The 55,583-nt window shown below is 70.8% G+C and carries 49 protein-coding genes and 1 pseudogene (1 of these 50 cut by a window edge); 21 read left to right on the top strand and 29 right to left on the bottom strand.

Features of this window, described 5'->3' with window-relative positions; translation table 11 throughout:
• Positions 1 to 142: 142 nt before the first annotated feature.
• Entirely contained in the window at positions 143 to 1,114 is a 972-nt protein-coding gene (locus BKK79_RS34055; RefSeq protein ID WP_071040046.1) for an alpha/beta fold hydrolase, read from the bottom strand.
• Between the two features lie 145 nt (positions 1,115 to 1,259).
• Here BKK79_RS34055 and pqqA point away from each other — a divergent pair, with 145 nt between their 5' ends.
• From pqqA to pqqE, 5 genes are all read left to right on the top strand, one after another.
• A complete protein-coding gene (gene pqqA, locus BKK79_RS39625) occupies positions 1,260 to 1,334 on the top strand; it encodes a pyrroloquinoline quinone precursor peptide PqqA (protein ID WP_083384790.1) in 75 nt (24 codons plus the stop codon).
• A gap of 123 nt (positions 1,335 to 1,457) precedes the next feature.
• Positions 1,458 to 2,375 (top strand): pyrroloquinoline quinone biosynthesis protein PqqB, encoded by a 918-nt coding sequence (pqqB, locus tag BKK79_RS34050; RefSeq protein ID WP_071040045.1) that lies wholly within the window; start codon positions 1,458 to 1,460, stop codon positions 2,373 to 2,375.
• A complete protein-coding gene (gene pqqC, locus BKK79_RS34045; protein ID WP_071019767.1) occupies positions 2,372 to 3,064 on the top strand; it encodes a pyrroloquinoline-quinone synthase PqqC in 693 nt (230 codons plus the stop codon). Before pqqB ends, pqqC begins: the two co-directional genes overlap by 4 nt.
• Positions 3,061 to 3,360, top strand: a complete 300-nt coding sequence (pqqD, locus tag BKK79_RS34040) for a pyrroloquinoline quinone biosynthesis peptide chaperone PqqD (RefSeq protein WP_071019768.1) — start codon at positions 3,061 to 3,063, stop codon at positions 3,358 to 3,360. Before pqqC ends, pqqD begins: the two co-directional genes overlap by 4 nt.
• The gene (gene pqqE, locus BKK79_RS34035; protein WP_071040044.1) at positions 3,332 to 4,582 is read left to right on the top strand and encodes a pyrroloquinoline quinone biosynthesis protein PqqE; all 1,251 of its coding nucleotides are present in this window, start codon (positions 3,332 to 3,334) and stop codon (positions 4,580 to 4,582) included. Before pqqD ends, pqqE begins: the two co-directional genes overlap by 29 nt.
• 232 nt (positions 4,583 to 4,814) lie before the next feature.
• Here the strand turns inward: pqqE and BKK79_RS34030 are convergent, their stop codons facing one another.
• From BKK79_RS34030 to adh, 6 genes are all read right to left on the bottom strand, one after another.
• Positions 4,815 to 5,060, bottom strand: a complete 246-nt coding sequence (locus tag BKK79_RS34030; protein ID WP_231908248.1) for a c-type cytochrome — start codon at positions 5,058 to 5,060, stop codon at positions 4,815 to 4,817.
• Positions 5,061 to 5,259: 199 nt separating this feature from the next.
• The gene (locus BKK79_RS34025) at positions 5,260 to 6,237 is read right to left on the bottom strand and encodes a quinoprotein relay system zinc metallohydrolase 1 (RefSeq protein WP_071019774.1); all 978 of its coding nucleotides are present in this window, start codon (positions 6,235 to 6,237) and stop codon (positions 5,260 to 5,262) included.
• On the bottom strand, positions 6,234 to 7,022 hold the full coding sequence (locus tag BKK79_RS34020) for a quinoprotein dehydrogenase-associated SoxYZ-like carrier (protein ID WP_071019777.1): 789 nt from the start codon (positions 7,020 to 7,022) through the stop codon (positions 6,234 to 6,236). The genes BKK79_RS34025 and BKK79_RS34020 overlap by 4 nt, the downstream gene beginning before the upstream one ends.
• On the bottom strand, positions 7,019 to 7,999 hold the full coding sequence (locus BKK79_RS34015; RefSeq protein WP_071040555.1) for a tripartite tricarboxylate transporter substrate binding protein: 981 nt from the start codon (positions 7,997 to 7,999) through the stop codon (positions 7,019 to 7,021). Before BKK79_RS34015 ends, BKK79_RS34020 begins: the two co-directional genes overlap by 4 nt.
• Before the next feature lie 107 nt (positions 8,000 to 8,106).
• Positions 8,107 to 8,511 (bottom strand): DUF779 domain-containing protein, encoded by a 405-nt coding sequence (locus tag BKK79_RS34010; RefSeq protein ID WP_071040043.1) that lies wholly within the window; start codon positions 8,509 to 8,511, stop codon positions 8,107 to 8,109.
• A gap of 149 nt (positions 8,512 to 8,660) precedes the next feature.
• The gene (gene adh / locus BKK79_RS34005; RefSeq protein WP_071019783.1) at positions 8,661 to 10,181 is read right to left on the bottom strand and encodes an aldehyde dehydrogenase; all 1,521 of its coding nucleotides are present in this window, start codon (positions 10,179 to 10,181) and stop codon (positions 8,661 to 8,663) included.
• A 609-nt stretch (positions 10,182 to 10,790) separates the two neighbouring features.
• Here adh and BKK79_RS34000 point away from each other — a divergent pair.
• The 3 genes from BKK79_RS34000 to pedF all read left to right on the top strand — a co-directional run bounded on the left by BKK79_RS34000 (position 10,791) and on the right by pedF (position 13,869).
• Complete coding sequence (locus BKK79_RS34000) at positions 10,791 to 12,608, top strand: methanol/ethanol family PQQ-dependent dehydrogenase (protein ID WP_231908249.1); 1,818 nt, start codon at positions 10,791 to 10,793, stop codon at positions 12,606 to 12,608.
• A gap of 128 nt (positions 12,609 to 12,736) precedes the next feature.
• Positions 12,737 to 13,345 carry a pentapeptide repeat-containing protein gene (locus tag BKK79_RS33995; protein WP_071040042.1) on the top strand — a complete coding sequence of 203 codons (609 nt, stop codon included), beginning with the start codon at positions 12,737 to 12,739 and terminating at the stop codon, positions 13,343 to 13,345.
• A 5-nt stretch (positions 13,346 to 13,350) separates the two neighbouring features.
• Positions 13,351 to 13,869 (top strand): cytochrome c-550 PedF, encoded by a 519-nt coding sequence (gene pedF, locus BKK79_RS33990; RefSeq protein WP_198173370.1) that lies wholly within the window; start codon positions 13,351 to 13,353, stop codon positions 13,867 to 13,869.
• A 26-nt stretch (positions 13,870 to 13,895) separates the two neighbouring features.
• On the opposite strand, the gene BKK79_RS33985 is transcribed toward pedF, so the two are convergent.
• Complete coding sequence (locus BKK79_RS33985; protein ID WP_071040554.1) at positions 13,896 to 14,681, bottom strand: PP2C family protein-serine/threonine phosphatase; 786 nt, start codon at positions 14,679 to 14,681, stop codon at positions 13,896 to 13,898.
• A 286-nt stretch (positions 14,682 to 14,967) separates the two neighbouring features.
• Here BKK79_RS33985 and BKK79_RS33980 point away from each other — a divergent pair, with 286 nt between their 5' ends.
• Together BKK79_RS33980 and BKK79_RS33975 are read left to right on the top strand one after the other, a co-directional pair.
• Entirely contained in the window at positions 14,968 to 15,183 is a 216-nt protein-coding gene (locus BKK79_RS33980) for a hypothetical protein (protein ID WP_071040041.1), read from the top strand.
• Positions 15,184 to 15,369: 186 nt separating this feature from the next.
• Positions 15,370 to 15,591 (top strand): DUF3606 domain-containing protein, encoded by a 222-nt coding sequence (locus tag BKK79_RS33975; protein WP_071019794.1) that lies wholly within the window; start codon positions 15,370 to 15,372, stop codon positions 15,589 to 15,591.
• A gap of 56 nt (positions 15,592 to 15,647) precedes the next feature.
• Here the strand turns inward: BKK79_RS33975 and BKK79_RS33970 are convergent, their stop codons facing one another.
• From BKK79_RS33970 to BKK79_RS33935, 8 genes are all read right to left on the bottom strand, one after another.
• Positions 15,648 to 17,114 carry an N-acyl-D-amino-acid deacylase family protein gene (locus tag BKK79_RS33970; RefSeq protein ID WP_071040040.1) on the bottom strand — a complete coding sequence of 489 codons (1,467 nt, stop codon included), beginning with the start codon at positions 17,112 to 17,114 and terminating at the stop codon, positions 15,648 to 15,650.
• A 62-nt stretch (positions 17,115 to 17,176) separates the two neighbouring features.
• Positions 17,177 to 18,172, bottom strand: a complete 996-nt coding sequence (locus BKK79_RS33965) for an ABC transporter ATP-binding protein (RefSeq protein ID WP_071019800.1) — start codon at positions 18,170 to 18,172, stop codon at positions 17,177 to 17,179.
• Entirely contained in the window at positions 18,169 to 19,197 is a 1,029-nt protein-coding gene (locus BKK79_RS33960) for an ABC transporter ATP-binding protein (RefSeq protein WP_071019803.1), read from the bottom strand. Before BKK79_RS33960 ends, BKK79_RS33965 begins: the two co-directional genes overlap by 4 nt.
• A 22-nt stretch (positions 19,198 to 19,219) precedes the next feature.
• Positions 19,220 to 20,152, bottom strand: a complete 933-nt coding sequence (locus tag BKK79_RS33955) for an ABC transporter permease (protein WP_084085527.1) — start codon at positions 20,150 to 20,152, stop codon at positions 19,220 to 19,222.
• 14 nt (positions 20,153 to 20,166) lie between these two features.
• Positions 20,167 to 21,102, bottom strand: a complete 936-nt coding sequence (locus tag BKK79_RS33950; protein ID WP_071019805.1) for an ABC transporter permease — start codon at positions 21,100 to 21,102, stop codon at positions 20,167 to 20,169.
• Positions 21,103 to 21,114: 12 nt separating this feature from the next.
• Positions 21,115 to 22,713 carry an ABC transporter substrate-binding protein gene (locus BKK79_RS33945; RefSeq protein ID WP_071040039.1) on the bottom strand — a complete coding sequence of 533 codons (1,599 nt, stop codon included), beginning with the start codon at positions 22,711 to 22,713 and terminating at the stop codon, positions 21,115 to 21,117.
• A 143-nt stretch (positions 22,714 to 22,856) separates the two neighbouring features.
• Positions 22,857 to 24,305: a M81 family metallopeptidase gene (locus BKK79_RS33940; protein ID WP_071040038.1), complete on the bottom strand. Its 1,449-nt coding sequence runs from the start codon at positions 24,303 to 24,305 to the stop codon at positions 22,857 to 22,859.
• 62 nt (positions 24,306 to 24,367) lie between these two features.
• Positions 24,368 to 25,528, bottom strand: coding sequence for an NAD(P)/FAD-dependent oxidoreductase (locus BKK79_RS33935; protein WP_071040552.1), 1,161 nt, complete (start codon positions 25,526 to 25,528; stop codon positions 24,368 to 24,370).
• A 231-nt stretch (positions 25,529 to 25,759) separates the two neighbouring features.
• On the opposite strand from BKK79_RS33935, the gene BKK79_RS33930 reads away from it, so the two are divergent.
• The 3 genes from BKK79_RS33930 (at position 25,760) to mgtA (ending at position 29,867) form a co-directional block, all read left to right on the top strand.
• Positions 25,760 to 26,557, top strand: a complete 798-nt coding sequence (locus BKK79_RS33930; RefSeq protein ID WP_232346386.1) for a helix-turn-helix domain-containing protein — start codon at positions 25,760 to 25,762, stop codon at positions 26,555 to 26,557.
• 383 nt (positions 26,558 to 26,940) lie between these two features.
• Positions 26,941 to 27,108, top strand: a complete 168-nt coding sequence (locus tag BKK79_RS40795; RefSeq protein WP_157128593.1) for a hypothetical protein — start codon at positions 26,941 to 26,943, stop codon at positions 27,106 to 27,108.
• The gene (gene mgtA / locus BKK79_RS33925) at positions 27,105 to 29,867 is read left to right on the top strand and encodes a magnesium-translocating P-type ATPase (protein ID WP_071040037.1); all 2,763 of its coding nucleotides are present in this window, start codon (positions 27,105 to 27,107) and stop codon (positions 29,865 to 29,867) included. The genes BKK79_RS40795 and mgtA overlap by 4 nt, the downstream gene beginning before the upstream one ends.
• 169 nt (positions 29,868 to 30,036) lie before the next feature.
• Here the strand turns inward: mgtA and serA are convergent, their stop codons facing one another.
• Entirely contained in the window at positions 30,037 to 31,239 is a 1,203-nt protein-coding gene (serA, locus tag BKK79_RS33920) for a phosphoglycerate dehydrogenase (RefSeq protein ID WP_071040036.1), read from the bottom strand.
• 255 nt (positions 31,240 to 31,494) lie between these two features.
• Complete coding sequence (locus BKK79_RS33915) at positions 31,495 to 32,343, bottom strand: class II glutamine amidotransferase (protein ID WP_071040551.1); 849 nt, start codon at positions 32,341 to 32,343, stop codon at positions 31,495 to 31,497.
• A 302-nt stretch (positions 32,344 to 32,645) separates the two neighbouring features.
• On the opposite strand from BKK79_RS33915, the gene BKK79_RS33910 reads away from it, so the two are divergent.
• Both BKK79_RS33910 and mdtD read left to right on the top strand, forming a co-directional pair.
• Complete coding sequence (locus BKK79_RS33910; RefSeq protein ID WP_071040035.1) at positions 32,646 to 34,322, top strand: S-layer protein; 1,677 nt, start codon at positions 32,646 to 32,648, stop codon at positions 34,320 to 34,322.
• A gap of 183 nt (positions 34,323 to 34,505) precedes the next feature.
• Positions 34,506 to 35,939 carry a multidrug transporter subunit MdtD gene (mdtD, locus tag BKK79_RS33905; RefSeq protein WP_071019820.1) on the top strand — a complete coding sequence of 478 codons (1,434 nt, stop codon included), beginning with the start codon at positions 34,506 to 34,508 and terminating at the stop codon, positions 35,937 to 35,939.
• A gap of 34 nt (positions 35,940 to 35,973) precedes the next feature.
• On the opposite strand, the gene BKK79_RS33900 is transcribed toward mdtD, so the two are convergent.
• From BKK79_RS33900 to BKK79_RS41780, 3 genes and pseudogenes are all read right to left on the bottom strand, one after another.
• Positions 35,974 to 36,996: an alpha/beta hydrolase family protein gene (locus BKK79_RS33900; RefSeq protein WP_071040034.1), complete on the bottom strand. Its 1,023-nt coding sequence runs from the start codon at positions 36,994 to 36,996 to the stop codon at positions 35,974 to 35,976.
• 144 nt (positions 36,997 to 37,140) lie between these two features.
• Positions 37,141 to 38,331, bottom strand: a complete 1,191-nt coding sequence (locus BKK79_RS33895; protein ID WP_232346385.1) for a helix-turn-helix domain-containing protein — start codon at positions 38,329 to 38,331, stop codon at positions 37,141 to 37,143.
• A 197-nt stretch (positions 38,332 to 38,528) separates the two neighbouring features.
• Positions 38,529 to 38,627, bottom strand: a pseudogene (locus BKK79_RS41780) (type VI secretion system baseplate subunit TssE); the annotation flags it as partial.
• Between BKK79_RS41780 and tssJ the strand changes: the two are divergent.
• The 5 genes from tssJ to pcaDC all read left to right on the top strand — a co-directional run bounded on the left by tssJ (position 38,623) and on the right by pcaDC (position 43,250).
• On the top strand, positions 38,623 to 38,979 hold the full coding sequence (gene tssJ, locus BKK79_RS33890; RefSeq protein ID WP_084085523.1) for a type VI secretion system lipoprotein TssJ: 357 nt from the start codon (positions 38,623 to 38,625) through the stop codon (positions 38,977 to 38,979). The pseudogene BKK79_RS41780 and the gene tssJ overlap by 5 nt on opposite strands.
• Positions 38,980 to 39,195: 216 nt before the next feature.
• Positions 39,196 to 39,897 carry a protocatechuate 3,4-dioxygenase subunit beta gene (gene pcaH, locus BKK79_RS33885; RefSeq protein ID WP_071022510.1) on the top strand — a complete coding sequence of 234 codons (702 nt, stop codon included), beginning with the start codon at positions 39,196 to 39,198 and terminating at the stop codon, positions 39,895 to 39,897.
• Between the two features lie 3 nt (positions 39,898 to 39,900).
• Complete coding sequence (pcaG, locus tag BKK79_RS33880; protein WP_071040032.1) at positions 39,901 to 40,470, top strand: protocatechuate 3,4-dioxygenase subunit alpha; 570 nt, start codon at positions 39,901 to 39,903, stop codon at positions 40,468 to 40,470.
• A 100-nt stretch (positions 40,471 to 40,570) separates the two neighbouring features.
• The gene (locus tag BKK79_RS33875) at positions 40,571 to 41,980 is read left to right on the top strand and encodes a 3-carboxy-cis,cis-muconate cycloisomerase (protein ID WP_084085521.1); all 1,410 of its coding nucleotides are present in this window, start codon (positions 40,571 to 40,573) and stop codon (positions 41,978 to 41,980) included.
• 97 nt (positions 41,981 to 42,077) lie between these two features.
• Complete coding sequence (gene pcaDC, locus BKK79_RS33870; RefSeq protein WP_071040030.1) at positions 42,078 to 43,250, top strand: bifunctional 3-oxoadipate enol-lactonase/4-carboxymuconolactone decarboxylase PcaDC; 1,173 nt, start codon at positions 42,078 to 42,080, stop codon at positions 43,248 to 43,250.
• A gap of 86 nt (positions 43,251 to 43,336) precedes the next feature.
• Here pcaDC and BKK79_RS33865 read toward each other — a convergent pair whose 3' ends face one another.
• From BKK79_RS33865 to BKK79_RS33835, 7 genes are all read right to left on the bottom strand, one after another.
• A complete protein-coding gene (locus BKK79_RS33865) occupies positions 43,337 to 44,800 on the bottom strand; it encodes a Do family serine endopeptidase (RefSeq protein ID WP_071040029.1) in 1,464 nt (487 codons plus the stop codon).
• Positions 44,801 to 45,121: 321 nt separating this feature from the next.
• A complete protein-coding gene (locus tag BKK79_RS33860; RefSeq protein ID WP_071040028.1) occupies positions 45,122 to 47,896 on the bottom strand; it encodes a nitrate reductase in 2,775 nt (924 codons plus the stop codon).
• Positions 47,897 to 47,961: 65 nt separating this feature from the next.
• Positions 47,962 to 49,191, bottom strand: a complete 1,230-nt coding sequence (locus BKK79_RS33855; protein ID WP_071040027.1) for an NAD(P)/FAD-dependent oxidoreductase — start codon at positions 49,189 to 49,191, stop codon at positions 47,962 to 47,964.
• Entirely contained in the window at positions 49,188 to 49,574 is a 387-nt protein-coding gene (nirD, locus tag BKK79_RS33850; RefSeq protein WP_071019848.1) for a nitrite reductase small subunit NirD, read from the bottom strand. The genes BKK79_RS33855 and nirD overlap by 4 nt, the downstream gene beginning before the upstream one ends.
• A 16-nt stretch (positions 49,575 to 49,590) precedes the next feature.
• Complete coding sequence (gene nirB / locus BKK79_RS33845; protein WP_071040026.1) at positions 49,591 to 52,152, bottom strand: nitrite reductase large subunit NirB; 2,562 nt, start codon at positions 52,150 to 52,152, stop codon at positions 49,591 to 49,593.
• A 63-nt stretch (positions 52,153 to 52,215) separates the two neighbouring features.
• Positions 52,216 to 53,526, bottom strand: coding sequence for a NarK family nitrate/nitrite MFS transporter (locus BKK79_RS33840; RefSeq protein WP_071040025.1), 1,311 nt, complete (start codon positions 53,524 to 53,526; stop codon positions 52,216 to 52,218).
• Between the two features lie 349 nt (positions 53,527 to 53,875).
• Positions 53,876 to 54,385, bottom strand: coding sequence for a winged helix-turn-helix transcriptional regulator (locus BKK79_RS33835; RefSeq protein WP_071040024.1), 510 nt, complete (start codon positions 54,383 to 54,385; stop codon positions 53,876 to 53,878).
• Between the two features lie 89 nt (positions 54,386 to 54,474).
• On the opposite strand from BKK79_RS33835, the gene BKK79_RS33830 reads away from it, so the two are divergent.
• The gene (locus tag BKK79_RS33830) at positions 54,475 to 55,101 is read left to right on the top strand and encodes a GNAT family N-acetyltransferase (protein WP_084085517.1); all 627 of its coding nucleotides are present in this window, start codon (positions 54,475 to 54,477) and stop codon (positions 55,099 to 55,101) included.
• Positions 55,102 to 55,110: 9 nt separating this feature from the next.
• Here the strand turns inward: BKK79_RS33830 and BKK79_RS33825 are convergent, their stop codons facing one another.
• A protein-coding gene (locus tag BKK79_RS33825) for an EamA family transporter (protein ID WP_083384792.1) crosses the window boundary here: on the bottom strand, positions 55,111 to 55,583 show its 3' portion. 352 nt of this gene lie beyond the right edge of the window; the window shows 473 of its 825 coding nt (coding positions 353-825); its start codon lies off the right edge, out of view; the stop codon is at positions 55,111 to 55,113.

Here is a 55,583-nt window from a genome sequence, read left to right as displayed (position 1 = left end):
GCCGGTGCGGGCAGGCCGGACCCGCTTCCGGCGTGGCGTGCGGGCTGTGCGGCCTGCGCGGTAGCGGCCGGCGGCAGCCATGCGCCGAGGACCAGCGCCGGGGTTTGCGCCAGCCAGCGCCGGCGTGGGAGTGCCGGCCCCGTCATGCCGACTGCCGCCGGATGGCCCGGCCCAGCGCCTCGGCCATCGCGCCCTGCGCCAGGTGTCCGCCCGCGATCCGCCACAGCTCGGCCTGCGGGATGGCGCGGCGCAGCCGCTCGGCATTGCGCGGCGGGCAGACGCGGTCGCGCGTGCCGTGCAGCAGCGTGACCGGGATGCCCTGCGCGCCGACCGCCGCCGCCGCACGCAGCAGCGCGGCCTTGCCCAGGCCGCAGCGGCGCGGCAGGTAGCGGGCCTGGATGCGGTACTTGCGGCACAGCGCGCGTTCGGCGCGCCTGGCCGCGAGCGAGCGCGCGCCGGCACGGTCCGCACCGTCCGAGCGCCGGGCCGGCCGTCCCGTCAGCAGGCCGGCTTCGACGCGGCGCCAGCGCCACGCGGTGTCCCGTTGCTGGACAGGTGTTCCGTTTTGCAACAGTTGCACTGTCGCAAGCAGCTGCGCCTGTGCCGCGCCCAGCCGTGTGTGCGCCGCAGCATGGGCGCGCGGCGCCAGCATCGAGGCGCCGCGCGCCCGCGCGCTGAACAGCCGCAGGATGTCGTCGCGCCCGGTCAGGAAGCTGCCGCGCAGGACCAGCCCGGCCACATGCGGCGCGTGGCGGGCGGCGTAGGCCAGGGCCAGCGCGGCGCCCCAGGAGCCGGCCGCCACGTGCCAGCGCTCGATGCCGAGGGCGCGCCGCAGCCGCTCCAGGTCGTCCAGCAGCGCGCCGGTGGTGTTGCGCCGGAGCGAGCCGGCCGGGCGCGAGCGGCCCGCGCCGCGCTGGTCCGGCAGCACCACGCGGTGGCGGGCCAGGTCGAACCAGTCCGCCATCGACGGCGCGCAGCCGCTGCCCGGCCCGCCGTGCAGGACCAGCCAGGGCGTGCCGCCGGGCGGGCCGAGCAGGCGCACGTGCAGGCGGTGCGCGTCGGGTGTGCGCAGCCAGAAGACCTCGCCGGACGGGGGCGATGGCGTGTTGGGCATGGAATTTGCCTCGTCAGGGTTCATGCGCGGCGGCCCGGATGGACGCCCGCGCAGGCCAGGCGAACACGATCCGTGCCAGCCGGGCGCACCGTAGCAACGAGCCATCCGGACCAAGCCAATCCGACATCCGAATCAAGGAGGAGACATGACCTGGAATACCCCCGCCTACACCGAACTGCGCCTGGGCTTCGAGATCACGATGTACATCGCGAACCGCTGACGCCGTAGCCGGCCGGGCCCGCCCGCGCGGCGGGCCCGGCCGCGCAGCCTGCCGTGCCGGCTTCCCGCGAACCGGCGGGGCCGCACAGACAAGGGAGACAGGCGCACCGCGCCCGACAAGAACATGGTGACACTGCGGGTACTGGGATCCGCCGCGGGCGGCGGCTTTCCCCAATGGAACTGCAACTGCCCGAACTGCGCCGGCGTGCGGCGCGGCACCGTGCGCGCGACGCCGCGCACACAATCCTCGATCGCCTTGAGCGAGAACGGCAGCGACTGGCTGCTGGTCAATGCCTCGCCCGACATCCTGGCGCAGGTCCGCGCCACGCCGGCACTGCAGCCGGCACGCAGCCAGCGCGACAGCGGCATCGCCGCGGTGCTGCTGATGGACGCCCAGATCGACCACGTCACCGGCCTGCTGATGCTGCGCGAGCATGGCCGGCCGTTGCCGCTCTACGCCACCGCGCCGGTGCTGGCGGATCTCGACCAGGCTTTCCCGCTGCGGCGCATCCTGTCCCACTACTGCGGCCTGGAGGCCCACCCGCTGCCGCTCGACGGCAGCGCGCTGCGCCTGGCCGCGCTGCCGTCGCTGGCCTTGACGCCGGTGCCGCTCGACAGCAAGGCGCCGCCGTACTCGCCCAACCGCGAGGCCCCCCAGCACGGGGACAACATCGGCCTGCGCGTGGTCGACACGCGCAGCGGCGCGCGCCTGTTCTACGCCCCGGGGCTGGGCGCGATCGAGCCGCACGTGATGGCCGAGCTGCAGGCGGCCGACGTGGTGCTGGTGGACGGCACCTTCTGGCAGGACGACGAGATGCCGAAACTGGGGCTGTCGGCCAAGCGCGCGCGCGATATGGGCCACCTGGCCCAATCCGGCCCGGGCGGCATGATCGAAGTGCTGGATGCCGTGCCGCGCGCCCGCAAGATCCTGATCCACATCAACAACACCAATCCCATCCTCGACGAAGACTCGCCGCAGCGCCGCCGCCTGGCCGCGCACGGCATCGAGGTGGCCTGGGACGGCATGGAGATCGCGCTATGAGCCACAGCGAACCCTGGAGCCCGGCGGAATTCGAGGCCCGGCTGCGCGCCCGCCAGTCGGGCTACCACATCCACCATCCTTTCCACCAGCGCATGGCGGCCGGCGCCTGCACGCCGGAGCAGATCCGCGGCTGGGTGGCCAACCGCTTCTACTACCAGGTCCGCATCCCGCAGAAGGATGCGGCCATCCTCGCCAACTGCCCGGAGCGCGAGACGCGGCGCGAGTGGGTGGTGCGCATCCTCGACCACGATGGCACCCCGGAAACGCCGGGCGGCATCGAGGCGTGGACGCGCCTGGGCGAGGCGGTGGGGCTGTCGCGCGAGCAGCTGTGGTCGCAGCGCCTGGTGCTGCCGGGCGTGCGCTTCGCCGTCGACGCCTATGTGAACTTTGCGCGTAGCGCGCCCTGGCAGGAGGGGGTCTGTTCCTCGCTGACCGAGATGTTCGCGCCGGAGATCCACCAGCAGCGGCTGTCGGGCTGGCCCGAACACTATCCGTGGATCGAGCGCGAGGGGCTGGCCTATTTCCGTTCGCGCATCCCGCTCGCCCAGCGCGACGTCGACCATGGGCTGCGCGTGACGCTGTCCCATTTCCGCACGCCGGCGCTGCAGTTGCGCGCGCTGGAGATCCTGCAGTTCAAGCTCGACGTGCTGTGGTCGATGCTGGACGCCATCGAAAAGGCCTATCCATGAGCGCCGCCCCGACCACCGAGACCGCGCCGGCGCCTGCCGCCGCGGCGCGCAGGCCCAGCCTGCACGGCACCTTCCGCCTGCAGTGGGAGCCCGCCCAGCAGGCCTGGGTGCTGCTCTATCCGGAAGGCATGGTGACGCTGAACGACAGCGCCGCCGCCATCCTGCGCCACTGCGACGGCACGCGCACGCTCGACATGCTGATCGACGACCTGCAGGCCGCCTTCGGCGTCGATGGCATCGCCCCCGAGGTCCACGCCTTTGTCAGTCATGCAATCGAACGCGGCTGGCTGGTCTGAGGCGGTGCCCGCGGACGCCGCGGCGGCGCGGCCGGGGCCGCCGCTGTGGCTGCTGGCCGAGCTGACCTACCGTTGCCCGCTGCACTGCGCCTTCTGCTCCAATCCGCTCGACTACGCCCGCCACGAGGCCGAGCTCGATACCGCGCAGTGGCTGGACGTGCTGACGCAGGCGCGCGCGCTGGGCGCGGTGCAGCTCGGCCTGTCCGGCGGCGAGCCGCTGCTGCGCAAGGATCTGGAAACCCTGGTGGCGCACGCGCACGGGCTCGGCTTCTATACCAACCTGATCACCTCAGGCATCGGCCTCACCGACGCACGCCTGGCCGCGCTGCGCGAGGCCGGGCTCGACCATATCCAGCTCTCCTTCCAGGATTCGACCCGCGAACTGAACGACTTCCTCTCCAGCACCCGCACCTTCGAGCTCAAGCGCCGCGTGGCCCGCAGCATCAAGGCGCATGGCTACCCGATGGTGCTCAACTGCGTGCTGCACCGCTACAACCTGCCGCACGTGGGCACCATCATCGAGATGGCCTTGCAGATGGGGGCGGAATACCTGGAACTGGCCAACACGCAGTATTACGGCTGGGCCTGGCACAACCGCCAGGCGCTGATGCCCGATGCCCGGCAGCTGCGCGAGGCGGAGGCGGTGGTGGAGCGCTACCGGGCCCAGGTGGGGCAGCGCTGCCGTATCCTATTCGTGGTGCCGGACTACTTCGAGGGCAAGCCGAAGAAGTGCATGAACGGCTGGGGCACGACCTTCCTCGGCGTGGCGCCGGACGGCACCGCGCTGCCCTGCCACGCGGCGCGCATGCTGCCCGGGCCGGCGCTGCCCAATGTGCGCGAGCACGGCCTGCGCTGGATCTGGCAGGAGAGCGAAGCCTTCCAGCGCTTCCGCGGCACCGGCTGGATGCCCGAGCCGTGCCGCAGCTGCGACGGCCGCGAGGACGATGCCGGCGGCTGCCGCTGCCAGGCGTTCCTGCTGACCGGCGACCCGGCGGCCACCGACCCGGCCTGCGAGCGCTCGCCCGAGCACGGACGCGTGCGCGAGGCGGTGGCGCAAGGCGCGGCGTCGATGGCAACCGGTCCGGGCGTGGCGGCCACGCGCGGCGTGGCGCACGGGAGGCTGGCGGCGGCGCTGGCGCCACGGGACAATGCCGCAGCGGCGTCCACCGCGCCGCTGGTGTTCCGCACCGACGCCAACTCACTGCGCCTGAGCCGGGGCTAGCCGGCACGGACCTGCGGCCGCCGCGGTGCCGCGGCCCCTTGCGGCTCGCCCGCGGGCCGCACGGCGAGCCGGTCGACAAGTCCTGCGGCAAGCATTCGGCAGGCGCGTAGGTGCGTAGGTGCGTAGGTGCGTAGGTGCGCCTCCAGGGGGGGCAGCCCCGTCGCTATGGCCTGGACGGCGCGGCGGCGCCGGGCTTCAGCGCCACCGCAGGGCAGGGCCGGGAAAGCGTGCGTCAGCCCGCGCCCAGCACCCAGTCGGCAAGCTGGCGCGCTTCGGCCTCTTTCAGGCCGGGATGCGGCGGCATCGGGATGCGGCCCCAATTGCCCTTGCCGCCTTCCTGGATCTTGCGCGCCAGCCGTGCGGCGGCCTCGCCGTCGCCCTTGTACTTGGCGGCGACCTCGGCGAAGCCCGGACCGATCACCTTGTTCTGCATGCCGTGGCAGGAGAAGCAGCCGCTTTTCTCCGCCAGCGCCTGCATGTCGGGCGCAGCGTGCGAGGCGGCGGGGGCCAGCGCCAGCGCGAGCGCCAGGCCGAAGGCGGTGCCGAGGGCGGGCAGCGGGGCTGGCCGATGGGCCACACGGGCAGCCATACGGGCAGCCGGCAGCGCTGCGGGGTAGGGGTTCGGGGGCATGGAGGTCTCCTTTGTGTTTTGAGGGAAAGCGGTGCGGGCGGACGGCTCAGTCGGCCAGGGCCGCGCGCTCGTAGGCCGGGTAGAGGTGGGTCAGGTTGCGCACGTATTCCTGCGGCATGGCGGCCCAGCCGGCGAAGGGCGCGGGCACCGGCTGGGCGATCAGCTCGGCGAGGTCGGTGCCGGCAGCGGCCGCCTCGCGCATGCGCGTGTCGAGCCAGCGCAGGTAGGCCCGGGTCTGGCCGATGGCCTCCGCGCCGCCGTCGGCGTCGAGCGGGCCATGGCTGGGCACCAGCACGCGCGCGCCGCTGCGCCGCTGCAGGGCCTCCAGGCGGTCCAGGCTGGCCAGCCAGCGCGGCAGGTCGGCATGGGGCGTGGTCGGCGCGCGCTGGTGGAAGACCAGGCCACCGGCGAAGATCACGCCGGCGCTGTGGTCGACCAGGACCAGGTCGTCGCCGGTATGGCCGTCGAAGCGCAGCAGCTCCAGTTCGTGCGTGCCGAGGCGGAAACGGCCGGGCTGGGCGGGCAGCCCGGCCGGGGCCGGCGTGGTGCCCGCCAGCCAGGCGCCGCACAGGCGGTAGAGGTTGTCGGCGTAGGCTTCGCCTTCGCGCGCCGCGCCGGCAATGGTGCCGGGCAGCGCCTGCGTCGGCGCGTCGCTCCAGGCCTGGTTGCCGAAGAAGTGGTCGGGATGCAGGTTGAGGTTGAGCACCTGCCGCACCGGCGCGGCGGTGGCGGCGGCGATGGCGCGGCGCTGCTGCTGGCCGTAGCGCAGCGAGGGGCCGGTGTTGACCACCACCACGCCGTCGCCGGTGTCGATGAAGGCGGTGTTGATGATGTTGCAGCCGTTGGCCGGTGCGAAGTCGGCGTTCTCGCCGGCGATCAGCCAGGTATCGGGGGCGATGCGCTGCGGCGCGAGCCGGTAGTCGCTCGGGGTGCCCTGAGCACTCTGGGCCGGCGCGCCGGTGGCGGCCAGCGCGGCGCAGGCGCTGGCCGCCAGGGCGAGGAGAAGGCGCTGGGGTCGGCTCATGGCACGATCCGTGCGGCAATGCGGTTGCCGTTGTTGTCCTGCCCGCTGACGCGGGTGCCGCTGCGCGGCCAGGCGGGCAGGTCGAAGGAGAACACCGGGTTCTCGCTGACCGGCTCATAGAGCCGCAGCAGGGCCGGCGCCGCGGCGCCGGGCTCGGTGATGGCGAGCTGCTCGATGTGGAAAGCGGGGATGCCGGCCACCAGGCCGGTGTCCATCGGGTGCATCACGCGCAGGCGCAGCCGCGCCGTGCCGGGCGTGCGGCCGGGGAACACGCGCGCCTCGACGCGGTTCAGCGTGGCCTCCCAGGAGCCGTCGCGGCGCGTGTCGCCGGGCACCGTGCAGCCGCCGCCGGCCGCGTTGACGAGGATGCCGCCGACGTGCCAGACGCCATCCCCGTCCTGGACCGCCACCCGTACCGGCGAAGCCTGCTCCTGCTTGAAGCGGAAGGTGAGCGCCGCGCGCAGCGGGCCCGGCTCGAACTCCAGCACCTTACGGATCGGGTTGCGGTCGACCGCCACCACGATGCGCCGCACCGCGCCGAGCTCGCCGGCATCGAAGGCGATCGGCACGTGCATGGCGTCTTCGGCGAAGGCGGGGCCGCTGACCTTGACGCGCGGATCGAATACCACCCGGCCGCCGCCCAGCACGTCGCGCCAGACCGCGGGCCATTGCGGCGAGCCGAGCGGGTCGCTGCCCTGTGCGCGGGCGGGGGTGGCCAGCATGGCGGCCGGGACGGCCAGGGGCAGGCACAGGCCGGCCCGCAGCAGGGTGCGGCGCGTGTTCATCGCGAACCCTCCCTGGCGGCCATGCCCTGCCGTTCGGCGAAGCGCTTTTCCTGCTGCCACAGGTCGCGCGTATAGGCCTCGTAGTGCTCGGTATCGAGGTAGGACAGCGACTGGTCGTACTTGGCCAGCTCGGCCAGGTGGGCGGGGTCCTGCATGGCGAGCCGGAAGGCGTCGTGCAGGCGCCGCACGATGCGCGCATCGGTGCCGCGCGGAACGGCGATGCCGTAGGGCGCGGTGTGGACCGCGCCGGGGAAGCCGAGTTCGGCCACGGTGGGCACCTGCGGCCAGCGCGGCGAGCGCTTGTCGCTGAAGATGGCCAGCAGGCGCATCTTGCCGCTCTCCACGAAGGGCGCGAAGCCGGTCGAGTTGACGCCGGCCATCAGCGAGCCGTTGGCTACCGCCAGCATCTGGTCGGCGGTGCCGCGGTAGGGCACGTGCACGTAGTCGATGCCGCGCCGGCCCAGCACGTCTTCCATGGCCAGGTGGGCGGTGGTGCCGATGCCGGTGGAGCCGGCCGTGAGCTGCCCGGGGTGCGCGGCGGCCCAGGCCAGCAGGTCGTCGAAGCTGCGGAACGGGCTGTCGGCGGGGACCACCACGCCGAAGGTGTAGCCGGAGATCATCAGCACCGGCTGCAGGTCGCGCAGCGGCTGCCAGGCGGTGCGCTGCTGGTGCGGCAGCCGGTATACCGTGGGCGGCAGCTGGCCGAGGGTGTAGCCGTCCGGTGCGGCCGCCGCCAGCAGGCCGCCCACCAGGGTGCCGCCGGCGCCGGGCCGGTTCTCGACCACGATGGGCTGACCGAGCTCGCGCCCGGCGCGCTCGGCCAGGATGCGCATCGAGAGGTCGGTGGCGCCGCCGGCGGGCCACGGCACGATCAGCGTGAGCGGGCGCACGGGGAAGGCCTGGCGGTCCTGCGCCGGGGCGGCCCGCGCCGTGCCCGGCAGGAGCGCGGCCAGCAGCGCGGCCAGCAGCGTGGCCATGAGCGCCGCCAGCAGGGCCGGCGCGGACGTCCAGGGGCGGGGCCGCCCCGGCAGCCGGGAGTGGATGGCATCGCAGCCGTGGCGGACCTGGAAGGTTTGCGGCGTGCTCATGGGAAGTCCACGGTGGCGCGCTGCGGCGGATGGGCGGCCAGCCGATCGGCTTCCGCGTCGCTGAACAGCCGCGAGCGGGTCAGGAAGCGCAGCCCGGTGGCGCGCTCCATCGAGAACATGCCGCCATTGCCGGGCACCACGTCGATGATGAGCTGGGTGTGCTGCCAGTACTCGAACTGCGACTCGCTCATGTAGAACGGCACGCCGCCGATCTCGCCGAGCTTGACGTCGCTGCCGCCGACGAGGAACTCGCCGCGCGGAAAGCACATCGGCGCGCTGCCGTCGCAGCAGCCGCCGGACTGGTGGAAGAGCACGGGACCGTGGTCGCGCACGAGGCGGGCGATCAGCGCCAGCGCGGCATCGGTGGCGGTGACGCGGGCGGGCAGGGTGGTGTCGGTCATGGGCGCGAGAGAAAAAGCCGGCCGCCGCCGCGGGGGCGCGGCGGCCTGGCGAAAGCGGGTGCCGGAGGAGACGGCACCCGGGTTGCGGAGCCTGCGGGCGGCGCGCGCGACGGGCGGGCGCGCGCCGCCCTTGCCGGTGCCGGTTCCGCTCAGAAGAAGCCGAGCGCGTTCGGGCTGTAGCTGACCAGCAGGTTCTTGGTCTGCTGGTAGTGGTCGAGCATCATCTTGTGGTTCTCGCGCCCGATGCCCGACTGCTTGTAGCCGCCGAAGGCCGCGTGGGCCGGGTAGGCGTGGTAGCAGTTGGTCCACACGCGGCCGGCCTGGATCTCGCGGCCGAAGCGGTAGGCGCGGTTGACGTCGCGCGTCCATACGCCGGCGCCCAGCCCGTACAGGGTGTCGTTGGCGATTTCCAGCGCTTCCTCTTCGGTCTTGAAGGTGGTCACCGATACCACCGGCCCGAAGATCTCCTCCTGGAAGATGCGCATCTTGTTGTGGCCGCGGAACACGGTCGGCTTGACGTAGTAGCCCTTGTCGAGCGCGCCGCCGAGCTGGTTGCGCGCGCCGCCCGCCAGCAGCTGCGCGCCTTCCTGCTTGCCCAGGTCGATGTAGGAGAGGATCTTCTCGAGCTGCTCCTGCGAGGCCTGCGCGCCGATCATGGTGGAGGGGTCGAGCGGGTGGCCCTGCTTGATGGCCTCGACGCGCTTGATGGCGCGCTCCATGAAGCGGTCGTAGACCGATTCCTGGATCAGGGCGCGCGACGGGCAGGTGCAGACCTCGCCCTGGTTCAGCGCGAACATGGCGAAGCCTTCCAGCGCCTTGTCGAAGAAGGCGTCGTCCTTGTCGAGCACGTCGGCGAAGAAGATGTTGGGGCTCTTGCCGCCCAGCTCCAGCGTGACCGGGATCAGGTTCTGCGAGGCGTACTGCATGATCAGCCGCCCGGTGGTGGTCTCACCGGTGAAGGCGATCTTGGCGATGCGCTTGTTCGACGCCAGCGGCTTGCCGGCCTCGAGGCCGAAGCCGCTCACCACGTTGAGCACGCCCGGCGGCAGCAGGTCGCCGATGATCTCCATCAGCACCAGGATCGAGGCCGGGGTCTGCTCGGCCGGCTTGAGCACCACGCAGTTGCCGGCGGCCAGCGCCGGGGCCAGCTTCCAGGTGGCCATCAGCAGCGGGAAGTTCCACGGGATGATCTGGCCGACCACGCCCAGCGGCTCATGGAAGTGATAGGCGATGGTGTCGTGGTCGATCTCGGAGATGCCGCCTTCCTGGGCGCGCACGGTGCCGGCGAAGTAGCGGAAGTGGTCGACCGCGAGCGGCAGGTCGGCCGCCATGGTCTCGCGCAGCGGCTTGCCGTTGTCGATGGTCTCGGCCACGGCCAGGCGCTTGAGGTTGGCCTCCATGCGGTCGGCGATGCGGTTGAGGACATTGGCGCGCTCGGCCGGCGAGGTACGGCCCCAGGCGGTCTTGGCGGCGTGCGCGGCGTCCAGCGCCAGTTCCACGTCGTCGGCGTTGGAGCGCGCGATCTGGCAGAAGACTTCGCCGGTCACCGGCGAGATGTTGTCGAAGTACTGGCCCGAGCGCGGGGGCACCCACTTGCCGCCGATGTAGTTGTCGTAGCGGTCCTTGTACGGGAATTCGATGTCGAGGAACTTCATTTCGGCGTGGTTCATCTTTGTCTCCTGGATTGGCCGGATTCGGCCCGAATGACCTGAGGGGCCTGAAGGTTCGGATCGCCGGCAGGCGGGTGCGTGCCGCCGGCTCCGCGATACAGCAGGGCAAGTGCCGTGCCAGTGTGGCGATGCTGCTGCGCGTCTCAGGGTTTGTGCGGAGAAACGGCGTGCCTGCGGGCCGGCGCGAGGCGCCTGGCGTGCCCCTGGCGTGCCCTCCGGCGTGTCGCTGCGGCGCCTGGCACGGTGCCGCGGCAAGGCACGTTGTACCGTGCCGCCGGGGCCTGTTGCATGGCGGACCGTTGCGCTGTGCGCGCTGTTGCGGATTTGAACAATGGCGCGCGGCGGTGCGCTTGCGGCGGGGGTGGCAACCGTGCCGGGCGGTCGGCACGGCACTGGCACAGCGATTGCAGGTAGGTGGCGCGGCCTACGCGTCGCGCCGGTGCCGCCAGTTGGTGAGCGGGTGATCAGGACACCAGCCGCGGCGCAGCCAACGGTTCGAACCAACCAATAATGAAGGGAGACATTGCAACGATGAAGCCACAACAATCCGCGCTGCCCGCGCTCAAGAGCCTGGTCGTGCTGACGGCCGCCGCGCTGTCCTTCGGCGCCATGGTCGGCGCCGCCGAAGCCGCCGCCGGCGACGTGACCTGGGAAGACATCCTCAACGACGACAAGACCCCCGGCGACGTGCTGACCTATGGCCTGGGCGTGAAGGCGCAGCGCTACAGCCCGCTCAAGCAGGTCAACGCCAAGACCGTGAGCCAGCTGGTGCCGGCCTGGTCGTTCTCCTTCGGCGGCGAGAAGCAGCGTGGGCAGGAGGGCCAGGCGCTGGTGCGCGACGGCGTGATCTACATCACCGCTTCGTACTCGCGCTTCTATGCCATCGACGCGCGTACCGGCAAGCAGTTGTGGGCCTACGAGCACCGCCTGCCCAACGATATCCGCCCCTGCTGCGACGTGGTCAACCGCGGCGCCGCCATCTACGGCGACAAGGTCTACTTCGGCACGCTCGACGCCGCCGTGGTGGCGCTCGACCGCAAGACCGGCAAGGTGGTTTGGAAGGAGAAGTTCGGCGACCACAAGGTCGGCTACACCATGACCGGCGCGCCCACCATCGTCAAGGACAAGCGCACCGGCCGCGTATTGCTGGTGCACGGTTCCTCGGGCGACGAGTTCGGCGTGGTCGGCTGGCTGTTCGCGCGCGATCCCGATACCGGCAAGGAGGTGTGGGCGCGCCCGCTGGTGGAAGGCCATATGGGCCGCCTCGACGGCAAGGACAGCACGCCCACCGGCGATCCCAAGGCGCCGTCCTGGCCGGCCGACCCCGAATCGCCCACCGGCAAGGTCGAGGCCTGGAACCACGGTGGCGGCGCGCCGTGGCAGAGCGCCTCCTTCGACGTGGATACCAACACCATCGTCATCGGCGCGGGCAATCCGGCGCCGTGGAACACCTGGAAGCGCACCGCCAAGGGCGACGACCCGCGCAACTGGGACAGCCTGTTCACCTCCGGCCAGGCCTACGTCGATGCCAGCACCGGCGAACTGAAGGGTTTCTACCAGCACACGCCCAACGATGCCTGGGACTTCTCGGGCAATAACTCGGTGATCCTGTTCGAGTACAAGGACGCCAAGACCGGCAAGCAGATCAAGGCCTCGGCGCACGCCGACCGCAACGGCTTCTTCTTCGTCACCGACCGCGAGAAGCTCGCCACCGGCGCCGGCTATCCCAACAAGCCGACCTCGCTGATCGGGGCCTGGCCCTTCGTCGACGGCATCACCTGGGCCTCGGGCTTCGACCTCAAGACCGGCAAGCCGATCGAGAAGAACAACCGCCCGCCGCTGCCCAAGGACGGCGAGGACAAGGGCGAGAGCGTGTTCGTCTCGCCGCCCTTCCTCGGCGGCACCAACTGGCACCCGATGTCCTACAGCCCCGACACCGGCCTGTTCTACATCCCCGCCAACCACTGGGCGATGGACTACTGGACCGAGCACCTGACCTACAAGCCGGGTTCGGCCTACCTCGGCCAGGGCTTCCGCATCAAGCGCCTGTTCGACGACCACGTGGGTATCCTGCGCGCCATCGATCCCAAGACCGGCAAGATCGCCTGGGAGCACAAGGAGAAGTTCCCGCTGTGGGCCGGCACGCTGACCACTGCCGGTGGCCTGGTCTTCACCGGTACCTCGGACGGCTTCATGAAGGCCTTCGATGCCAAGACCGGCAAGGAGCTGTGGAGCTTCCAGACCGGCTCCGGCGTGGTCTCGGTGCCGATCACCTGGGAAATGGACGGCGACCAGTACATCGGCGTGCAGTCGGGCTACGGCGGCGCGGTGCCGTTGTGGGGCGGCGATATGGCCGAGCTGACCAAGCAGGTCACGCAGGGCGGCTCGATGTGGGTGTTCAAGCTGCCCAAGGCGACACGGCTGTAAGCAGGAGGGGCCGAGGCGGCGGGGCGAGCGTCCCGCCGCCTCGGCCGCCCGCCGGCGCCGCGCGTGTCATGCGGTGGCGCTGCTCGGATCCGCTCGGATCCGCTTTCCGCCCGCTTCAGGAGCTTCCCATGCGACTTCCCGCCCGCCCTGCGCGTTTCCCCCGCCATGCGGTGTTCATGCTGGGCGCAGCCATGGCGCTGGCCGCGCCTGCCGCCCAGGCCCAGCCGAAGACCATCACGCCGCTGATCATCAACGGCTGCGGCATCTGGCCCCATGCCCGCTGCGCCGGCGCCGACCTGCGCCATGCCGACCTGTCCGGCCAGAACCTGGCCGGCGCCGACCTGCGCGGCGCCCGGCTGGCGCGGGCCGACCTGCGCGGCACCAACCTGGCCGGCGCCAATCTCGACGGCGCCGACCTGACCGGCGCGCGCCTGAACAAGGTCAACGCCCCTGCGGCGACCTTCCGCAACGCCAGGCTGGTCGGCGCCGACCTGGAATTCGGCCGCATCATGCGCGCCGATTTCAGTGGCGCCGACCTCACCGCCGCCAGCCTGGAAGCGGCGCGTGCGCAATTCGCCTGGTTCGCCGGCGCCAAGCTGGCCGACGCCAACCTGCAGGAAACCAAATTCGTGACCGTTAACCTGCGCAATGCCACGCTGGAAGGGAGCCTGATCCGCTACACGATCTTTCCCGACAGCGCCTTCGAGGGCTGCCGCGGCTGCCCGACGGACTGGTAGGCACCATGACATCGATCCTTCAACATCCGCACCGGGAACCCAGGGGGAAGACCATGGGCATGCTCGCGATGACGCTCTGGCTGGCGCTGGCCGCGCTGGCCCTGTTCGTGCTGACCATCGGCTGCGCGGCGGCCGAGGTCGCGCATGCGCCGGTGGTCGACGCCTCGCGGCTGCCGCCGCTCGGTACCGAGTGGCGCACAGAGAACCCCTATCGCGGCAACGCCGAGGCCGAAGCGGTCGGGCGCACGGTATTCAACCAGTCGTGTGCGCGCTGCCACGGCGCCGATGCCGCCGGCGGCGGCAGCGCGCCCGACCTGCGCCGGCTCGACGGTTTCTGCCGCGCTATCGGCGACGCCAAGCTGCGCCACGACTGCATGGTCGACAACGACGTTTTCTTCCGCGACTCGGTGCTGCACGGCAAGGTGCGGGTCGGCGTGGTGCACATGCCGCCGTGGGAAGGGCTGCTGCCGCAGGAGGTGCTGTGGGCGGTGCAGGCCTTCGTGGAGTCGCAGCGGGGCAAGTGATGAGCGGGGACCGCGGAACCCTCGCGTCACGCGGAATCCGGCAAGGGCCCGGCTGGCAGGCCGGCCTCGCCGGCACGTACCACGACCGCAGAGACATTGTCGCTGCCGCCGCGCTCGAGCGCGGCCTGCACCAGGGCCCTGGCGGCCTGCGCACAGTCGTCGCCGCAGGCCGCCAGGATCGACGCGATGTCTTCGTCGCAGAGCTCGTTGCTGAGACCGTCGCTGCACAGCAGGAACACGGTGCCGGCTTCGGCTTCGATCTCCCGTTCTTCCGTCTCGAGCGTGGCGGCGGCGCCGAGTGCACGCGTGACCAGGTTCTGCGCCGGGTGGTGCCGGGCCTGCCCGGCGGTGATCAGCCTGCGCGCGCGCAGCTCTTCCGCGCGGTTGTGGTCGTGCGTGATGCGCGAGAGGTGGCCGTCGCGCAGGGCGTAGAGCCGGCTGTCGCCCGCCCACAGGCAGGCACAGCGGCAGGCACGGGGCGCACCGCAGGCGAGCAGCACCACCACGGTACTGCCGATGCACGGCACGCGGCGGCGCGCGGCCTCGTCGAGCAGCGCCTGGTTAACCCGCTGCAGCGCCGCGCGCGCATCGCGCAGCGCGTCCTGCAGCGTGGCGGGCGCGGGCAGCGCGGCCAGCGCGGCCACCACCGCCTGGCTGGCGTAGTCGCCGAGCGCGTGGCCGCCCATGCCGTCGGCCACGGCCCACAGGCCGCGCCCGGGCAGGTCGAGGCAGGCGTCCTCGTTGCGCAGCCGCACCCGCCCGACGTCCGTGCAGGCGGAAGACTGCCAAGGGAATGGCGATGCGCAACGCACGATGTTCACGATGCGGGTCCACGGAATCACTGCGATCGGCCGGCACCTGCCATGCCGGGCGTGCCGCCACGGCCGCCGCAAGGCCCGGGTCGAGGTGGCACCGGGGAGCGCGCGCCCATCGATCAGCATAGCCACTGGGGCGCCGCGCTCAAAGCGGGCCGCGCAATCCCAGGCCCTCGCCGGGGACGGCTCGCCACGGCCAGGCCCCGACCCGGGCGGGCATCGGCGCGTTGCGCCGCCGGCTGCGTGCCGTACGTCACCCACGCAGGCTGAGGAAGAGGATGCCATGCGGACCGATGCGATATCGCTGCGCCGGCTGATCGGCAAATGGATGGGGCCGGCGGCCGGCCTGCCGGTGCGCATCACGCGTGTGGCGCGCTCACCGGTGAATCCGTACGGCTGCGTGCGGGTGGAGGCCGCGCATGGCGACAGCCGCCTCGCCTTGTTCTTCTTCCGGCACGGCGACGGATGCTGGTATGTGTTTCCCCCGCAGCGCGCCTGAGCGCGCGGCGGCGCCCGGTCGCGGCCCGCCTTGCAGGAAGGCGGCCCCGGAGCATGGTCCGGGCCTGGTGCGCCCGGGCTGCATGCAGGCGGATTTGGTCTACAGTGCCTGAAGGCGTCGCACGGATGCCGGCCGCAAGCACGCGCCGGCGGGACAGGTGGCGCCCGCCGACATAGGGAGGCAGGCATGAGCGACATTCCGCAGGGCTTCCGGCCCCTGGACCCGGGCCGGGTCAACCTGATGGATGCCCTGGAGGCGCGTTACTGGTGCGCGGAGCTGCACTGCACGCCGCAGCAGCTCGAGGACGCGGTCGATGCCGCAGGCGAGCACCTGGCGGCGGTGCGCGCGCAGCTGGAGGCCTGGCGCGCCGCGGCCGGCGCACGGCCGGGCGGCGCGCCCGCGCCTTAGGGTTTCAGCAGCTCGGCAGCTCGGCGGCTCGGCCGGCTGGTCGGCTCGCCGCCTGGCTAAGCCGCCACGGGATCGCGCCGCGTGATGACCTGGCCGTTGCGCGCGCCCGTATGCCGGCCCGCGTGCCAGGTGACGGCGCCGTTGACGATCACGGTATCGATGCCTTCGGCCGGCCGCGTGGGCGTGTCGTAGTCCGCCGCGTCGCGTATCGTGCCGGCGTCGAAGATGACGAGGTCGGCATGATTGCCCGCCGCCAGCGTGCCGCGCCCGTGCAGGCCGAAGTTGCGCGCGGTGAGTCCGGTCATCTTCCACACCGCGGTTTCCAGCGGGAACAGGCCGATGTCGCGGCAGTAGTGGCCGAGCACGCGCGGGAAGGTGCCCCACAGGCGCGGGTGCGGATTTTCGCCCACGGGAATGCCGTCGGAGCCGATCATGGTGTCCTCGAAGGCGAGGATGCGCTGCACATCGCCCTCGTCCATCAGGAAGTAGATCGCGGTGCCGGGCTGCAGGCGCTGCGCGGCCTCCTGCTTGGACACGCCCCATTCGCGCGCGATCTCGTCGAGGTCGCGGCCGGCGCACTCGGGGTGCGGCTGGCTGGAGGCGATGCGCACGCGGCCTTCCAGCATGTGCGCCTCGGTGCGGATCATGGTGGAGCCGGCGGTGTAGGGATAGCAGTCGAGCGACACACACTGTTGCCGCATGGTCTCCTGGATGAAGGGCAGCGTGACGCGGCTGCGGCCGAAGTTGGGGGTGTTCTGCACCTTGTGGTGCGACACCACCACCGGCACGTCGAGCGCGCGGCCGATGCGGAAGGTCTCCTGCAGCGCCTCCATCACATGGTCGGATTCGTTGCGCATATGGGTGACATAGAGCGCCTTGCGCGCGCTCAGCGGCCGGCATACCTCGATGATCTCTTCGGTGGTGGCCTTGGCCGCCGGCGGGTAGAAGGTGCCGGTCGAGAGGCCGATGGCGCCGGCCTGCATCGCCTCTTCCACCAGGGCCTGCATGGCGGCGATCTCGCCGGCCTCGGCCGGGCGCTCGAGCGAGGCCATGGTGACCGCGCGCAGCGTGGAATGGCCGACCATGGCGGCCACGTTGACCGAGCTGGGCGCCGCGCGCAGCGCGTCGAGGTAGGCGGCGAAGGTGCCGAAGCGGCCGTCGGGCGGGGCGTCGATCAGGCCCAGCGGCATCGGCAGGTCCATGTCGGCGCGCAGCGGCGCGGCGCTGATGCCGCAGTTGCCGGCCACCACCGTGGTGACACCCTGCGAGACCTTGAACGGCATGGCCGGCTGCGACAGCACGGCCTGGTCGTCGTGGGTATGGGAATCGATGAAGCCGGGCGCGACGATGCGGCCGTGCGCGTCGAGCGTGCGCGCGGCGCTGTGGCCGGACAGGTCGCCGATGGCGGCGATGCGGCCGTCGCGCACGGCCACGTCGGCTTCGAAGCGCGGTGCCCTGCTGCCGTCGATCACGGTGCCGCCGCGGATCAGCAGGTCGTGGTGGGTGGTAACCGGTTCAGCCATCGTGGGGTTCTCCTGGGCAGGGCAAGGGGATCGGAAAGGGAGGCAGCAGCGGGGTGCCACCTTCAGCGGAAATGGCAGGCCACCAGGTGCTCGGCGGCCCCGGCGCCCGGGCGCGGGGTCAGCGCCGGCGCCTGGGTGCGGCAGACCTCCTGCGCCAGCGGGCAGCGCGTATGGAAGCGGCAGCCGGAGGGCGGCCGCGCCGGGCTGGGCGGGTCGCCCTGCAGCACCATGCGGCGCACCGGCGCGCGCGGGTCGGGTACCGGCGCGGCCGACAGCAGGATCTCGGTGTAGGGGTGGCGCGGCGCGTCGAACAGCGTGTCGCGGTCGGCCAGCTCGACGATGCGGCCCAGGTACATCACCGCCACGCGGTGGCTGATATGGCGTACCACGGCCAGGTCATGGGCGACGAACAGGTAGGCGATGCCGAATTCCTGCTGCAGGTCCATCAGCAGATTGACCACCTGGGCCTGCACCGACACGTCGAGCGCGGAGACCGGTTCGTCGCAGACGATCAGCCTGGGCTGCAGCGCCAGCGCGCGCGCGATGCCCAGGCGCTGGCGCTGGCCGCCGGAGAACTCGTGCGGATAGCGCGCGGCCGCTTCCGGGCGCAGCCCGACCTTGCCGAACAGCCACTGCACGCGCGCCTCGCGCTCGGCGCGCGAGCGCATGCCGAAATTGCGCAGCGGCTCGGCGACGATCTCGCCGGCGGTCAGGCGCGGGCTCAAGGAGGCGTAGGGGTCCTGGAAGATGATCTGCACGTCGCGCCGGCGCTGGCGCATGGCGCTGGCCGACAGCTCCAGCAGTTCTTCGCCGTCCAGGCGCACCGAGCCGGCGCTGGGTTCCACCAGGCGCAGCACGGACTTGGCGGTGGTGGTCTTGCCGCAGCCCGATTCGCCGACCAGCGACAGCGTCTCGCCGCGCGCCACCGTGAAGGAGACGCCATCGACGGCCTGTACCGGCGCGGGCGGCGGGGCCGGCCAGCGGCGCGGCGCGGCGTAGTGCTTGCGCAGGCCTTCGACCTGCAGCAAGGGGACGGCGGCCTGGGCGGGGGCGTTCATGCGGCGATCTCCAGCGGGGATGCGGGGTGGGCGGCGGCCACGGCGAAGCAGGCCACCAGGTGGCCGGCGCCGGATTCGGCCAGCGCCGGCGCCTGTTGGTGGCAGCGTGCCTCGGCCAGCGCGCAGCGCGGCGCGAAGGCGCAGCCACGCTGCGGCTGCAGCGGCGAGGGCACCAGGCCGGGGATCTCGGCCAGGCGCCCGCCGCCCGCATTGAGCGAGGGCATCGAGGCCATCAGCGCACGCGTGTAGGGGTGCAGCGGCCGGTCGAACAGCTCGGTCACGTCGGCTTCCTCCACCTTGCGCCCGGCGTACATCACCACCACGCGCTGGCAGCTCTCCGCCACCACGCCGAGGTCATGCGTGATCATCACCACGCCCATGCCGAGTTCCTGCTGCAGCCGGCGCACCAGCTCGAGGATCTGCGCCTGGATGGTGACGTCCAGCGCGGTGGTGGGTTCGTCGGCGATCAGCACTTCGGGATGGCAGGCCAGTGCCAGCGCGATCATCACGCGCTGGCGCATGCCGCCCGAAAGCTGGTGCGGATACTCGTCGACACGGCGCTCCGGCTCGGGAATCTGCACCAGGCGCAGCATCTCGATGGCGCGCCGGCGCGCCTCGGCGCGGCTGGCGCCCTGGTGCAGGCGCACCGTCTCGCCGATCTGGCGGCCGATGGTCAGCACCGGGTTGAGCGAGGTCATCGGCTCCTGGAAGATCATCGAGATGCGGTTGCCGCGGATGCGGCGCATCTCGCGCTCGCTCAGCGCCAGCAGCTCGGTGCCGCGCAGGCGGATGCTGCCGCGCACGCGGGCGGGCGGCGTGGCCAGCAGGCGCATGATGGCGAGCGCGGTCACGCTCTTGCCGCAGCCCGACTCGCCCACCACGCCGAGCGTCTCGCCGGCGCGCACGGTGTAGGACACGCCGTTGACGGAGCGCGCCGGCCCGCTGAGGGTATCGAAACGGACCTGCAGGTCCTGGACTTCCAGCAGCGGCGTGCCGGCGGGCGGCGTGGTCCGGTCTGGCATCATGTTCGGCTCCCGGGATGAGGGTTCAGAGTTGGCGCGCCAGGCGCGGATCGAGGGCGTCGCGCAGGCCGTCGCCGAGCAGGTTGATGGCCAGCACGGTGGTGGCGAGCAGCAGGCCGGGATAGAGCAGGATGTGGAAGGCCACGGCGACGAAGTTGCGGCCTTCGGCCATCATATTGCCCCAGCTCGGCGTCTGCGGCGGCACGCCCACGCCGAGGAAGGACAGGGCCGCCTCGGTCAGCACCGCGGCGGCGGCGATGAAGGTGGCCTGCACCACCAGGGGCGCCACCATATTGGGCAGCACATGGCGCAGCAGGATCACCGGCAGGCGCGTGCCGAGCGCGTGCGCGGCCTCGACGTAGAGCTGCTCGCGCAGCGTCAGCGCCAGCGAACGCACCAGCCGCACCACGCGCGGCACCTCGGGCACCGTGATGGCGACGATGACGGCGCCCAGGCTGGCCTGGGTCAGCGCCATCAGGGCGATCGCCAGCAGCACGCCGGGGATGGCCATCAGGCCGTCCATCACGCGCATCAGGAAGGCATCGGTCCAGCGCACGAAGCCGGCGGTGAGGCCGAGCGCCACGCCGAGCACGGTGGCCAGCAGGCCCACCGCGAGGGCCACCGTCAGCGAGACGCGGCCGCCCCAGACGGCGCGGCTGAAGACATCGCGGCCGAGCGCGTCGGTGCCGAACCAGTGCACGGCGGATGGGGGCTGCATGCGCGCCAGGGGATCGATGTCCTGCGGGTCGAAGGGCGCGAGCCAGGGCGCGGCCAGCGCGAGCGCGGCCACGGCAAGCAGCAGCAGCGCGCCGATCAGCAGGGTCGGGTGCTTGCGCACCCAGTACCAGCGGGGCAGCTTGAACGGGGTGTCGTCGGTCAGGTCGGCGCCGTTCGGGGTGCCGTTCGGGGCGGCGTCCGTCGCGCCGTCCACCGGCGCGGCGGGCAGGGATGGGGTCATGGTCGGGCTCCGGCTCAGTAGCGGATGCGCGGATCGAACAGCCGGTAGCTGAGGTCGATCAGGAGGTTGATCAGCACGTAGACGCCGGCGGACAACAGCAGCACGCTCTGGATCACCGGGTAGTCGTGGCGCTGCACGGAGTCCACCACCAGGCGGCCGATGCCCGGAATGGCGAACACGGTCTCGGTGACCACCACGCCGCCGATCAGCAGCGCGATGCCGATGCCCACCGTGGTGGCGATCGGCACCGCGGCGTTGCGCAGCGCGTGGCCCAGCACCGGCAGCACGCCCAGGCCCTTGGCGCGCGCGGTGCGGATGTAGTCCTCGTGCAGCACCTCGAGCACGGTGGCGCGCGTCATGCGCGTCACCAGCGCGATGTAGACCAGCGCCAGGTTGATGCAGGGCAGCACCAGGCTGCGCAGCCAGGCGCCGGCGCCTTCGGCCAGCGGCACGTAGCCTTGCACCGGGAACCAGGGCAGGCGGATGGCGAAGGCATAGACCAGCAGGTAGCCGACCAGGAACACCGGCAGCGAGAAGGCCAGCACGGCGAACAGCATCACCAGGCGGTCGACCCAGCTGCCGGCGCGGTAGGCCGCCAGCGTGCCGAGCGGCACCGCCACCAGCAGCGTCAGCAGCATGGTCAGCGCGGCGATCGACACGGTCGGCTCGAGCCGCTGGGCCAGCAGGGTGGTGACCGGCACCTGGGTGAAGATCGAAGTGCCGAGGTCGCCGCCGGCCAGGCGCCCGGCCCACAGCAGGAACTGCCGCCAGAGCGGCTGGTCGAGGCCGAGCGCGCCGCGCAGGCGGGCGATGTCGTCGGCAGTGGCGAGGTCCCCGGCGATCAGCGCCGCCGGATCGCCCGGCGACAGGTGGATCAGCAGGAAGACCACGACGGCCACCACGGCCATCACCGGCAGCGTGGCCAGCAGGCGGCGGAGCAGGAAGCCCATGGCGGCCCCGGCTCAGCGGTCGAGGGCCCAGACCGTGGGCACGCCGCCCCACAGCTTGTCCAGGCCCTTGAGGTTGGCGCGGGCGGCGAAGGCCGCCGAATACTGGCCGGCGTTCACGTAGGGCACGGCCTCGTAGGCGCGCTTCTGGAAGGCGTCGAGCAGTTCGCGGCGCTTGGCCGGCACGGTCTCGCGCACCCAGGCGCTGCGCAGTTCGTCGAGCGGCTTGTCGCAGGGCCAGCCGGGCAGGCTGCTGCCGCAGGCCGCGCTCAGGTAGGCATTGGTGATGGGGGAGTTGGCGTCGAACTCGCCGGCCACGGTGACGTACATGTTCCAGCCGCCGGCCTCGGGCGCGTCGCGCTTGGCGCGGCGCGCGCCGATCGAGGCCCAGTCCATGTTCTGCATGTCGACGTTGATGCCGATGCTGCGCAGGGTCTGCGCCGCCATCAGCGCCTCGGCATTGAGGGCGGTGACGTCGGTGGGCACCAGCAGCACCACCTTCTCGCCCTTGTAGCCGGCACCCGCCAGCATCTGCTTGGCCTTGGCCACGTCGGCCTTGCGGAAGGGATCGGCGCCGGCCGAGGTGTCGTTCGGGCTGCCGCAGATGAAGAAGGTGGCGCAGTAGTTCATGCGCATGTCCAGCGGGAAGCCCATGGCCGCGGTGAAGCGTTCCTGGCTGACCGCCTGCAGCACCGCCTGGCGCACCTTGGGGTTGTTGAAGGGCGGATGGAGCTGGTTCATCACCAGCATACCCTGGTAGGTGCCGCCGGCGCCGATCTTGATGGCGGGATCGGCGCGCAGGGGGGTGATGTAGTCGGGCGGCAGCTGCTCGATCAGGTCGACCTCGCCCCGCTTGAGCGCGGCGATGGCGCTGTTCGCGTCGGGCAGGTAGAGCCATTCGACGCGGTCGAAGTGGCCGGCCTTGTTGCCGGCCAGCCCGCTCGGTGTCTCGCGGCGGCCCACGTAGTTCGGGTTGCGCACGAACACCGCCTTGTTGCCGGGCACCCACTCATCGCGCTTGAACAGGTAGGGGCCGGAGCCGACCACCTCGGTCAGCGGCGCGGTGGCCGGCAGCTTGGCCAGGCGTTCCGGCAGGATCACCGGCGGGAAGCCCGAGGGCTTGGCCAGCGCGTCGAGCACCATGCCGAAGGGCTGCTGCAGGGTCAGCGTGAAGGTGCGCGCGTCGACCGCCTTCCAGGTGGCCCCGGCCTCGCCCATGGCGCGGCCGAGGCTGTCGCGCGCGCCCCAGCGCTGCAGCGAGGCCACGGCGTCGGCCGCCGTGACCGGCTGGCCGTCGGAGAACTTCAGGTTGGGGCGCAGCGTGAAGGTCCACTGCCTGCCGTCCTTGCTGCTGTTGAAGGTGTCGACCATCTGCGGCTGCGGCTTGCCGTTCGCGTCCTGGGCGAACAGCGTGTCGTAGACCATGTAGCCGAAATTGCGCGTGATGTAGGCCGTGGTGAAGGTCGGATCGAGGATCTTCAGGTCGGCGTGCGGCACGACCTTCAGGGTCTTGGCGGCAGCCTGGGCGTGGGCCTGCGGCGGCAGGGCCGCGCCGGTGCAGAGCAGCGCGCTGAGGACGATCGCGGCGGGCGCGGTGAGCGGGCGGTGGAACATGGTGTGTCTCCGTTGTGTTGGCCGGCTTCTCTGGTGTTCCTGGATGTGCCAGGAGGCGGAGGCCTGGTGTCCTGTTATCTGCGAGGCAGCCCTGGCCGGGCTCAGGTGGCGTCAGGTGGCGTCAGGTGGCGCTGAGGCGGCGCTCAGGCGGCGTCGAGCGGCCACTTCGGCCGCCGGATATGCCGGTACGGCAGGGTGCGCAGGTCCAGCGTGACCGCGCCCGGCGCGCCCACATAGATGACATGGCGTGCCACCTTCGAGAAGGCGGCATAGAAGTGCTGCGAGGACTTGACGACGATGAGCTTGCGCGCCGACAGGTCGCAGCCCAGCTGCGTGAACAGGTCGGTGCCCATGGCCTGGTTGCGCAGCGTGATCAGCACGATGTCGATGCCGCCGGCTTCCACCAGCGCGCAGTCGCCGAGCGGCATCGGCGCGTTGGCCAGGCCCGTCATCACCATGTCGGGATGGAGCGCCTTGACCGTGCAGTCGAGGTCGAGGGGCTGGCCGGACAGCGGGCCGATCTTGCCGCCGATGCGCAGCGGCAAGCGTGCCCCCGCACCGGCCTCGAAGGCGATGCGCACCGCCACCGGGTCCCACAGCGGGCCGATGGCGGCGTTGCCGATGCCGCGTTCGAGCAGGCGCCGCAGGATGAAGGTGGAGTCGCCGGCCGCGCCGCCGCCGGGGTTGTCGGCGCCGTCGGCCAGCACCACGGGGCCGCCGTCGCAGGCCAGCGCCTGGTCGAGCGCGGCATCGATGCCGGGGTAGGGCACGTCGAGTGCCTCGCGCAGGTCGATCAGCTCGTCGGCCAGCCGGCGCGCGAGCGCCTGGGCGGCGGCGGGGTCGCCGTCGGTGTAGACCAGCACCTTGGTGCCCATCTCGGGCACGTCGCCCCAGGCGAAGCCGTGCGCGATGGAGATCGACAGCACGCCATCGCGGCCTTCCAGCGCCTGGATGCGGTCGACGAAGCCGCGCGCCGGCTCGCGCGAAGTGTGCATGGTGACGATCATCTCGCAGTCGACCACCGCGGCCACCGGGCGGATGCGTCCCTCGGCCCTGGCCGCGCACAGGTCGACCAGTTCCAGCGCACGCTCCAGCACGTCGGTGTGCGGATATTCCTTGAAGGCGATCAGCAGGTCCGCGTGCGCGGTCATGGCCGGCGTCAGGTGGCTGTGCGGGTCCAGTTCGGCGCCGACCACCACCTCGGGCCCGACGATCTCGCGAACCCGGCGCAGCAGGTCTCCCTCGCAGTCATCGTAGCCATCGGCGACCATGGCGCCGTGCAGCCCGAGCAGCACCATGTCGACCGGCAGCGCCGCGCGCAGGTCGGCCAGCAGTTCCTCGCGCAGGGACTCGTAAGCCTGGCGCGTGGTGGTGCCGCTGGGCTGGGCCCCGGCCACCATGCCTTCCAGCAGGGTCCAGCCGCGTTCCTTGCCGCGCAGGCGCGCGGCCCACAGCGGGCCGGAGAAGAAAGTCATCTGGTCGGGATGCTTGCCCGCCGGGAAGTAGCCGCGGTCGCGGAAGGACGCCAGCCCGGTGGGCATGGGCGCGAAGGTGTTGGTCTCGGTGGCGAGGGAAGCGCTGAACACGCGCATGGTTGTCTCCTGGATGTCGTTGTTGTCTTGGTTGTCCGTCTTGCCATCCGCGCGCCGCGGCGCTAGGCGGCGCGGGGGCGCAGGCGGCCGGGTCCCAGTATGGCGGCGGTCAGGCCGAAGGCGGCCGCGTGCGCCGGCACCGGCAGGCCGCGCGCCAGCGCAGCACAGGTCTCGCCCATGGCGGCCGAGGTCTGGATGCCGTAGCCGCCCTGCGCCGCCACCCAGAAGAAGCCGGGCACGGCGTCGTCGAAGCCGCCCACCAGGTCGCCGTCGGCGACGAAGGAGCGCAGTCCCGCCCAGGTGCGCGCCGGGTGACGGATCGACAAGGTGGTGGCTTCCTCGATGCGGTGGATGGCCAGGGCGATGTCCAGTTCTTCGGGCTGCACGTCCTGGGGCTCGACCGGGTCGGCGTTGGCGGGCGAACCGAGCAGCATGCCGGCGTCGGGCTTGAGATACCAGGATTCGTCCGCACTGTGCACCATCGGCCAGCCATGGCAGTCCAGGCCGGCCGGCGGCTGGAACACGAAGGCCGAGCGGCGGCAGGGCTGCAGACCCAGCGGCGCCACGCCGGCCAGGCGCGCCACCACGTCGGCCCAGGCGCCGGCGGCGTTGAGCAGCACCGGGGCGCGGAAGGACTGGGTGCCGGTATCGACCTGCCACGCCGCACCGTCGCGTGCGATGGCGCGTACCTCGGCATCGCACACCAGCTTGCCGCCGGCCTGGCGCATGCCGCGCAGATAGCCCTGGTGGATGGCGTGCACGTCCATGTCGGCCGCACCGGGTTCGTAGACCGCGCCGATGACCTGCTCGGGGCGCAGCACGGGCACGCGTGCGCAGGCTTCGGCGGCGCTCAGCCGCTGTGCTTCCGGCGCCATCGGGTGCAGCACCGCCCAGTGTTCGTCGAGCAGGGCTTCCTGGCCGGGCGCGGCCACCATCATGGCGCCGCGAGGGCTCAGCAGCGGGTGCTCGGCGAAGCCGGCCGGCGGGTGTTCCAGGAAGGCGCGGCTGGCCATGGTCAGGGCGCGCACCTGCGGCGTGCCGTAGCTTTCCATGAAGAGGGCGGCCGAGCGGCCGGTGGAGTGGTAGCCGGGCTGGCTCTCCCGTTCCAGCACGGTGACGCTGCCGTGCGGCGCCAGCCAGTAGGCGATGGAAGCGCCGGCAATGCCGGCGCCGATCACCAGGAAATCGGAGCGGAGCGGGGAAGCGGAGGTGGGCGTTTGCATGAAATCGGGTCGGCGGCGCATCCCGGGCCGGGGCGCGATCTTCAGGGGTGCAGCGAGTGTATTCAAGAATTTGCGAATACGCAAATTAGCGTTTACGCAAATTCGCGTTTATGCAAATTTGCGTTTATGCAAATTTGCGGATGCACAAATTGGCGGATCCGCAAATTCTGGGATAATCTGCCCTCACGCCGTCCGCCGGGACGGCGCCGTGCCATCGATAGAGGATCTGGCTTGAAAGAGAAAGACGTGCCGCGCGGCGCCGACGCATCGCGCACCCTTGACCGGGAGACCTTCGGCGAGCGCCTGCGCCGCGCACGCAAGGACTTCGGCTGGACCCTGGCCCACCTGTCGGAGCTGTCCGGCGTCTCCATCACCACCATCTCGCGCGCTGAGCGTGGCCAGCTTGCGCTGGGCTACGAGAACTTTGCGGCCCTGGGCAAGGCGCTGCAGATGGACATGGGGGAAATGTTCGCCGGCGCCGGCGAGACCGCGGCGCCGTTCCAGGGGCCGATCGTCACGCGCGCCAACCAGGGCGTGGTCTACACAGGCCAGTCGATCACCTATGAGTTCCTCGGCACCGAGGCGGCGGGCAAGCAGATGAGCCCCACCGTGGCGACGGTGCACGCGCGCCGCATCACCGGCCCCGAAGCCTACGCCAGCCACCCGGGCGAAGAGTTCATCTACGTGCTCAGCGGCGAGGTCGAGGTGCATTTCACCAATGGCGAGTTCGTGCGGCTCGCGCGGGGCGATTCGCTCTACTTCGATGCGCGCCTCGGGCACGCCTATATCAGCGTCAGCCGCCAACTGGCGCGCACCATCGGTGTCACCACCAGCGAGAGCGCGCAGATGCGTTCGGCGCAGGCCGGGGCGACGGCTGCGAGCGCGCAGGCGAAGCGCAGCGCCAAGCTGGCCGGGCGCGAGGCGGCGAAGCCGGCGACTAAGCCAGCGGTGGAAACGGCGGTGGAGACGGCGCCAGCCGGGGAGCGGCGCCGCGCGCGTGCGCCGGCAGTGCCACGCAGGCGGACCTGACGCGATGAACGCGCCGCCGGTGGGGTGGAAATTTCCATGTCAAATGCCGAGAAATTGGCATTGCGCGCCGATTTGCCTCTTTGGTATGCTTCGCTCCGTCTTCACTACGGGTGATTCCCATGGACAGTTGTTCTAGTCGGCCGCCGGCCGATTCCTGAGCGGCCAGTCAGTCAAGGCGATTCCTCGCCACTGCCTGGCCGATACGGCGGGTAGTGGCATGCGCGCGGGTTCTCCGCACGCCTCCCTCCCACATCCATTGCTTCGACTTCCGCTGATCGGCTGATCGCGCGATGGACGGCGCTCGTCCGTCATCCGCGCGCCGCGCGGCGGAGTCGTCTCGCCTGCCTGCTGCCGGAATGCCGGCAAGGCATGGGGGAGGCTTCATGTCATTCCATCTGATTCCCTTCGGGCTGGCCGCCTTGCCCTATCTGCGCGCCTGGCGTGCCGCGGCCGTGCTGGCCCTGTCGGACCGGCGCTGCCGCCGCTGCCGTCACCGTGGCGCCGCGGCGTTGCCGCCCGGCGCGCAAGCCTTCGAGGAGGTGCCGCGATGAAGCTCGGCATGCTGAGAACCCTGTACGCGGCCTTCCTGCGCACGCGCCGCGCCACCCACCACTTCCGCCGCCTCGCGCTGTTCGAATCGCTGCACGACCAGAAGAGCGCGCGGGTGGTTCCCGAGGCGCTCTCGCGCGAGCTGCACCGCGCCGCCCGCGACGATATCCCGGCGGTGCTGGTACACCTGCGTGCACACGAGGACGGGTTGACCAGCCTGGACGTGGAGGAGCGGCTGGACCGCCTGGGCCCCAACGAGGTCGAGCACGAGAAGCCCTTGCCGGCCTGGCTTCACTTCTGGCACGCCTACAGTAATCCCTTCAACCTGCTGCTGACGGTGCTGGCGGTCATCTCCTGGCTGACCGACGACGTCCAGGCCACCACCGTGATCGGCACCATGGTGCTGCTGTCGACGGTGATCCGCTTCGTGCAGGAGCGGCGCTCGAACCGCGCCGCCGACGCCCTCAAGGCCATGGTCAGCACCACCGCCACGGTGGTGCGGCGCGACCTGGCGCGCCTGCGCGCGGCGGAGGACGCCAGGCACTTCAATATGCAGGTGCACTCGCGCCCGCCGGCACAGATCGAAGTGCCGCTGCGCGAGCTGGTGCCGGGCGAGATCGTGGTGCTGTCGGCGGGCGACATGATCCCGGCCGACTGCCGCATCCTCGCCGCCAAGGACCTGTTCGTCAGCCAGGCCGCGATGACCGGCGAGTCACTGCCGGTGGAGAAATTCGCCGAGCTGCGCGCACCCACTGCCAACGCGCTCGAACTTGGCAATATCGTCTTCATGGGCACCAATGTGGTCTCTGGCGCTGCCTCCGCGGTGGTACTGGAGACGGGTAACCGCACCTACTTCGGCACCCTGGCGTCACGCGCGACCTCGGCCGACCGCTCCGGCACCGCCTTCCAGGCCGGCGTCAACCAGGTGAGCTGGCTGCTGATCCGCTTCGCCCTGGTGATGGTGCCCATCGTGCTGCTGGTCAACGGTTTCACCAAGGGCGACTGGATGGAGGCCTTCCTGTTCGCGCTGTCGGTGGCGGTGGGCCTGACGCCGGAGATGCTGCCGATGATCGTGACCTCGACGCTGGCCAAGGGCGCGGTGCTGATGTCGCGCCGCCAGGTCATCGTCAAGCGCCTCGACGCGATCCAGAACTTCGGCGCGATGGACGTGCTGTGCACCGACAAGACCGGCACCCTGACACGCGACAAGATCGTGCTGGAGCGGCATACCGACGTGCTCGGCCAGGTCTCGCAGGAGGTGCTCAAGCACGCCTACCTGAACAGCTATTTCCAGACCGGCCTGAAGAACCTGCTGGACCGTGCGGTGCTGGAGCACGCCGAGCTGCAGAAGGAACTGAAGCTGGTGCTCGACTACCGCAAGGTCGACGAGATCCCCTTCGACTTCGAGCGGCGCCGCATGTCGGTGGTGGTGTCCGAACGCGGCGACCACAACGAGCTGATCTGCAAGGGTGCCGTCGAAGAGGTGCTGGCCGCCTGCACCTGGGTGCAGATCGACGGCATGGTGCGGCCGCTGGACGGCGCGCTGCTGGCCCGGGTGCGCCAGGTCACCCACGACCTGAACCAGGAAGGCCTGCGCGTGGTGGCGGTGGCGATGAAGGAAACGCCTGCCTCGATGACCACCTACAGCGTGGCCGACGAGCGCGACCTGACGCTGGTCGGCTACATCGCCTTCCTCGATCCGCCCAAGGAGTCCACCGCGCCGGCCCTGCGCGCGCTGGCCGCGCACGGCGTGGACGTCAAGGTGCTGACCGGCGACAACGAGCTGGTCACCGCCAAGGTCTGCCGCGAGGTCGGCCTGGAGTTGGACGGCGTGCTGCTCGGGCCCGACGTGGAGACGATGGACGCGGCGGCGCTGGCGCAGGCGGTCGAGGCGCACAATGTGTTCGCGCGCCTGTCGCCGCTGCACAAGGAACGCATCGTGCAGGCGCTGCGCGCCAACGGCCACGTGGTCGGCTTCATGGGCGACGGCATCAACGACGCCGCCGCGCTGCGCGCTGCCGACATCGGCATCTCGGTGGACAGCGCGGTGGACATCGCCAAGGAGGCGGCCGACATCATCCTGCTGGAGAAGAGCCTGATGGTGCTGGAAGCCGGCGTGATCGAAGGGCGGCGCACCTTCTGCAATATGCTGAAGTACATCCGCATGACGGCCAGCTCCAACTTCGGCAACGTGTTCTCGGTGCTGGTGGCGAGCGCCTTCCTGCCCTTCCTGCCGATGCTGCCGCTGCAGCTGCTGGTGCAGAACCTGCTCTACGACATCTCCCAGATCGCCATCCCCTTCGACAAGGTCGACGAGGAACTGGTGAACCGGCCGCTGACCTGGAATCCGGGCGACATCGGCCGCTTCATGCTGTTCTTCGGGCCGCTCAGCTCGCTGTTCGACCTCGCCACCTTCGCGCTGATGTGGTTCGTCTTCCACGCCAGCACGCCGGCGCAGCAGTCGCTGTTCCAGTCGGGCTGGTTCGTGGTGGGGCTGGTCACGCAGACGCTGATCGTGCACATGATCCGCACGCCCAAGCTGCCGTTCATCCAGAGCCGCGCGGCCTGGCCGCTGACGCTGATGACCGGGCTGATCATCGCCATCGGCATCTACCTGCCGATGGGCCCGCTGGCGGCCAACTTCAAGCTGGTGCCGCTGCCGCTGGCCTACTTCCCCTGGCTGGTGGCGATCGTGCTGGGCTATGCGCTGATGACCACGGCGATGAAGCGCTTCTACCTGCGCCGCTTCGGCTGGATGTGAGGCGAGGCGGGATGCTTGAGCGTGCGGCTCGGGGCTGCACTGCGGCGGCCTGCTCGGGCGCCGCGCCGGCCGCCCGCACGAACCGTGCAGGCTTTCCCAGCTCGCCGCGGAAGCACGGCGCCGCCCGCACCGCCCGGGCCGCCCCGCACCGCCGCCGCGTACCGGGCGCTCAGCGCGTCAGCAGGCGCGAGCGCACAAAGCCGGCGTGCGCGCGCAGTGCCTCCATCAGCCCGGCGGAGGGCACGCGGTCCAGGTCGGTCACCACATAGCCGGTGGCGCCGCGCGTCTGCAGGTGCTGGCCGGTGATGTTGGCGCCGTCCTGTGCCAGCAGCGTGTTGAGCGCGGCCAGCGCGCCGGGGGCGTTGCTGTGCACGTTCAGCAGGCGTGCCGGCGCCTGCAGAGGGCCGGGATCGACCTCGGGGAAGTTGACCGCGCCGATGGTGCCGCCGGTGGTCAGGAAGTGGACCAGCTTGGCCGCCACTTCGGTGCCGATGTTCTCCTGCGCCTCCTCGGTGCTGCCGCCGACGTGCGGGGTCAGCAGTACGTTGGGCAGGCCCTGCAGCTCGCTGACGAACGGCTCGCTGTTGGTCTTGGGCTCTTCGGGGAAGACATCGATGGCGGCACCGCCCAGGCGCTTCTCGCGCAGCGCCGCAGCCAGCGCGGCAATGTCGACCACGGTGCCGCGCGAGGCATTGATCAGGATGGCGCCGGGTTTGCACGCGGCCAGCACCCGCGCATCGACCAGGTTGCGGGTGCGCGGCGTGGCGGGCACGTGCAGCGTGACCACGTCGGCCTGCCCGACCGCCTCCTCGAGTGTGGCGCAGGCACGCGCCGAGCCCAGCGAGAGGCGGGCCAGCACGTCGAAGTAGACCACCTGCATGCCCATGGCCTCGGCCAGCACGCCGACCTGCGAGCCGATATTGCCGTAGCCGACGATGGCGATGGTCTTGCCACGCGCCTCGAAGGCGCCGCTGGCGCCCTTGGCCCACTTGCCGGCATGTGCCAGCGCGCTCTTCTCCGGAATGCGCCGCAGCAGCATCACGGCCTCGGCGATCACCAGCTCGGCCACCGAGCGCGTGTTGGAGAACGGCGCGTTGAAGACGGGAATGCCGGCCGCGGCGGCGGCCTCGAGGTCGACCTGGGAGGTGCCGATGCAGAAGCAGCCGATCGACAGCAGTTGCGGCGCGCTGGCGATGTCGGTCGCGCGCAGGTGGGTGGCGGAGCGGATGCCGACCAGGTCGTGGGCGGCCAGCACCTGGCGCAACTCGTCGCCGGCCAGCGCGCCCGTGCGGCGGTCGACCGAGATGCCGGCGCCCTGCAGCGGCGCGGTGGCGCTCTGGTGGATGTTCTCCAGCAGCATGGCGGTCGTCATGGCTGCCTCCGGTGCGCCGGGACGGCGGCGCGGGCGCGCCGTCCGGGCATGAGCAGTGGCTCGGTCAAGGTGTTCTCCGATCAGCATGGCAAGGACCGCGGCGTGCGCCGCGGCTGCGGACATTGTCCACGAAGCGCGGCGCGCGTGTGCGGATGTCCCTGCGGCCAGGATGGTTCGCCGCGGGCCGTGCCTGCCGGCACCGCTGGCCCGTCGGCCAAGGTGTCGGCCGAGGGCGTCAGCCGGGGGGCGCCTATGCTATGGCGCCGGCAACGCCGGCAGGTGCGGCCGGAAGGGACGCTGCTCGACGTTGCCGGCGTGCGCCACGACCGCGGTCGCCTCGGGGACCTCCTCCCAGGCGCCGGGCAGGTCGATCAGCGGCTCCGAGAGGACCAGGAAGGCATCGTCGCCGGCGGCGGTGATGCGCCGGTCGTCCGGATAGAGCGCGCGCAGGTGGCGGAACGAGGCACTGTGGAACAGCGAACGCGACTCTCCCTCGCTGGAATAGCGCACGGCCACGATCCGCTCGCCGTCGGTGGCGGCGACGGTCATGTTCAGTGGATGCTGGATGCCCTTGGCCGCGCCGGTGGCCTCCACCACGCCCACCATCTGCTCCAGCGCCTGCACCGGGTTGCGCTCCAGCCCGTAGGTCAGGGCGAGAAGGAACATGACCTCCGAATCGGTGGAGCCCTCGATGACGGGAAACAGGTCGGGGGCGATCATCAGCATCAATTCGCGCCGTACCGCCGGGTAGTCGCGGATCAGGCCGTTGTGGGCGAACAGCCAGCGGCCGTGCCGGAAGGGGTGACAGTTGGTCTCCTGCGCCGGGGTGTCGGTGGCAGCGCGCACATGGGCGACGAACAGCGGCGAGCGGATCGCCCGCGCGGCCTCGCGCAGGTTGCGGTCGCTCCAGGCCGGCGCCACGCAACGGTAGCGGAAGGGCGGCTCCGTCGGCACGCCATACCAGCCGACGCCGAAGCCGTCGCCGTTGGTGGTGGTATGGCCCATGCGCGAGTGCAGGCTCTGGTCGATCAGCGAGTGCTGGGCGCGGAACAGCACGGTTTCCAGATGGATGGGGTTGCCCGAATAGGCCAGCCAGCGGCACATGATCATTGCTCCTCGATGTCTCGCGCGGGGGCGGTCGCCGGAGGCGGCGCGGAGGGCGCGATGCCTGGCCATCAGCGTAGCACCGGGCGTGCATCGCAGGCGCGGGAGCGTCGGGCCGGACGGCAGCCGTGGACCGGATGATTTTTCCTTTTGTTCTATCTGTAAGAACTATATTGTGTTAGTAGGAATTTAGTGGTGAATGGGTCACGTGTGTGTCATATGCCACCGCTATGATGCGCCGCACAAGGGTCCGGCAGGCCAGAAGCCGCACGGGTCCGCCATTTCACTCCCAGGGAAACACCATGTTGTTGCACGCTCGCAAGCCCTTGATCGGCTTCGCCATTTCCTGCGCCATCGGCGCCGGCCTGTACGCCTGCGGCGGGGATGATGCGCCCGCCACCAACGCCACCAACGCCGGCAATGGCGGCGGCACGCAGCCGACTTCGCCAACGACCCCGCCAGCTCCGCCGACGCCGGTGGTGCAGGGCCGCTGGACCACCGGCGACCTGCATGTCCACACCATTCAGTCGAACGATGCGCAAACGCCGCTGGCGGACGTGCTCGACCAGGCCTTTGGCAAGTACCAGCTCGACTGGATCACGCTGTCCAATCATCTGCGCGTATCGGACCGCGACCATACCGGCGCCGCCATCGCCGGTGGCAGCGTGGCGTTCTCGAAGGGCATGGCGCTGTACGAGCAGCCGGCCGTCAAGCAATGGCAGGCGGCGGGGCGTTATGCCGGCAAGCTGATCCTGTCCGCCACGGAATGGGACATGCCGACGCACGACCACATGAATATCGGCATCTTCGCGCCGAGCGGCGGCAAGCTCGAGACCGCGGCCAAGGCCGTTGCCAAGTTCGAGTACCTGTTCACCAACCGGTCGGACTTCCTGTTCGACCCGGTCGACGTGGCGGCCTGGAGCGCCGAGGGCCCCCGCAGCTACAGCACGCATGCGGACGCGCTCAAGGCGGTCGCCTGGCTCAAGGCCAATTATCCCGACACCAGCTACGCGCTGATCAACCATCCCTCGCGCAATCCGGGCAAGTACACGGCGGCGAACTTCCGCGAGTTGCACGACCTGGCGCCGAACCAGTTCTTCGCCATCGAAGGCATGGTGGGCGGCCAACTGGAGCCGGACCGCGGCGGCTACACCAGCGCCTACACGCCGGAGAACGCCAGGTCGCGTACCTATGGCGGAGTGGACTACATCGTGGCCCAGGTCGGTGGAATCTGGGACGCGCTGCTGGGCGAAGGGCGCCGCATCTGGAACGTGGCCAACTCCGACCACCATTTCGAGATGGCCAACGGCATCTACAGCAGCAGCTACTATCCGGGCGCCTATGCCAAGAACTACGTCTGGCTCAAGGATGGCAGTGCGCAGTCGCTGCTCGACGGATTGCGCTCCGGCAAGGGCTTCGCGGTCTATGGCGACCTGATCAACGCACTCGACTTCACGGTGTCGACCGGCGGCACCTCGCGCGAGATGGGTGGCGAGCTGCCAGTGAAGACGGGCGACAAGGTCACCCTCACGATCCGCTTCAAGAGCCCGGAGCGCAACAACTACGAATACCCGCTCGGCAGCGGCGTTTCCTTCAACGCGCGGCCGGCGGTCGACCATATCGACCTGATCGCCGGCGACGTGGTCGAGCGGCCGAAGCCCGGCACGCCCGCCTACGACAAGGACACCAACGACTCCACCAAGGTCATCGCTACCTTCACCCGCGCCGACTGGAAGGTGGACAAGGACGGCTACAACACCGTCACCTATACCTTCACCGCGACCGGCAGCCGCTATTTCCGCCTGCGTGGCACCAATCTGGGCCCCGATGTGGCCGGTGAGACCCAGGGTGGCAACCCCCTGGCCGACAGCCGCACGACCATCGCCGAGGACCAGGCCCGCTTCAATGCCATCAACCTGCGCAACTACAGCGACCTGTGGTTCTACTCGAACCCGGTTTTCGTCAGGCAGGCCGGATAAGCCGGCGCGGGGGCTGGGGCAACTCCTTGCCGGCCGCGCCGGCCCGTGGGCGTGGCATGGCCGCGCCACGCGGGCGAAAACCGCACGCCACATCAGGGTTTCCCCTTGTCGGCAGCGCGCCGCGGCAGTAAGGTGCGGGATCCGGCCGCGCGTGCGCGGTCTCCGCCCCGAATCCCTGCCCCCATGAATTCCCCCCTGAAAAGCGACCGCGACCGCAGCATCATGCTCTGGGTGGTGGCCGTCGGCTTCTTCATGCAGACGCTCGACTCCACCATCGTCAACACGGCATTGCCGGCCATGGCCCGCAGCCTCGGCGAGAGCCCGTTGCGCATGCAGTCGGTGATCATTGCCTATTCGCTGACCATGGCCGTCATCATCCCGGCCTCCGGCTGGCTGGCCGACCGCTTCGGCACGCGCACCATCTTCCAGACGGCGATCGTGCTGTTCGTGGCCGGCTCGGTGCTGTGCGCCTACTCGAGCCAGCTGGCGTGGCTGGTGGCGGCGCGGGTGATCCAGGGGGTAGGCGGCGCCATGCTGCTGCCGGTGGGGCGCCTGGCCGTGCTGCGCACCTTCCCGCGCGACCAGTACCTGCGGGCGCTGAGCTTCGTCGCCATCCCCGGCATGGTCGGGCCGCTGATCGGGCCCACGCTGGGCGGCTGGCTGACCCAGGCGCTGTCGTGGCACTGGATCTTCCTGATCAACGTGCCGGTCGGGCTGGCGGGCGGCATCGCCACGCTGCGCTATATGCCCAACAGCAAGCTGGCGGGCCTGGGTGGCTTCGACCTGGGCGGCTATGTGTTGCTGGCCACGGCCATGGTGACGCTGTCCTTCTCGCTGGACGGCCTGGCCGAGCTGGGCTTCCAGCATGCCACCGTGCTGATGCTGCTGATCGGCAGCATGGCGGCGCTGACCGCCTATGTGCTGCACGCCGGGCGCAAGAGCCAGCCGCTGTTCCCGCTCAAGCTGTTCCACATCCATAGCTTCAGCGTCGGGCTGCTGGGCAACCTGTTCGCGCGCATCGGCAACGGTGCCATGCCTTTCCTGATCCCGCTCACGCTGCAGCTCAGCCTGGGCTATTCGCCGCTCGACGCGGGCCTGATGATGCTGCCGGTCACCGCCGCCGGCATGCTGTCCAAGCGCATCGCCACCAACTTGATCGAGCGCCATGGTTACCGGCGCGTGCTGGTGGCCAATACCTTCACGGTCGGCCTGGCGATGGCCTCGTTCGCGCTGATCTCTCCGGCCCAGCCGCTATGGCTGCTGTTGCTGCAGCTGGCGGTGTTCGGCGCCGTCAACTCGGTCCAGTTCACTGCCATGAATACCGTCACGCTGAAGGATCTCGGCAGCGCCGGCGCCAGCAGCGGCAACAGCATGCTGTCGATGGTGCAGATGCTGTCGATGAGCCTGGCGGTGACCTCGGCCGGTGCCTTGCTGGCCACCTTCCAGCAGGTGTTCGGCGCCCACGGCCTGACCGGCGTGCTGCCGGCCTTCCATGCCACCTTCGTCTGCGTGGGGCTGATCACGTCGGCATCGGCCTGGATCTTCCTGCAACTGTCGCCGGAAGTGCGCCGGCATGCCGGCGAGCCAGCCCAGCCGGGCGACGAAGTGCTGCACTAGGCCGCATTCAGGCTGCATCGTTCCGGCGCGGCCGTCACGGCAGCAGGTGGCGCTGGAAGAAGGCCGTGATCTTGTGGTGAGCCTCGGCGACCTCGGCGCGGTCGAAGCCCGGCGGATCGTTCAGCAGTTCGCCGACGAGCCCATGCAGCCCGGGTGGCGGCGGCGACAGCAGCGCGCCGTGGCCGCCGTCGGGCAGGTCGGCCAGGTGCTCGCAGGTCTGGCAGGTCGCCAGCACCTGGTCGGCGTGGAAGCGCGGCGTCAGCCAGAGGTCCCGTCCGGCGGTGACGAGGCCGAGCGGCACCGCCGGCCGCACCAGCGAGTCCATGTCGAAGTCGGCCGCGGCCGGTACGCCCGCCACCACCGCCGCGATGCGCGGATCGTGATCGACGCGCGGGGCGTCGTCGTCGAAGCGGAAGTGGATCACGCGCAGGGCCAGCCATCGTTTCAGGCCGTCGAGCGGCCCGCCGGTCTGCTCGGTGATCAGGCCGACGCAGGACTGGAAATCCTCGGCGATATGCGCGTCGCAGTGCCGCGCGAAGCGGGCCGGCGACCAGCGCCCGCCGGCCAGGCTCAGGGCGGTGTGGCCGCCGGCGGACATGCCGAACATGCCGACCTTGTCCAGGCGCAGCAGCGGCGCGAAGCGCGGATCGTGCCCGACCGCGTCGATGGCGCGCGACACTTCGGCGGGGCGGATGGTCCAGCTGTCGGGGCCCGGGTCGCTGGGATCGAGATAGTTATCGGCGTGGTGCAGCGGCATGGCGACCACGAAGCCGGCCTCGACCAGTTCGCGTGCCAGGTCGGCATGCACCCAGGGGGCGCCGCCGGAGCCGTGCGAGATCACCACCAGGCGGCCGTTGCCGGGCACCGGGTGGCCGTCGGCCGCCACATCCAGCACGAAGCGCCCGCGCGGCTCGGGCCGGCTGGCGCTGTCGGACGGGTAACAGATCGTGACCGGCCCTTCCTGCGCCGTGGCCGGCAGCTCGGTCAGCCCCATCGATGCGTGCGCCAAGCCGCACAGCCATGCCAGCACCAGGCCGGCCCAACGTAAACCTTGCATGGAAACCCTCGTCAAATCGTCAAGAAGTGAAGGCGGGGCTCCGGCGCTTGCCGGAGACTGTCGTCCCGCCGAGGGAAGCATGGCCGGGCGCGGCGCCGCCGTCTCGCCGAAAGCCGCAGGCGGCTGGTGCGCGGCTGGCCGATTTCAGGAATCGGCCAGCTTCTGGCGCCGGTATTCGCTCGGCGTGGCGCCGGTGGCGGCCTTGAAGGCACGGTTGAACGGGCCGATCGACTGGAAGCCGGCTTCCAGCGCGATGGTCAGCACGGGCAGGGCGCGCAGGGCGGGATCGCTGAGCGCGGCCTGCGCTTCCCGCAGGCGGAAGCCGTTGACGAAGGCGCTGAAGTTGCGGTAGCCGAGACGCTGGTTGATGGCGCGGCGCAGGCGGTACTCCGGCACCGCCAGCCGGGCGGCCAGGCTGGCCACGCTGAGCTGCTCGCTGCGGTAGGCCTGCTCGTCGGCCATCAGCCGCAGCAAGGCGTTCACCAGTGCCTGTTCGGCCGCGTCGGCCGCGTTGGCCTGGCCGTTGCCGGCCGCCAGGGCTTCGGCAGGAGAGGGCGTGGGCGGGGGCGTTTCGGGCCGGGCGGGCGTGGCGTCGGCCGCCGTGTGACTGGGCGGCGGTGGGGGCGCTGGCAGCGGTCCGGGCTCCGGGGGCGCCATGGCGCGGGCCGAAGGAAACAATTCCGTCGCCGTCATGCGCAGCATGCTGCACGCCAGCGGTGCCACGATGCACAACAGCAGCGCGGTGTCGAGCGTCGCGCCGGCGTCCGAGAGCCGGCCATCGGGCGATGCGAGCCGGGCGGCAAGCTGCAGCAGGGTGTAGGCGACGCCGGCAATCACGATGAAGGCACGCAGCCGGCGCCTGCCCTCGATCAGGTCGCCGCGCCAGCCCTTCGCGGCGGCGATCATCGTCAGCACGGCGAACAGTCCCGGCAAGACGCGCTGCAGGGCCGTCGTGAAGGGCGCGATGGCCGAGCCGCTATGCGCCAGCACCGCGCAGTTCAGGGTGCCGAGCCCGGTCGCGGCGGCCCAGGCAAGCGCATGGACGGGGCGGAAGGCGAAACCGTCGTCGAAGAGCGCCTGCACGAAGATCCAGAGCAGCGCGGCATTGCCCACCGCGATGCCGACCAGCGGTGCCTGCCAGAGCCGCGGCGCCGACTGCTCGAACCAGGGCATGCTGCTCGCAACCTGCACGGCCAGGCCGGCGGCCAGTGCCGCGGCTGCGCGTGCCGCGGGCAGGGCCGGGCGGTCGCGCCCTAGCAGCGCGGCCAGCAGCGCCAGCAGGGCCAGTACCATGCCGCGCAGCATGGCATCGAACAGAGGGATAGGTAGTGACATCGTCATCGGGGGCTGGCCAGGGCCGGGCAGCCCGGCGTGGACCTCGCCAAGCTAGCGTGATGGCGTAGCAGTCGGGTGACCGGCATTCTCGCACGAAGGCGGGCAAAGTCGTGCTCCAGGGAGCCCTGGGTGGCCCTGGGTGCGGTGGGTGGCGAGATTGCGGGTCTTTCCTTATGGCCGGCCCCGATTCCTGGCCGGTGGGCGGATGCGGGTAGGTGGCGGTAGATGTGTGAGAGATCCCCGAGCCCGTAGTCCGGCAGGTGCGCAAGACTCCCACGGCGGCTGTTGAGAATGCGCTATAGCCGATTCCGCGTCGACGATCTGGATGGATTGAAAGCCGACCTGCTGGCCATCAGGGATGTCGTGCTCCGGCCCGATGCCGTGGCGAGCATCAGCGAACCCATGAAAGACGATGCGCAGTACGTCGGCGTCGTCGCGCTGTTCCGGGATAGCGGCAAGAGCGGGGTGTGGAAGCTGCTGATCCCCAGGAAGCAGTGGAAGTCGACGGATCCGGTGAAGATCGTCGCGAACGACAACGTCTTGGAACTGGTCGGCGCCAAGCCGGAACCTGTCAAGCCGCAGGCGCCGCAGCAGAGCGCGCCGAATGCGCAGAAGGGGGCGCCGGCCGCGGACGGCGCGAAGGGGTGACGCATCGGGAACCGGACGCCATGGCCAGGCAGGGGACGACCGAAGGCCGGCGGCGGCCCAGGCGGCGTAGCTGCCGGCACATGGCGGCCCGATGTCCAACGCTGGGACTCGTCGGGCGGATGAAAAGTTATGGAAATCGGCTGAAAACTCAATTTACATGACTTCCTGTGACGGATACAGTGGCCCCCATCGATGCCCCACGGAGACATGAACGTCATGGAAAAGCTCGCCCAGTACCGGCGTCCCTATTGGGATACCCAGCCGGAGTACCGCTTCGATCCCTATGCCTCGACCCAGCTGCGCTCGCCGGCCCAGCCGCTGGTGGCGCTGCCGCAGACCCTGTCCGAGGTGACTGGTCCCGCCTACGGCGCGGAGTTCGTGCGCGCCGGTGACAACGACCTCACCGCCGGCCATGCCGGCGAGCCGCTTGGCGAGCGCATCCTGGTCAGCGGGCGTGTGCTTGACGAGAACGGTCGTCCGGTACCCGACGCGCTGATCGAGATCTGGCAAGCCAATGCCGCCGGCCGCTACCTGCATAAGCGCGACCAGCACGACGCGCCGCTCGATCCCAACTTCAGCGGCCAGGGCCGCGTGGTCACCGACGCCCATGGGCGCTACCAGTTCAAGACCATCAGGCCCGGCGCCTATCCCTGGCGCAACCACCACAACGCCTGGCGGCCACAGCACATCCATTTCTCGCTGTTCGGCAATGCCTATGCGACGCGCCTGGTCACGCAGATGTACTTCCCGGGCGATCCGCTGCTGCCCTTCGATCCGATCTTCAACTGCGTGCCCGACGCCAAGGCGCGCGACCGCCTGATCGCCGCCCTGGACTGGGAGACCACGCAGCCCGAGTACGCCCTCGGCTACCGTTTCGATATCGTGCTGCGTGGCCGCGATGCCACGCCGATGGAGTAAGCCATGTTGTACGCCACCGCATCCCAGACCGTCGGTCCTTACCTGCATATCGGCCTGGAAGGCCTGTACTGCGAAGACCTGACCGCCCAGGCGCCGTCGCTGGAAGGCCGCCGCATCGTCATCGAGGGCCGCGTGCTCGACGGTAACGGCGATCCCGTGCCCGATGGCATGGTCGAGATCTGGCAGGCCAATCCGGCCGGCCGCTACCGCCATGCCGAGGACGCACGCGATCTCGAGCTGACGCCGGGGTTCACCGGCTTCGGGCGGGTGCCTACGGGGCCGCAGGGAGAGTTCCGTTTCGTCACCGTCAAGCCCGGCGCGGTGCCCGGGCCGGACGGCAGGCCGCAGGCCCCCCACCTGGTGGTGGCGGTGTTCATGCGCGGTCTGCTCAAGCACCTGACGACCCGCGTCTACTTCCCTGACGAGGCCGAAGCCAACGCGGCGGACTGGGTGCTGTCGAAGGTGCCAGCCGAGCGTCGGCATACGCTGGTGGCACAGCAGGCCGGCCCGGCCCGCTTGCACTGGCAGATCGTGCTGCAAGGCCAGGACGAAACCGTATACTTCGATATCTGATTCACGGCATTGCACTGCGGTACCGCCGCCGTCGAGCGGCGGGCCGCTTTGCTGCTTCAAGCATGCCAACCAAGATGCCCACCGAGCACGCCCCCTCAGCATGCCCACTTCTTCCCGACTGACCGATCCCATGTTCGGCAGCCCCGCCGTGCTGGCCGCCTTCGCGGACACCGCCACGGTAGGCCGCATGCTGGAGGTCGAAGCCGCGCTGGCGCGTGCCCAGGCCCGCACCGGCGTGATCCCGGCCGAGGCGGCGGCGCGCATTGCCGCAGTCTGCGCCGGCGCGCCCGCCGAGGTGATCGACCTCGATGCCCTGGCCGCCGCCGCGGTGGCGGCCGGCAACCTCGCCATTCCCTTTGTGCGCCAGCTCACCGCGCGCGTGGCCGCGCTCGACGAGCCGGCCTCGCGCTATGTGCACTGGGGCGCCACCAGCCAGGACATCATCGACACCGCGATGGCGCTGCAACTGCGCCAGGCGCTGCTGGCGATCGAAGCCGAATTGCTGGCGCTGGGCGATGCCTGCGCCGCGCAAGCGCAGGCGCATCGCGCCACGCCGATGGTGGCGCGCACCTGGCTGCAGCACGCGCTGCCGATGAGCTTCGGGCTCAAGGCCGCCGGCTGGCTCGACGCGCTGCGGCGCGACCTGCTGCGGCTGGAGCGCGCCCGCGCGCAGGCAGCCGCGCTGCAGTTCGGCGGCGCCGCCGGCACGCTGGCCAGCCTGGGCGAGGCGGCGCCGGCCGTGGCGCAGGCCTTCGCCGCCGAGCTGGAACTGGCGCTGCCGGCCTTGCCCTGGCACGCGCACCGTGACCGGTTCGTCGAGGTCGCCGCCGCGCTTGGCATGCTGACCGGCACGCTGGGCAAGATGGCGCGCGATATCTCGCTGCTGATGCAGACCGAGGTGGCCGAGGTGGCCGAGCCCGCCGGGCCCGGGCGCGGCGGTTCCAGCACCATGCCGCACAAGCGCAATCCGGTCGGCTGCGCCGCCGTGCTGACCGCCGCCGTGCGCGTGCCGCCGCTGGTGGCGACGCTGCTGGCCGGCATGGTGCAGGAGCACGAACGCGCGCTGGGCGGCTGGCAGGCCGAGTGGGACACCCTGCCGCAGATCGCCGCGCTGGCCGCCGGGGCCCTGCGCCAGATGCGCGAAGTGGTGGCCGGCCTGCAGGTGGATGCGGCGCGCATGCGCGCCAACCTCGACCTGACCCACGGCCTGATCCTGGGCGAGGCGGCCATGCTGGAGCTGGGCGGACGCATCGGCCGCCTGCCCGCCCACCACCTGGTCGAGGCGGCCTCGCGCCGCGCCGTGGCCGAGGGCCTGACGCTGCGCGAGGCGCTGGCGCGGACCCTGGCCGACAGGGCGGACACGCCGGACGCGCCGGACACCGCGCCACTGCTGGATGCCGAGGCCCTGGATCGCCTCAGCGACCCGGCCAACTACGCCGGCCAGTCGGCCGCCTTCGCCGATGCGGCGGTGCAGGGCTGGCGCGAGGCCGTGGCGGCACGCGGACGCTGATGCCGACGCGGCGGCGGCCGCGCCGCCGTCCACCTTATATGCTTGATCGAACCGCCGGCCTCACGCGCCGGCGGCATGCTGTTCTCAGGAGACCGTCTTGCCCTATCTCGACCACGCCGGCGTCCGGCTCTACTACACCCTCGAAGGCCCGGCCGCCGCGCCGGTGCTGATCTTCTCGAATTCGCTCGGCACCGACCACGGCATGTGGCAGCCGCAGGCCAGCGCACTGGCCGGCCGCTTCCGCGTGCTGCGCTACGACACGCGTGGCCACGGCCAATCGGGCATGCCGGCGGCGCCGTTCACGGTGGCCGAGCTGGGGGCGGATGTGCTGGCCCTGATGGATGCGCTCCATATCCGCCGCGCGGCGTTCTGCGGCCTGTCGATGGGTGGCCTGACCGGCATGTGGCTGGGCGTCAACGCGCCGCAGCGCTTCACGCAGATCGTGCTGGCCAACACCGCCCCCAAGATCGGCAGCGCCGACATGTGGAACGCGCGCATCGACGGCGTCATGCGCGATGGCATGGCAGCGCTGGTCGACGGTTCGCTGCAGCGCTGGTTCACGCCGGACTTCGTGGCCGGCGCCGGCGACAGCCTCGATGACCTGCGCGCGGTGCTGGCCGGGCTCGACCCGCGCGGCTACGCCGCCAACTGTGCCGCCGTGCGCGACGCCGACCTGCGCGAAGCGGTCAAGACCATCCCGGTGCCGGTGCTGGTGATCGCTGGCAGCGCGGATCCATCCACCACCGCCGCGCAGGGGCGGGAGCTGGCCGAGGCGATTCCCGGCGCGCGCTACCGGGAGCTGGCCGCCGCCCACTTGTCGAACCGCGAGCAGCCGGAGCGTTTTACCGAAGCCCTGGTGGAATTCCTTGGCAGCGGGCGCGCCGCCCGCCTGGACGACGGCGCGCGCTATGCGGCCGGCCTGGGCGTGCGCCGCGCGGTGCTGGGCAGCGAGCACGTCGACCGCTCGCTGGCGCGGCTGACGCCGCTCAACGAGGAGTTCCAGGACCTGATCACGCGCTACGCCTGGGGCGAGATCTGGACGCGCGAAGGCCTGCCGCGCCATACCCGCAGCCTGCTGACCATCGCCATGATGGTGGCGCTCAACCGCAACGAAGAACTGCGGCTGCACCTGCGCGCCGCGGCCAACAACGGCGTGACGCCGGACGAGATCAAGGAAGTGCTGCTGCAGACCGCCATCTATTGCGGCGTGCCGGCGGCCAATTCCGCCTTTCACATGGCGGGCGAGATTCTCGGCGACGATGCAGGCTGAGGGAGCCAGCCGAAGGCGCAGGCTGAAGGGGACACGCTGAGGCGCGGGCGAGGGCGGCGCGCCGGCGCTGCCCGTACCCACCGCGCTCAGTCCGGCTCAAGCGGCACGAAGATGCGCGTGCCGCCGCGCTGGATCAGCAGCGCCACCCGCTTGCCGGCCTGCGCGGCCAGTTCGCGCAGCTGTGCGCCGCTGGCCACCGGCGTGCCGTTCAAGGCGAGGATCACGTCGCCGGCCTCGATGCCGGCCTGCGCCGCCGCGCCCGCCGCCTGTTCCACCACCAGCCCGCTGTCGAGGCCGCCCTGGCGCCGTTCGCCCGGGGTCAGGGGCCGCACCGTGATGCCCAGGCTGGAGCCGGAGCCCGGCATGGCCGGCGCCGCCACCTCGGTCAGCTTGCCGATCTCGATCGGCAGGTTCAGCGCCTTGCCCTTGCGGTAGAGCTTCAGCGTGGTGCGCGTGCCGGGGGCGATGTCGGCCACCTGCTCGGGCAGGTCGGCCGAATGCTCGATGGTGCGCTCGCCCAGTTGCACGATCACGTCGCCCGCCTGCACGCCGGCCTTGGCCGCGGGGCTGTCGGCGTCGACCATATTGACCAGGGCACCGGCCGGGCGCGGCAGTCCGAAGGACTGCGCCAGCGCCTGGCTGACCTCCTGCACCGCCAGGCCGATATGCCCGCGCGTGACGCTGCCATGGGCGATCAGCTCGTTCTCGACGCGGGTGGCGATGTCGATCGGGATGGCGAAGGAGAGGCCCTGGTAGCCGCCGGTCTCGCTGTAGATCTGCGAGTTGATGCCGATCACCTCGCCGTACTGGTTGAACAGCGGACCACCGGAGCTGCCCGGGTTGACCGCGGCGTCGGTCTGGATGAAGGGCACGTAGTTCTCTTCCGGCAGCGAGCGCGACTTGGCGCTGACGATGCCGGCGGTGACGGTGTTCTCGAAACCGTAGGGCGAACCGATCGCCAGCACCGGCTCGCCCACGCGCACGCGCGAGGCATCGCCGAGCTTGACGGTGGGCAGGCCGGTGGCGTCGATGCGCAGCACGGCGACGTCGCTGGGGCTGTCCACGCCGACCACCTTGGCCTTGAACTCGCGCCGGTCGATCAGCTTGACGGTGACGTCCTGCGCATCGGCGACCAGGTGGGCGTTGGTCAGCACCAGGCCGTCGGCGCTGACGATGAAGCCGGAACCCTGGCCCTGCACGAAGGACGGCTGGTCCTGGCCAGGCGGCCGCTGCGGCGGGCCGAAGCGGCGGAAGAACTGGTTGAAGGGGTCGTTGGAATTGCCGCTGGCCGGCCCGTCCTGGGTGTCCTGCGCATCGTCATCGTCCGCCTTGTCCTGGCTGGTGACACTGATATTGACCACGGCCGGCCCGTACTGCTCGACGATGGCGGAGAAATCCAGCGGCGCGCCGGGGCCGCGCGCCGGGGAGCCGGACTGGGCCGATGCCGCGGCAGGCAGGGCGGGCTCGTGGCGCAGGTAGGCCACGCCGCCGACGGCGACGGAGAGCGCGGCGGCGGCGGAAGCGTAGCGCACGAAGGCGGGGCGGATCATGGCGGGTCGTATGTGACGAAAGGAGCAGGTGGCGCATCGGGCATAGGCTGGCGCCGCATGGCTAGCCTAATCGGCAAGTCTTAAGCCAGCCTTAAGCCCGGCAACGGTGTAGAGGATGGGGGGCGTTGCCTGCACGGCCCCGCCTCACCGGCGTGCGGGGCGGAAAAACGACCCGCCGCGGCGGTGGACCAGCGTGCCGGGCAGCACACTGTTGAGCGCCTGCATGCGCAGCGGCTGGCCGGGCCGGTGCGCGTGGAGGGCAGGTGGGAAGGGGGGGAAGGGGGGGAAGGGGCGGGCGAGAGCCCGCGGAAAGGCAGAAAGTCAGGCCGCTTCGTCCACCTGCAGTTCCGCCAGCAGCTTCTTCAACTCGGGCACGCAGGACCCGCAGTTGCCGCCGGCCTTGACGCAGGCGGTGACCTCCGCCGGTGTCTTCAGCCCGTGCCGGCGCACCGCGTCGCAGAGGGTGTTGCGCCCGACGCCGAAGCAGGAGCAGACGGTCGGTCCGGCATCGGCGCCCTTTTCCAGTGGTTGGCCCAGCAGCAGCGCGATGCGGTCGGCATCTTCAAGGGCGTCCTGGCCGAACAGCGTGGCCATCCAGGCGCGCGAGGGCAGGTCGGAACGGGTGCTGACATAGAGGCAGCTTTCCAGGCGCTCGCCGACCACATGGGCGGCATGGTAGATGCCGGCGCTGCGGTCTTCGTACTCGATCCAGTCGGCCTCGTCATCCACGACACCCAGCAACGCGCGCGCCCAGGCGCCGCGCTCGGCCACGTTGTCGCGCCCGGCGAACTCGTAGCGCTGGAAGGCCTTGCCCTGCACCCGCGTCCAGTAGGTGAGCGGATCGAGCGGCAGGGGCCGCCGGCTGAGCACGAAGCCATGCCAGTTGACGCGGAATTCCTCCACCCGCACCGGGGTGTGCTTGAACTCGGGTTCGCCGGAGACGGGGTCCACCACGGGATTGACCAGAGCGCCGACACGGGCGTCGGAGCTGAACTGGTCGTTCCAGTGGATGGGGATGAAGATGCTGCCGCGCGGGATGCCGCCGCCGTGGCGCACGCGCGCGACCATGGCGCCCCAGCGGCTCTGGATGCGTGCCAGGCGGCCTTCGCCGACGCCGGCCAGCAGGGCATCCTGCGGGTGCATGTCGACGAAGGGCTCAGGCAGGTGCTCGCCCAGCCGGGCCGCGCGGCCGGTACGCGTCATGGTGTGCCACTGGTCGCGGACCCGGCCGGTGTTGAGGATCAGCGGAAACGCCTGGTCCGGCGCGTTGGCCGGCGCGCGCGGCGCGGTGGCCACGAAGCGGGCGCGGCCGTCGGCGTGGGCGAAGCGGCCGCCGGCGAACAGGCGCGCCGTGCCGGCCGGCGGAACTGCCCCGTCGGTTGCCGCCGGCAGCGGCCACTGCACCGGCGCGAGGGCGTCATAGGCCTGGCGCGAGAGGCCGGCCAGGCCGCCGATGTCGAACACGCGCGGCACCCCGTCGGGGCCGTCGTGGTTGCGCCAGGCGCTCAGGCGCGCATGCTCGTCGAAGATCTCGTGCGGGCCGCTGTAGTCGAAGCCGGCGAACCCCATGCGGCGCGCCACTTCGCAGATCACCTGCCAGTCGGCGCGCGCTTCGCCGGGCGCGGCCAGGAAGGCGCGCTGGCGCGAGATGCGGCGTTCGGAGTTGGTCACCGTGCCGTCTTTCTCGCCCCAGCCGAGCGCGGGCAGCAGCACGTGCGCGCAGGCATTGGTGTCGGTGCGCTCGATGATGTCGGAGGCCACCACCAGTTCGCAGCGCTGCAGCGCGCGCCGCGCCCGGTCGGCGTCGGGCAGGCTGACCAGCGGATTGGTGGCCATCACCCACACCGCCTTGACGCGGCCGGTCTCGATGGCATCGAACAGCTCCACCGCCTTCAGCCCCGGACGCTCGGCCAGGGCCGGTGCCTGCCAGAAGGCGCGGACCAGCTCGCGGTGGCCGGCATCGCCGAGTTCCAGGTGGGCGGCCAGCATATTGGCCAGGCCGCCTACCTCGCGCCCGCCCATGGCGTTGGGCTGGCCGGTCAGCGAGAACGGCCCGGCGCCCGGTTTGCCGACGCGCCCGGTCAGCAGGTGGCAGTTGATCAGGCTGTTGACCTTGTCGGTGCCGGACGAGGACTGGTTCACGCCCTGCGAGAAGGCTGTGACCACCTTGGGCGTCTCGGCGAACCAGCGGTAGAAGGTCAGCAGGTCCTGTTCGTCGAGGCGGCAGGCGCGTGCCACCTCGGCGGGATCGGCGCCGCCCGCGCGCGCGGCGGCGAGCGCCGTCTCCAGCCCCGCGGTATGGGCTTCGACGAAGGCGGCATCGGCGGCGCCGTGGTCGACCAGCCAGGCCAGCAGGCCGTTGAACAGGCGCACGTCGGTGCCGGGCTTCAGCGCCAGGTGCAGGTCGGCCAGCTCGCAGGTGGCGGTGCGGCGCGGATCGATCGCCACGATGCGCAGTTGCGGGCGGGCCTCCTTGGCGCGTGCCAGGCGCTGGTAGAGGATGGGATGGCACCAGGCGGCGTTGGAGCCGACCAGCACCACCAGGTCGGCCAGTTCCAGGTCTTCATAGCTGCCCGGCACCAGGTCTTCGCCGAAGGCGCGCTTGTGGCCGGCCACCGCCGAGGACATGCACAGACGGGAATTGGTGTCGATGTTGGCGCTGCCGATGCAGCCCTTCATCAGCTTGTTGGCGACGTAGTAGTCCTCGGTCAGCAACTGTCCGGAGACGTAGAGGGCGACCGCGTCCGGGCCGTGGCGCGCGATCACGTCGGCGAAGCCGCGCGCCACCGCGTCGAGCGCTTCGTCCCAGCCGGCCCGGCGCAGGCCGCCGTCGGGCGTGCGCAGCTGCGGCGCCAGCAGGCGCCCCTCCAGGCCGAGCGTTTCGCCCAGCGCCGAGCCCTTGACGCACAGCCGGCCCTGGTTGGCGGGGTGGGACGGATCGCCGCCGACCTCGATGCGTCCGTCGGCCTGCAGGGTGGCACGCACGCCGCAGCCGACGCCGCAATAGGGGCAGGTGGTGGCGACCGCCGCGCCGGCGTCGGCGGAGGCAGCCGGGCCGGTGGCGGTGGCCACGACGGGGATGTCGGAGAGATTCACGCTGTCTGTCTACCTGTCTACCTGTCTGTCTACCTGATGGGGGCGTGCCGGCGACTGCCGCACGGCTACGCGGGCAGTGCCTCGCACTGGGCGCGGCCGAACAGCAGCCGCTGTCGCATCGCGCCGACGCTGGCGCGGCGCTGGATCAGGTCGAAATACCAGGGGCCGTCCTGCACGTCGCCGTACAGCACGGCACCCACCAGGCAGCCGTCCTCCAGTACCAGCCGCTTGTACACGCCGCGCCGGGGGTCGCGCAGCACCAGGTTCTCGCTGGCTTCGCCGCCGAGGAAATCGCCGGCCGAGTACAGGTCGACGCCGGTCACCTTGAGCTTGGTGGCGGTGGCCTGCTGGATGTAGCGGCGGTGCCCGGCGCCGGCAAGGTGGGCGGCGCACACGCGCGCCTGGTCCCAGATCGGCGCGACCAGGCCGAAGGTGGCGTTGCGGTGCTGCACGCATTCGCCGACGGCATAGATGCGCGGGTCATAGGTCTGCAGCGTGTCGTCGACCAGGATGGCGCGCTCGCAGCGCAGTCCGGCGGACTGCGCCAGGGCGGTGTTGGGGCGGACGCCGGCGGTCATCACCACCAGGTCGGCCGGGATCTGGCTGCCGTCCTGGAAGCACACGCCGGTCACGCGCTCCTCACCCAGGATGCCGCTGGTGCGGGCATCGAGCAGGAAGCGCAGGCCGCGCCGCTCCAGCGCCTGCTTGAGCAGGGCCGAGGCGGGTTTGTCGAGCTGGCGCTCCATCAGGCTGTCGGTGGCGTGCACCACGGTCACCTCCATGCCCTGGCGCAGCAGGCCGTTGGCCGCCTCCAGGCCGAGCAGGCCGCCGCCGATCACCACCGCGTGCCGGTGGCGGCGCGCCGCCGCCAGCATCTGCTCGACGTCATGGATGTCGCGGAAGGCGATCACGCCCTCCAGCCGGTGTCCGGGCACCGGCAGGATGAACGGCTTGGAGCCGGTGGCCAGCAAGAGCCTGTCATAGCGCACTGCGCGGCCGGACTCGGCGCGCACCAGGCGGCGCGGGCGGTCGATGGCCACCACCGGGTCGCCCGCCAGCAGCTCGATGCCATGCTGCGCGTACCACTCGGGCGTGTTGAGCATGATGTCGTCGACCGTCTTCTCGCCCGCGAGCAGCGGCGACAGCAGGATGCGGTTGTAGTTGCCGTGCGGCTCGGCGCCGAACACCGTGATGTCGTACAGGTCCGGCGCCAGCCGCAGCAGTTCCTCGACCGTGCGCATGCCGGCCATGCCGTTGCCGACCACCACCAGCCGGGGTTTGGCGGGGGAAGTCATGCCGCCAGCTCTTCGGCTTCGGCTTCGCGCGCCACCGCCGCGGCGGCGACCCAGACCTTGCCGCCGTAGACACGCGCCGGGTAGGCATCGACCGAGTGCTGCGGCGCCTCCAGGCATTCCCCTGTGCGCAGGTCGAAATGGTGCTTGTAGATCGGCGACGCCACCACCAGGTGCTCGCCGAGATTGCCCACCAGTCCGCGCGACAGCACCGCGGCCTGGGCGTTGGGGTCGTAGTTGTCGAGGGCGTAGACTTCCTCGCCGCGCCCGATGCGGAACACGGCGATCTGCTGGCCATCGACCAGGGCGCAGACACCAGTATTGGGCACGATCTCGCGCAGGGTGCAGACGGCGGTCCAGGTTTCCGCTTGATGGGTATGGCTCATCACGTTCTCCTTGATTTCATGCTGCATTGGCGGGCACGGCGACCACGGGGATGTGGCTCACGCGGGAACGCTGCAATTTCCGTTCCTCCGGCGTGGCGGGGCGGATCTGGCCGCGCTCTTCCATGAAGACCAGGTTGTCGTCGCGGTGATCGCTGTTGACGAAGTGGCGGAAGCGGCGGCGCGTTTCCGGATCGGTCACGGCGCGCTTCCATTCATCCTCGTAGGTATCGACCACGTGCTGCATCTCGGCTTCCAGTTCGGCGCCGAGGCCGAGCTTGTCGTCGACCACCACGGCCTTCAGGTAGTCGAGCCCGCCTTCCAGGTTGTCGCGCCAGACGCTGGTGCGCTGGAGGCGGTCGGCGGTGCGGATGTAGAACATCAGGAAGCGGTCGATGTAGCGCATCAGGGTGTCGCGGTCGAGGTCGCCCGCCAGCAGTTCGGCATGGCGCGGCTTCATGCCGCCGTTGCCGCATACGTACAGGTTCCAGCCGCGCTCGGTGGCGATCACGCCGACGTCCTTGCCTTGCGCCTCGGCGCACTCGCGCGTGCAGCCGGACACGCCGAACTTGATCTTGTGCGGGGCGCGCAGGCCCTTGTAGCGGTTCTCCAGCGCGACCGCCAGGCCGACCGAGTCGTCGACGCCATAGCGGCACCAGGTCGAGCCCACGCAAGACTTCACCGTGCGCAGCGACTTGCCGTAGGCGTGGCCCGACTCGAAGCCCGCGGCGATCAGTTCTTCCCAGATCCGCGGCAGTTCTTCCAGGCGCGCGCCGAACATGTCGACACGCGCGCCGCCGGTGATCTTGGTGTACAGGCCATACTTCTTGGCGATGCGGCCGACTGCGATCAGGCCGTCCGGCGTGACCTCGCCGCCGGGCATGCGCGGCACCACGGAATAGGTGCCGTCCTTCTGGATGTTGGCGAGGAAATAGTCGTTCGAATCCTGCAGGCCGGCGTGCTCTTCCTTCAGCACGAAGTCGTTCCAGCACGAGGCCAGGATGCTGCCCACCGCCGGCTTGCAGATGTCGCAGCCCAGGCCCTTGCCGTGGGCAGCCAGCAGGTCGTCGAATGACTTGAACTTGCCGACCCGCACCAGGTGGTAGAGCTCCTGGCGCGAGTAGGGGAAGTGCTCGCACAGGTGGTTGCTGACCGCCAGGCCCTGCTTCTGCATCTGCGCCTTCATGATCTGCGTGACCAGCGGCACGCAGCCACCGCAGGCGGTGCCGGCCTTGGTGCAGGACTTGAGCGCGCCGATGCTGGTGGCGCCGTCGCTGACGGCGGCGCAGATCTCGCCCTTGCTGACGTTGTTGCAGGAGCAGATCTGGGCGCCGTCGGGCAGCGCGTCGGCGCCGAGCGCGGGGCGCGCCTTGCCGTCGGCGGCGGGCAGGATGAGGAATTCAGGCGATTCCGGCAGCTCGATGCGGTTGAGCATCATCTGCAGCAGGGTGCCGTACTCGGCCGCGTCGCCGACCAGCACGCCGCCCAGCAGGTGCTTGCCGCACTCGGACACGACCAGCTTCTTGTAGACCTGCTTGCGCTCGTCGGCGAAGTGGTAGGCGCGGCTGCCCGGCACCTGGCCGTGCGGGTCGCCGATGCTGGCCACGTCCACGCCCATCAGCTTGAGCTTGGTGCTCAGGTCGGCCCCGGCGAACGACGCCGCCTCGCCGCGCAGCTGGCGCGCCACCACGCGCGCCATGTCGTAGCCCGGCGCGACCAGGCCGAATAGCTTGCCCTGCCACAGTGCGCATTCGCCGATGGCGTAGATATGCGGGTCCGAGGTCAGGCACTGGTCGTCGATGGCGATGCCGCCACGCTCGCCGACACGCAGCCCGGCGGCGCGCGCCAGTTCGTCGCGCGGGCGGATGCCGGCCGAGAACACGATCATGTCGGTGTCGAGGTGGCTGCCGTCGGCGAAGCGCATGCGATGGGTGCCGTGCTCGCCGTCGACGATCTCCAGCGTGTTCTTGCCGGTGTGGACCGTCACGCCGAGCGCCTCGATCTTCTGGCGCAGCATGCGGCCGCCGCCGTCGTCGACCTGCACCGCCATCAGGCGCGGGGCGAACTCCACCACATGGGTCTGCAGGCCCATGTCGCGCAGCGCCTTGGCGCATTCGAGGCCGAGCAGGCCGCCGCCGATCACCACGCCGGAGCGGGCGTGGGCGCCGCGGGCCTGCATCGCTTCCAGGTCTTCGATGGTGCGGTAGACGAAGCAGTCGCGGCGGTCCTTGCCGGGCACCGGCGGCACGAAGGGGTAGGAGCCGGTGGCCAGCACCAGCTTGTCATAGTGCAGGGTCTCGCCGCCGGCCGTGGTGACCGTGCGCGCGGCGGTATCGATGGCGGCGGCACGGTCATTCAGGCGCAGCAGCATATTGCCGTGCTCGGTGAAGAAGCCCGGCGCCACCAGCGAAAGGTCGTCGGCAGACTTGCCCGAGAAGAACTCGGACAGGTGCACGCGGTCGTAGGCGGGGCGCGCTTCCTCGCACAGTACCGTCACCGTGAGGTCCTGGGCGCCGGACTCGGCCAGGCATTCCAGGAACTTGTGGCCGACCATGCCGTGTCCGATGACGATGATATTCATGATGCTTTCCTTGCTGGGGCGATCCGGTGGCGGGATTGGGCCTGGGACTGGGGATCGGCTGGCTCAGTTGGCCAGGGCGTTGTCATAGAGGGCTTGTTCGCTGGCCTTGTGGTCGGCGCTGAAGCGGATAGCGATGGCGCACAGGGCGGCGCCGACCGCGACCAGGCCGAGCACCGACAGCGTCAGCTGCAGGTTGCCCAGGCCCTTGAGCAGGAAGCCGGCCGCGACCGCGCCGACGTTGCCGCCCGCGCCGATGATGCCGGCCACGCCGCCGAGCGCCTTGCGGTCGATGAAGGGCACCAGCGCATAGGTGGCACCGCAGGCCATGTGGGTGAACAGGCCGAAGGCGAGCATGGCGGCCAGTGCCAGCGCGAAGTGGTCGGCGTGGGCGAACCACAGCAGCCCCAGGCCTTCGCCGAGGATCAGCACGAACAGCAGCGTGGTGCGTGCGTCCAGGCCGCGGCGCCGCGCCACCTTGTCCGACAGCCACCCACCCAGGGCACGGGCGAACAGGGCAAGCAGGCCGAAGCTGGCGGCGGCCATGCCGGCGCTGCCGAGCGACAGGCCGAAGCGGTCGACGTAGTAGCTCGCGGCCACGTTGTGGATGAACAGCTCCACGCCGAAGCAGGCGCCATAGGTGATGAACAGCAGCCACACGCGGTAGTTGGCGCTGGCGGCGCGGAAGCTGTCCCAGCCGCCCTTCTTGCCGCTGTCGATGGCGATGCCGCGGGCGCGCAGTTCGGCGTAGTTGCCTTGCGGGCAATCCTGGGCGTAGCGCCAGTAAAGCGCGGCCATGGCCAGCATCAGCACGCCCGGCACCAGCAGCGCGAGGCGCCAGCCGAGCGCATGGTCCACGCCCAGCATCAGCACGGCGGCCAGCAGCAGCGGCATCGCGCCCTGCGCCACGCCGCCGCCGGCATTGCCCCAGCCGGCGCTGGCGGCGTTGGCGGTGCCGACCACGTTGGGCGCGAACATCACCGAGGTGTGGTACTGCGTGATGACGAAACTGGCCCCGACCGCGCCGATCAGCAGGCGGAACACCAGGAAGGTCTCGTAGTTGCGGGCCAGCGCCACGCCCAGCACCGGGATGGCGCCGAGTGCCAGCAGCGCGGTATAGGTCTTGCGCGGGCCGAAGCGGTCGCACATCGGGCCGATCACCAGCCGCACGAGGATGGTGACGGCCACCGCGGCGATATTGATATTGGCGATCTGCGCCGGGGTCAGGTGGAACTCACCCTTGAGCACCGGCATCAGCGGCGCGCAGGCGAACCAGGCGAAGAAGCAGACGAAGAAGGCCATCCAGGACAGATGGAAGGCGCGCATCTGCGGGGTGCGCAGGCTCAGCAGTTCGATGCGGGTGGCTTTGCCGTTCATGGGCGGGCTCCGGAAAACAAAAGGCGTCCCGCGAACCGGTCGCAGACCGGTCCAGGGGACGCCGTTGTCCTGACGCCGGCCACATGGGATGGCCGGCGCGCTGTTTGTCAGGCGAACCGCCGTTGGCCCGCCTGCGTTCCATTACGCAAGCGCTGTGCCAGGGACTGCAAGTGCCTTATCGGTTGTTTTCCACCGAAGGAGGTGCGCGCCACTGGCGCCGCCATCCGCTTGCCGCGGCGCATCATGCGCCATGCCGGGGAATTGGCGGGAGGGGGCGGGAGGGGGCGGGAGGGGCCGCACGCGAATGGTGCGGCGCAATGCATCAAGCGGGTGCCGTGCCGGCGCCGGCTCAGGCGGCCGGCGGCATGTCGGCGGCGTCGGCGGCGCCGGAGGTGGTAGTGCGGGTGGCGGTGCGCGGAATGCGCTGGACCGCGATGTCCGACGGCGAGACCGGCTCGCCCGTATCGTCCACCAGGGCGGCATGGACGGGCCGGCCGCTCGTGCGTGCGCGCAGCACCACCGGTCCCTGGCCATCCGGACTGAGGTGGGCATCCCCCCATTGCATCAGGCCGACCAGCACCGGCAGCAACTCGACGGCGGCGCGTGTCGGGCGATATTCGAAGCGCTCGCGCGCGCCGGGCTCGCGGTAGCCGACGCGGCGCAGGATGCCGGCGTCCGTCAGGGTCTTCAGGCGTGCCGACAGCACTGCCGGCGAGCATTGCAGGCGTTCGAGGAAGTCGTCGAAACGCCGGATGCCGTGGAAGACATCGCGCAGGATCAGCATCGTCCACTTCTCGCCGATCAGCGCGAGCGTGGCCGCGATGGAGCATTGGTCAAGGACAGGGTCGCGCGGTTTCATGATGAGATCAGCATAGCATGCTGACTTCATTTGCAAAACTCAGGTTCTCCCCTATACTCTGAATACGTTTTGTGTAGTCAGGAGTCGCCATGTCTTTCACCGCTTCCCTCGCTCGCGCGGATGCTGCCACGATGGCGGATGGCGGGGTGCCGCCCCTGGCAGTTCAGGAGTGGGTCCTGCGGGACGGTGTGCGGTTGGCGGTGCGCCCGGCCACCACGGCGGACGGGCCCGCGTTGCGTGCCTTCGTCGATGGCCTGTCACGGGAAAGCCGCTACTTCCGCTATCTGACCGGCGGACGCGTGGCCGAGCCGGTCCTCGAGAGCTTCCTGGCCTCGGCCACCGATGGCGGCGTGGCGATGCTGGTGCTGGTGGACACGGACCAGGGCGAGCGCATCGTCGCCAACGGCCAGTACGTGGTCAACCAGGACACGGCGGAGTTTGCCGTTGCCGTCGATGACGACTGGCAGGGCAAGGGCCTGGGCCGCCGCCTGATCGGCAAGCTGCGAGAACTGGCGCGCAGCGCCGGCCTGCATCGCATGCGCGGCGACGTCCTCAGCGAGAACCGCCGCATGCTGGCCCTGCTGCGCGACTGCGGTTTCCATCTGCGCCGCAATCCCGAGGACAGCATGCTGCACCTGGTCGAGGTCGCGCTGGACCGTGCGGAGGAGTCCGGCGGGGCACGTGCGCCGGCGGCGGGGCCTTCGCTCTCGCGTTGAGCCAGCCTGTCAGTCGGCGGCCGCAGCCGCGCCACTCGCGCGGCGGGCGGTGGCGGTGGCCCCGACCGAGGCGATGATGATGGCGCCGATGGCCAGCCACTGCCTGCCGCTGAGTTGTTCATGCAGCAACGCCAGGCCGGCGAGCGCACCCATGGCCGGTTCCAGGCTCAACAGGATGCCGAAGGTGCGTGGCGGCAGCCGCTTCAGCGCCACCATCTCCAGCGAATAGGGCACCGCGCTCGACAGCAGGCCGACAGCCAGCCCGGCGGCGAGCAGCGGCGGGCTCAGCAAGGCGCTGCCCGCGTGAGCCACGCCGAAGGGCGCCACCACCAGCGCCGCCATGGTCAAGCCCAGCGACGTGGCCTGGCCGCCATGTGCCTGGCCGGCGCGCTTGCCGAACACGATATAGAGGGCCCAGCCAACCCCGGCGGCCAGCGCGAAGGCCATGCCGGTAGGGTCCAGCCGTGCGGCGGCGGCATCCA

This window comes from Cupriavidus sp. USMAA2-4 (assembly GCF_001854305.1).
Lineage (GTDB): Bacteria > Pseudomonadota > Gammaproteobacteria > Burkholderiales > Burkholderiaceae > Cupriavidus > Cupriavidus malaysiensis.
Note: the sequence above shows the minus strand (reverse complement) of the source record. Positions and strands in the feature narration are given on the sequence as shown.

What these genes read in the sequence shown, in the direction of transcription:
- BKK79_RS34055 (WP_071040046.1), bottom strand. Translation starts at nt 1,114, where the DNA reads ATGCCCAACACGCCATCGCCCCCGTCCGGCGAGGTCTTCTGGCTGCGC.
- pqqB (WP_071040045.1), top strand. Translation starts at nt 1,458, where the DNA reads ATGGTGACACTGCGGGTACTGGGATCCGCCGCGGGCGGCGGCTTTCCC.
- pqqC (WP_071019767.1), top strand. Translation starts at nt 2,372, where the DNA reads ATGAGCCACAGCGAACCCTGGAGCCCGGCGGAATTCGAGGCCCGGCTG.
- pqqD (WP_071019768.1), top strand. Translation starts at nt 3,061, where the DNA reads ATGAGCGCCGCCCCGACCACCGAGACCGCGCCGGCGCCTGCCGCCGCG.
- pqqE (WP_071040044.1), top strand. Translation starts at nt 3,332, where the DNA reads ATGCAATCGAACGCGGCTGGCTGGTCTGAGGCGGTGCCCGCGGACGCC.
- BKK79_RS34030 (WP_231908248.1), bottom strand. Translation starts at nt 5,060, where the DNA reads ATGCAGGCGCTGGCGGAGAAAAGCGGCTGCTTCTCCTGCCACGGCATG.
- BKK79_RS34025 (WP_071019774.1), bottom strand. Translation starts at nt 6,237, where the DNA reads ATGAGCCGACCCCAGCGCCTTCTCCTCGCCCTGGCGGCCAGCGCCTGC.
- BKK79_RS34020 (WP_071019777.1), bottom strand. Translation starts at nt 7,022, where the DNA reads ATGAACACGCGCCGCACCCTGCTGCGGGCCGGCCTGTGCCTGCCCCTG.
- BKK79_RS34015 (WP_071040555.1), bottom strand. Translation starts at nt 7,999, where the DNA reads ATGGCCACGCTGCTGGCCGCGCTGCTGGCCGCGCTCCTGCCGGGCACG.
- BKK79_RS34010 (WP_071040043.1), bottom strand. Translation starts at nt 8,511, where the DNA reads ATGACCGACACCACCCTGCCCGCCCGCGTCACCGCCACCGATGCCGCG.
- adh (WP_071019783.1), bottom strand. Translation starts at nt 10,181, where the DNA reads ATGAACCACGCCGAAATGAAGTTCCTCGACATCGAATTCCCGTACAAG.
- BKK79_RS34000 (WP_231908249.1), top strand. Translation starts at nt 10,791, where the DNA reads ATGGTCGGCGCCGCCGAAGCCGCCGCCGGCGACGTGACCTGGGAAGAC.
- BKK79_RS33995 (WP_071040042.1), top strand. Translation starts at nt 12,737, where the DNA reads ATGCGACTTCCCGCCCGCCCTGCGCGTTTCCCCCGCCATGCGGTGTTC.
- pedF (WP_198173370.1), top strand. Translation starts at nt 13,351, where the DNA reads ATGACATCGATCCTTCAACATCCGCACCGGGAACCCAGGGGGAAGACC.
- BKK79_RS33980 (WP_071040041.1), top strand. Translation starts at nt 14,968, where the DNA reads ATGCGGACCGATGCGATATCGCTGCGCCGGCTGATCGGCAAATGGATG.
- BKK79_RS33975 (WP_071019794.1), top strand. Translation starts at nt 15,370, where the DNA reads ATGAGCGACATTCCGCAGGGCTTCCGGCCCCTGGACCCGGGCCGGGTC.
- BKK79_RS33970 (WP_071040040.1), bottom strand. Translation starts at nt 17,114, where the DNA reads ATGGCTGAACCGGTTACCACCCACCACGACCTGCTGATCCGCGGCGGC.
- BKK79_RS33965 (WP_071019800.1), bottom strand. Translation starts at nt 18,172, where the DNA reads ATGAACGCCCCCGCCCAGGCCGCCGTCCCCTTGCTGCAGGTCGAAGGC.
- BKK79_RS33960 (WP_071019803.1), bottom strand. Translation starts at nt 19,197, where the DNA reads ATGATGCCAGACCGGACCACGCCGCCCGCCGGCACGCCGCTGCTGGAA.
- BKK79_RS33955 (WP_084085527.1), bottom strand. Translation starts at nt 20,152, where the DNA reads ATGACCCCATCCCTGCCCGCCGCGCCGGTGGACGGCGCGACGGACGCC.
- BKK79_RS33950 (WP_071019805.1), bottom strand. Translation starts at nt 21,102, where the DNA reads ATGGGCTTCCTGCTCCGCCGCCTGCTGGCCACGCTGCCGGTGATGGCC.
- BKK79_RS33945 (WP_071040039.1), bottom strand. Translation starts at nt 22,713, where the DNA reads ATGTTCCACCGCCCGCTCACCGCGCCCGCCGCGATCGTCCTCAGCGCG.
- BKK79_RS33940 (WP_071040038.1), bottom strand. Translation starts at nt 24,305, where the DNA reads ATGCGCGTGTTCAGCGCTTCCCTCGCCACCGAGACCAACACCTTCGCG.
- BKK79_RS33935 (WP_071040552.1), bottom strand. Translation starts at nt 25,528, where the DNA reads ATGCAAACGCCCACCTCCGCTTCCCCGCTCCGCTCCGATTTCCTGGTG.
- BKK79_RS40795 (WP_157128593.1), top strand. Translation starts at nt 26,941, where the DNA reads ATGTCATTCCATCTGATTCCCTTCGGGCTGGCCGCCTTGCCCTATCTG.
- mgtA (WP_071040037.1), top strand. Translation starts at nt 27,105, where the DNA reads ATGAAGCTCGGCATGCTGAGAACCCTGTACGCGGCCTTCCTGCGCACG.
- serA (WP_071040036.1), bottom strand. Translation starts at nt 31,239, where the DNA reads ATGACGACCGCCATGCTGCTGGAGAACATCCACCAGAGCGCCACCGCG.
- BKK79_RS33915 (WP_071040551.1), bottom strand. Translation starts at nt 32,343, where the DNA reads ATGTGCCGCTGGCTGGCCTATTCGGGCAACCCCATCCATCTGGAAACC.
- BKK79_RS33910 (WP_071040035.1), top strand. Translation starts at nt 32,646, where the DNA reads ATGTTGTTGCACGCTCGCAAGCCCTTGATCGGCTTCGCCATTTCCTGC.
- mdtD (WP_071019820.1), top strand. Translation starts at nt 34,506, where the DNA reads ATGAATTCCCCCCTGAAAAGCGACCGCGACCGCAGCATCATGCTCTGG.
- BKK79_RS33900 (WP_071040034.1), bottom strand. Translation starts at nt 36,996, where the DNA reads ATGCAAGGTTTACGTTGGGCCGGCCTGGTGCTGGCATGGCTGTGCGGC.
- BKK79_RS33895 (WP_232346385.1), bottom strand. Translation starts at nt 38,331, where the DNA reads ATGTCACTACCTATCCCTCTGTTCGATGCCATGCTGCGCGGCATGGTA.
- tssJ (WP_084085523.1), top strand. Translation starts at nt 38,623, where the DNA reads ATGCGCTATAGCCGATTCCGCGTCGACGATCTGGATGGATTGAAAGCC.
- pcaH (WP_071022510.1), top strand. Translation starts at nt 39,196, where the DNA reads ATGGAAAAGCTCGCCCAGTACCGGCGTCCCTATTGGGATACCCAGCCG.
- pcaG (WP_071040032.1), top strand. Translation starts at nt 39,901, where the DNA reads ATGTTGTACGCCACCGCATCCCAGACCGTCGGTCCTTACCTGCATATC.
- BKK79_RS33875 (WP_084085521.1), top strand. Translation starts at nt 40,571, where the DNA reads ATGCCCACTTCTTCCCGACTGACCGATCCCATGTTCGGCAGCCCCGCC.
- BKK79_RS33865 (WP_071040029.1), bottom strand. Translation starts at nt 44,800, where the DNA reads ATGATCCGCCCCGCCTTCGTGCGCTACGCTTCCGCCGCCGCCGCGCTC.
- BKK79_RS33855 (WP_071040027.1), bottom strand. Translation starts at nt 49,191, where the DNA reads ATGACTTCCCCCGCCAAACCCCGGCTGGTGGTGGTCGGCAACGGCATG.
- nirD (WP_071019848.1), bottom strand. Translation starts at nt 49,574, where the DNA reads ATGAGCCATACCCATCAAGCGGAAACCTGGACCGCCGTCTGCACCCTG.
- nirB (WP_071040026.1), bottom strand. Translation starts at nt 52,152, where the DNA reads ATGAATATCATCGTCATCGGACACGGCATGGTCGGCCACAAGTTCCTG.
- BKK79_RS33840 (WP_071040025.1), bottom strand. Translation starts at nt 53,526, where the DNA reads ATGAACGGCAAAGCCACCCGCATCGAACTGCTGAGCCTGCGCACCCCG.
- BKK79_RS33835 (WP_071040024.1), bottom strand. Translation starts at nt 54,385, where the DNA reads ATGAAACCGCGCGACCCTGTCCTTGACCAATGCTCCATCGCGGCCACG.
- BKK79_RS33830 (WP_084085517.1), top strand. Translation starts at nt 54,475, where the DNA reads ATGTCTTTCACCGCTTCCCTCGCTCGCGCGGATGCTGCCACGATGGCG.